Origin of the sequence: Nocardia sp. BMG111209, from assembly GCF_000381925.1 — a bacterium.
Classification (GTDB): Bacteria; Actinomycetota; Actinomycetes; order Mycobacteriales; family Mycobacteriaceae; genus Nocardia.
Genome location: NZ_KB907307.1, coordinates 2,239,071 through 2,295,670, shown reverse-complemented (window position 1 = coordinate 2,295,670; position 56,600 = coordinate 2,239,071). Strand labels below are relative to the sequence as shown.

Annotated in this window: 57 protein-coding genes and 1 pseudogene (2 of these 58 cut by a window edge); 39 read left to right on the top strand and 19 right to left on the bottom strand. The window is 69.9% G+C overall.

Annotated features, from left to right (window positions below):
- The 3 genes and pseudogenes from G361_RS50855 to G361_RS0110575 form a co-directional block, all read right to left on the bottom strand.
- Positions 1 to 241 (bottom strand): annotated as a pseudogene (locus G361_RS50855) (shikimate kinase) (its annotated part extends 272 nt beyond the left edge of the window); the annotation flags it as partial.
- Positions 242 to 247: 6 nt separating this feature from the next.
- Positions 248 to 1,459 carry a chorismate synthase gene (gene aroC / locus G361_RS0110580; protein WP_036494099.1) on the bottom strand — a complete coding sequence of 404 codons (1,212 nt, stop codon included), beginning with the start codon at positions 1,457 to 1,459 and terminating at the stop codon, positions 248 to 250.
- 146 nt (positions 1,460 to 1,605) lie between these two features.
- Positions 1,606 to 2,043, bottom strand: a complete 438-nt coding sequence (locus G361_RS0110575; RefSeq protein WP_019927053.1) for an A24 family peptidase — start codon at positions 2,041 to 2,043, stop codon at positions 1,606 to 1,608.
- A 125-nt stretch (positions 2,044 to 2,168) separates the two neighbouring features.
- On the opposite strand from G361_RS0110575, the gene G361_RS0110570 reads away from it, so the two are divergent.
- From G361_RS0110570 to G361_RS0110555, 4 genes are read left to right on the top strand one after another with little or no spacing between them, the layout of a single operon-like run.
- Positions 2,169 to 3,290: a Xaa-Pro peptidase family protein gene (locus tag G361_RS0110570; RefSeq protein ID WP_026342898.1), complete on the top strand. Its 1,122-nt coding sequence runs from the start codon at positions 2,169 to 2,171 to the stop codon at positions 3,288 to 3,290.
- 33 nt (positions 3,291 to 3,323) lie between these two features.
- Entirely contained in the window at positions 3,324 to 3,887 is a 564-nt protein-coding gene (gene efp / locus G361_RS0110565; protein WP_019927051.1) for an elongation factor P, read from the top strand.
- A 4-nt stretch (positions 3,888 to 3,891) separates the two neighbouring features.
- Positions 3,892 to 4,407 (top strand): transcription antitermination factor NusB, encoded by a 516-nt coding sequence (gene nusB / locus G361_RS0110560; RefSeq protein WP_026342897.1) that lies wholly within the window; start codon positions 3,892 to 3,894, stop codon positions 4,405 to 4,407.
- Positions 4,408 to 4,665 carry a YciI family protein gene (locus tag G361_RS0110555; protein ID WP_019927049.1) on the top strand — a complete coding sequence of 86 codons (258 nt, stop codon included), beginning with the start codon at positions 4,408 to 4,410 and terminating at the stop codon, positions 4,663 to 4,665. It begins immediately after the preceding gene.
- Between the two features lie 32 nt (positions 4,666 to 4,697).
- Here the strand turns inward: G361_RS0110555 and G361_RS0110550 are convergent, their stop codons facing one another.
- On the bottom strand, positions 4,698 to 5,681 hold the full coding sequence (locus tag G361_RS0110550; RefSeq protein ID WP_019927048.1) for a zinc-binding dehydrogenase: 984 nt from the start codon (positions 5,679 to 5,681) through the stop codon (positions 4,698 to 4,700).
- 85 nt (positions 5,682 to 5,766) lie between these two features.
- Between G361_RS0110550 and G361_RS0110545 the strand changes: the two genes are divergently transcribed.
- Positions 5,767 to 6,339: a TetR/AcrR family transcriptional regulator gene (locus G361_RS0110545; RefSeq protein WP_019927047.1), complete on the top strand. Its 573-nt coding sequence runs from the start codon at positions 5,767 to 5,769 to the stop codon at positions 6,337 to 6,339.
- Between the two features lie 63 nt (positions 6,340 to 6,402).
- Positions 6,403 to 7,065, top strand: a complete 663-nt coding sequence (locus tag G361_RS0110540; protein ID WP_019927046.1) for a PaaI family thioesterase — start codon at positions 6,403 to 6,405, stop codon at positions 7,063 to 7,065.
- A 7-nt stretch (positions 7,066 to 7,072) separates the two neighbouring features.
- Here the strand turns inward: G361_RS0110540 and G361_RS0110535 are convergent, their stop codons facing one another.
- A complete protein-coding gene (locus G361_RS0110535; RefSeq protein WP_019927045.1) occupies positions 7,073 to 8,311 on the bottom strand; it encodes an SLC13 family permease in 1,239 nt (412 codons plus the stop codon).
- A 57-nt stretch (positions 8,312 to 8,368) separates the two neighbouring features.
- The gene (locus G361_RS0110530) at positions 8,369 to 9,514 is read right to left on the bottom strand and encodes a serpin family protein (protein WP_019927044.1); all 1,146 of its coding nucleotides are present in this window, start codon (positions 9,512 to 9,514) and stop codon (positions 8,369 to 8,371) included.
- 254 nt (positions 9,515 to 9,768) lie between these two features.
- Between G361_RS0110530 and G361_RS0110525 the strand changes: the two genes are divergently transcribed.
- The gene (locus G361_RS0110525; protein ID WP_019927043.1) at positions 9,769 to 10,317 is read left to right on the top strand and encodes a DUF4334 domain-containing protein; all 549 of its coding nucleotides are present in this window, start codon (positions 9,769 to 9,771) and stop codon (positions 10,315 to 10,317) included.
- Between the two features lie 76 nt (positions 10,318 to 10,393).
- Complete coding sequence (locus tag G361_RS0110520; protein WP_026342895.1) at positions 10,394 to 11,629, top strand: FAD-dependent oxidoreductase; 1,236 nt, start codon at positions 10,394 to 10,396, stop codon at positions 11,627 to 11,629.
- 29 nt (positions 11,630 to 11,658) lie between these two features.
- Here G361_RS0110520 and G361_RS0110515 read toward each other — a convergent pair whose 3' ends face one another.
- On the bottom strand, positions 11,659 to 12,516 hold the full coding sequence (locus tag G361_RS0110515) for an NAD(P)H-binding protein (RefSeq protein WP_019927041.1): 858 nt from the start codon (positions 12,514 to 12,516) through the stop codon (positions 11,659 to 11,661).
- Positions 12,517 to 12,602: 86 nt separating this feature from the next.
- On the opposite strand from G361_RS0110515, the gene G361_RS43125 reads away from it, so the two are divergent.
- Positions 12,603 to 13,415: a helix-turn-helix domain-containing protein gene (locus G361_RS43125; protein WP_155981398.1), complete on the top strand. Its 813-nt coding sequence runs from the start codon at positions 12,603 to 12,605 to the stop codon at positions 13,413 to 13,415.
- A 4-nt stretch (positions 13,416 to 13,419) separates the two neighbouring features.
- Here the strand turns inward: G361_RS43125 and G361_RS0110505 are convergent, their stop codons facing one another.
- Positions 13,420 to 13,800 carry a hypothetical protein gene (locus G361_RS0110505; protein WP_019927039.1) on the bottom strand — a complete coding sequence of 127 codons (381 nt, stop codon included), beginning with the start codon at positions 13,798 to 13,800 and terminating at the stop codon, positions 13,420 to 13,422.
- A gap of 72 nt (positions 13,801 to 13,872) precedes the next feature.
- Entirely contained in the window at positions 13,873 to 14,586 is a 714-nt protein-coding gene (locus G361_RS0110500) for an HD domain-containing protein (protein ID WP_019927038.1), read from the bottom strand.
- 161 nt (positions 14,587 to 14,747) lie between these two features.
- On the opposite strand from G361_RS0110500, the gene G361_RS43120 reads away from it, so the two are divergent.
- Together G361_RS43120 and G361_RS0110490 are read left to right on the top strand one after the other, a co-directional pair.
- Positions 14,748 to 16,271 carry a MutS-related protein gene (locus G361_RS43120; protein ID WP_019927037.1) on the top strand — a complete coding sequence of 508 codons (1,524 nt, stop codon included), beginning with the start codon at positions 14,748 to 14,750 and terminating at the stop codon, positions 16,269 to 16,271.
- Positions 16,268 to 17,749 (top strand): MutS-related protein, encoded by a 1,482-nt coding sequence (locus tag G361_RS0110490; RefSeq protein ID WP_019927036.1) that lies wholly within the window; start codon positions 16,268 to 16,270, stop codon positions 17,747 to 17,749. The genes G361_RS43120 and G361_RS0110490 overlap by 4 nt, the downstream gene beginning before the upstream one ends.
- Here G361_RS0110490 and G361_RS0110485 read toward each other — a convergent pair.
- From G361_RS0110485 to G361_RS0110470, 4 genes are all read right to left on the bottom strand, one after another.
- Positions 17,715 to 18,356, bottom strand: a complete 642-nt coding sequence (locus G361_RS0110485) for an alpha-ketoglutarate-dependent dioxygenase AlkB (RefSeq protein WP_019927035.1) — start codon at positions 18,354 to 18,356, stop codon at positions 17,715 to 17,717. The two genes, G361_RS0110490 and G361_RS0110485, sit on opposite strands and share 35 nt — an antisense overlap.
- Before the next feature lie 140 nt (positions 18,357 to 18,496).
- The gene (locus G361_RS0110480; RefSeq protein WP_019927034.1) at positions 18,497 to 19,912 is read right to left on the bottom strand and encodes an MFS transporter; all 1,416 of its coding nucleotides are present in this window, start codon (positions 19,910 to 19,912) and stop codon (positions 18,497 to 18,499) included.
- Positions 19,909 to 20,355: a MarR family winged helix-turn-helix transcriptional regulator gene (locus tag G361_RS0110475; protein ID WP_019927033.1), complete on the bottom strand. Its 447-nt coding sequence runs from the start codon at positions 20,353 to 20,355 to the stop codon at positions 19,909 to 19,911. The genes G361_RS0110480 and G361_RS0110475 overlap by 4 nt, the downstream gene beginning before the upstream one ends.
- Positions 20,356 to 20,460: 105 nt before the next feature.
- Entirely contained in the window at positions 20,461 to 21,351 is an 891-nt protein-coding gene (locus tag G361_RS0110470) for an alpha/beta fold hydrolase (protein ID WP_019927032.1), read from the bottom strand.
- A 181-nt stretch (positions 21,352 to 21,532) separates the two neighbouring features.
- Between G361_RS0110470 and pyrR the strand changes: the two genes are divergently transcribed.
- From pyrR to G361_RS50265, 17 genes are all read left to right on the top strand, one after another.
- Positions 21,533 to 22,138 (top strand): bifunctional pyr operon transcriptional regulator/uracil phosphoribosyltransferase PyrR, encoded by a 606-nt coding sequence (gene pyrR, locus G361_RS0110465; RefSeq protein WP_019927031.1) that lies wholly within the window; start codon positions 21,533 to 21,535, stop codon positions 22,136 to 22,138.
- A complete protein-coding gene (locus G361_RS0110460; RefSeq protein WP_019927030.1) occupies positions 22,135 to 23,100 on the top strand; it encodes an aspartate carbamoyltransferase catalytic subunit in 966 nt (321 codons plus the stop codon). The genes pyrR and G361_RS0110460 overlap by 4 nt, the downstream gene beginning before the upstream one ends.
- Before the next feature lie 71 nt (positions 23,101 to 23,171).
- Entirely contained in the window at positions 23,172 to 24,494 is a 1,323-nt protein-coding gene (locus G361_RS0110455) for a dihydroorotase (RefSeq protein WP_019927029.1), read from the top strand.
- A complete protein-coding gene (locus G361_RS0110450; protein ID WP_019927028.1) occupies positions 24,494 to 25,000 on the top strand; it encodes a hypothetical protein in 507 nt (168 codons plus the stop codon). Before G361_RS0110455 ends, G361_RS0110450 begins: the two co-directional genes overlap by 1 nt.
- Positions 24,997 to 26,112 (top strand): glutamine-hydrolyzing carbamoyl-phosphate synthase small subunit, encoded by a 1,116-nt coding sequence (carA, locus tag G361_RS0110445; protein WP_019927027.1) that lies wholly within the window; start codon positions 24,997 to 24,999, stop codon positions 26,110 to 26,112. The genes G361_RS0110450 and carA overlap by 4 nt, the downstream gene beginning before the upstream one ends.
- A 70-nt stretch (positions 26,113 to 26,182) precedes the next feature.
- Positions 26,183 to 29,584 (top strand): carbamoyl-phosphate synthase large subunit, encoded by a 3,402-nt coding sequence (gene carB / locus G361_RS43115; protein ID WP_036494098.1) that lies wholly within the window; start codon positions 26,183 to 26,185, stop codon positions 29,582 to 29,584.
- A 182-nt stretch (positions 29,585 to 29,766) separates the two neighbouring features.
- The gene (locus G361_RS0110435) at positions 29,767 to 30,015 is read left to right on the top strand and encodes a hypothetical protein (protein WP_155981397.1); all 249 of its coding nucleotides are present in this window, start codon (positions 29,767 to 29,769) and stop codon (positions 30,013 to 30,015) included.
- A complete protein-coding gene (gene pyrF / locus G361_RS0110430) occupies positions 30,012 to 30,836 on the top strand; it encodes an orotidine-5'-phosphate decarboxylase (protein WP_019927024.1) in 825 nt (274 codons plus the stop codon). Before G361_RS0110435 ends, pyrF begins: the two co-directional genes overlap by 4 nt.
- A 622-nt stretch (positions 30,837 to 31,458) precedes the next feature.
- The gene (gene mihF / locus G361_RS0110425; protein ID WP_019927023.1) at positions 31,459 to 31,779 is read left to right on the top strand and encodes an integration host factor, actinobacterial type; all 321 of its coding nucleotides are present in this window, start codon (positions 31,459 to 31,461) and stop codon (positions 31,777 to 31,779) included.
- A gap of 7 nt (positions 31,780 to 31,786) precedes the next feature.
- Positions 31,787 to 32,380 (top strand): guanylate kinase, encoded by a 594-nt coding sequence (gmk, locus tag G361_RS0110420; RefSeq protein WP_026342891.1) that lies wholly within the window; start codon positions 31,787 to 31,789, stop codon positions 32,378 to 32,380.
- Positions 32,381 to 32,397: 17 nt separating this feature from the next.
- The gene (rpoZ, locus tag G361_RS0110415; protein WP_019927021.1) at positions 32,398 to 32,673 is read left to right on the top strand and encodes a DNA-directed RNA polymerase subunit omega; all 276 of its coding nucleotides are present in this window, start codon (positions 32,398 to 32,400) and stop codon (positions 32,671 to 32,673) included.
- A 59-nt stretch (positions 32,674 to 32,732) separates the two neighbouring features.
- Entirely contained in the window at positions 32,733 to 33,950 is a 1,218-nt protein-coding gene (gene coaBC, locus G361_RS0110410) for a bifunctional phosphopantothenoylcysteine decarboxylase/phosphopantothenate--cysteine ligase CoaBC (protein ID WP_019927020.1), read from the top strand.
- A 223-nt stretch (positions 33,951 to 34,173) separates the two neighbouring features.
- Positions 34,174 to 35,388, top strand: a complete 1,215-nt coding sequence (gene metK, locus G361_RS0110405) for a methionine adenosyltransferase (RefSeq protein WP_026342889.1) — start codon at positions 34,174 to 34,176, stop codon at positions 35,386 to 35,388.
- 91 nt (positions 35,389 to 35,479) lie between these two features.
- Positions 35,480 to 38,515: a primosomal protein N' gene (locus G361_RS50850; protein ID WP_231387013.1), complete on the top strand. Its 3,036-nt coding sequence runs from the start codon at positions 35,480 to 35,482 to the stop codon at positions 38,513 to 38,515.
- Between the two features lie 102 nt (positions 38,516 to 38,617).
- Positions 38,618 to 39,124, top strand: a complete 507-nt coding sequence (locus G361_RS0110395) for an Rpn family recombination-promoting nuclease/putative transposase (RefSeq protein ID WP_019927017.1) — start codon at positions 38,618 to 38,620, stop codon at positions 39,122 to 39,124.
- An 85-nt stretch (positions 39,125 to 39,209) separates the two neighbouring features.
- Entirely contained in the window at positions 39,210 to 39,398 is a 189-nt protein-coding gene (locus G361_RS0110390) for a hypothetical protein (RefSeq protein WP_155981396.1), read from the top strand.
- Positions 39,399 to 39,602: 204 nt separating this feature from the next.
- The gene (locus G361_RS50265) at positions 39,603 to 39,743 is read left to right on the top strand and encodes a hypothetical protein (protein WP_019927015.1); all 141 of its coding nucleotides are present in this window, start codon (positions 39,603 to 39,605) and stop codon (positions 39,741 to 39,743) included.
- 12 nt (positions 39,744 to 39,755) lie between these two features.
- Here G361_RS50265 and G361_RS43105 read toward each other — a convergent pair whose 3' ends face one another.
- Positions 39,756 to 40,223, bottom strand: a complete 468-nt coding sequence (locus G361_RS43105) for a GNAT family N-acetyltransferase (RefSeq protein WP_196814455.1) — start codon at positions 40,221 to 40,223, stop codon at positions 39,756 to 39,758.
- A 172-nt stretch (positions 40,224 to 40,395) separates the two neighbouring features.
- On the opposite strand from G361_RS43105, the gene G361_RS0110375 reads away from it, so the two are divergent.
- From G361_RS0110375 to G361_RS0110350, 5 genes are all read left to right on the top strand, one after another.
- Positions 40,396 to 41,049 (top strand): helix-turn-helix transcriptional regulator, encoded by a 654-nt coding sequence (locus G361_RS0110375; RefSeq protein WP_019927014.1) that lies wholly within the window; start codon positions 40,396 to 40,398, stop codon positions 41,047 to 41,049.
- A 54-nt stretch (positions 41,050 to 41,103) separates the two neighbouring features.
- A complete protein-coding gene (locus G361_RS0110370) occupies positions 41,104 to 42,171 on the top strand; it encodes a triacylglycerol lipase (protein WP_052172646.1) in 1,068 nt (355 codons plus the stop codon).
- Between the two features lie 32 nt (positions 42,172 to 42,203).
- Positions 42,204 to 42,794 (top strand): peptide deformylase, encoded by a 591-nt coding sequence (def, locus tag G361_RS0110365; protein ID WP_052172767.1) that lies wholly within the window; start codon positions 42,204 to 42,206, stop codon positions 42,792 to 42,794.
- Positions 42,794 to 43,717, top strand: a complete 924-nt coding sequence (gene fmt / locus G361_RS0110360; RefSeq protein WP_019927011.1) for a methionyl-tRNA formyltransferase — start codon at positions 42,794 to 42,796, stop codon at positions 43,715 to 43,717. The genes def and fmt overlap by 1 nt, the downstream gene beginning before the upstream one ends.
- Before the next feature lie 560 nt (positions 43,718 to 44,277).
- Entirely contained in the window at positions 44,278 to 45,729 is a 1,452-nt protein-coding gene (locus G361_RS0110350) for an RsmB/NOP family class I SAM-dependent RNA methyltransferase (protein ID WP_052172766.1), read from the top strand.
- 331 nt (positions 45,730 to 46,060) lie between these two features.
- On the opposite strand, the gene G361_RS50845 is transcribed toward G361_RS0110350, so the two are convergent.
- Positions 46,061 to 47,356, bottom strand: coding sequence for a YeiH family protein (locus G361_RS50845; protein ID WP_081635348.1), 1,296 nt, complete (start codon positions 47,354 to 47,356; stop codon positions 46,061 to 46,063).
- 101 nt (positions 47,357 to 47,457) lie between these two features.
- On the opposite strand from G361_RS50845, the gene G361_RS0110340 reads away from it, so the two are divergent.
- Together G361_RS0110340 and G361_RS0110335 are read left to right on the top strand one after the other, a co-directional pair.
- On the top strand, positions 47,458 to 48,369 hold the full coding sequence (locus tag G361_RS0110340) for a LysR family transcriptional regulator (protein ID WP_019927007.1): 912 nt from the start codon (positions 47,458 to 47,460) through the stop codon (positions 48,367 to 48,369).
- 41 nt (positions 48,370 to 48,410) lie between these two features.
- Positions 48,411 to 48,890 (top strand): YbaK/EbsC family protein, encoded by a 480-nt coding sequence (locus tag G361_RS0110335; protein WP_019927006.1) that lies wholly within the window; start codon positions 48,411 to 48,413, stop codon positions 48,888 to 48,890.
- A 7-nt stretch (positions 48,891 to 48,897) separates the two neighbouring features.
- Here G361_RS0110335 and G361_RS0110330 read toward each other — a convergent pair whose 3' ends face one another.
- From G361_RS0110330 to G361_RS0110320, 3 genes are read right to left on the bottom strand one after another with little or no spacing between them, the layout of a single operon-like run.
- Complete coding sequence (locus G361_RS0110330) at positions 48,898 to 51,003, bottom strand: NAD(+) synthase (protein WP_052172645.1); 2,106 nt, start codon at positions 51,001 to 51,003, stop codon at positions 48,898 to 48,900.
- 26 nt (positions 51,004 to 51,029) lie between these two features.
- Positions 51,030 to 51,938, bottom strand: coding sequence for an RNA polymerase sigma factor SigF (locus G361_RS0110325; protein ID WP_019927004.1), 909 nt, complete (start codon positions 51,936 to 51,938; stop codon positions 51,030 to 51,032).
- Positions 51,938 to 52,360 (bottom strand): anti-sigma factor, encoded by a 423-nt coding sequence (locus G361_RS0110320; protein ID WP_019927003.1) that lies wholly within the window; start codon positions 52,358 to 52,360, stop codon positions 51,938 to 51,940. Before G361_RS0110320 ends, G361_RS0110325 begins: the two co-directional genes overlap by 1 nt.
- A 115-nt stretch (positions 52,361 to 52,475) precedes the next feature.
- Between G361_RS0110320 and rpe the strand changes: the two genes are divergently transcribed.
- Positions 52,476 to 53,144, top strand: a complete 669-nt coding sequence (rpe, locus tag G361_RS0110315; protein ID WP_019927002.1) for a ribulose-phosphate 3-epimerase — start codon at positions 52,476 to 52,478, stop codon at positions 53,142 to 53,144.
- A gap of 24 nt (positions 53,145 to 53,168) precedes the next feature.
- Here the strand turns inward: rpe and G361_RS0110310 are convergent, their stop codons facing one another.
- Complete coding sequence (locus G361_RS0110310) at positions 53,169 to 53,639, bottom strand: hypothetical protein (RefSeq protein WP_026342886.1); 471 nt, start codon at positions 53,637 to 53,639, stop codon at positions 53,169 to 53,171.
- A 492-nt stretch (positions 53,640 to 54,131) separates the two neighbouring features.
- Between G361_RS0110310 and G361_RS0110305 the strand changes: the two genes are divergently transcribed.
- The 3 genes from G361_RS0110305 to ribH all read left to right on the top strand — a co-directional run.
- Positions 54,132 to 54,752, top strand: coding sequence for a riboflavin synthase (locus G361_RS0110305; RefSeq protein ID WP_019927000.1), 621 nt, complete (start codon positions 54,132 to 54,134; stop codon positions 54,750 to 54,752).
- 124 nt (positions 54,753 to 54,876) lie between these two features.
- A complete protein-coding gene (locus G361_RS0110300) occupies positions 54,877 to 56,127 on the top strand; it encodes a bifunctional 3,4-dihydroxy-2-butanone-4-phosphate synthase/GTP cyclohydrolase II (protein WP_019926999.1) in 1,251 nt (416 codons plus the stop codon).
- Between the two features lie 52 nt (positions 56,128 to 56,179).
- Positions 56,180 to 56,600 carry the 5' portion of a 6,7-dimethyl-8-ribityllumazine synthase gene (gene ribH, locus G361_RS0110295; RefSeq protein WP_019926998.1) on the top strand. The gene runs 59 nt beyond the window's last position, so only the first 421 of its 480 coding nucleotides appear in the window; its start codon is at positions 56,180 to 56,182; its stop codon lies off the right edge, out of view.

The following is a 56,600-nucleotide window of genomic DNA, read 5'->3' as shown; positions in this document are numbered from 1 at the left end:
CGACGCCGCGTTCGGCGAGGATCGCACGCCGGACCACCCGTTCCTCGATGCGCCGGAATTCGGGCTCACCGTCGACGGCGAAGATGTCCGGGATGGTCCGTCCGGTCTCGGCCTCGATCCCGGCATCGGTATCGAACAGGTCGACCCCGAGTTCCTTGGCCAGCTTGCGGCCGATCGTCGACTTGCCCGCTCCGGGCGGCCCGACCAGAACCACGCACGGACGGCGCGGGTCGGTCTGCACGATCAACTACGCCTCCTGCACGACCGGGCCCGCGAAATGCGGGCGGGCAGCGATCCGCTTCAGGTAGCCGTCGATGTTGCCGATGGTCTCCGGCAGCGAATCCCCGCCGAATTTCTCCAGCACCGCTTGCGCGACGACCAGCGCGACCATCGCCTCGGCGACGACACCGGCGGCCGGTACCGCGCACACGTCGGAGCGCTGATGGATCGCGACGGCCTCGTCGCCGGTGGCCATGTCGACCGTCGCGAGCGCGCGCGGCACGGTCGAGATGGGCTTCATGGCGGCCCGCACCCGCAGCGCCTCGCCGTTGGTCATACCGCCCTCCAGGCCGCCGGCCCGGTTGGTGGACCGCAGTACGCCGTCGGGTCCGGGCCGCATCTCGTCGTGGGCCTGGCTGCCGCGGCGGCGGGCGGTCTCGAAACCGTCGCCCACCTCGACACCCTTGATCGCCTGGATGCCCATCAGCGCCGCGGCCAGCCGCGAGTCGAGACGGTTCTCACCACTGGTGAACGAGCCCAGTCCGATCGGCAGGCCGGAGACGACCACCTCGACCACGCCGCCGAGGGTGTCGCCGTCCTTCTTGGCGGCCTCGATCTCGGCGATCATCGCCGCCTCGGCCTCCTTGTCGAAGGCCCGCACCGGCGACTCGTCGATCGCGGCCAGATCGTCGGCGGCGGGCACCAGCCCGGCGGTGGCCGCGGCGGTGCCGATCGACACCACGTGCGAGATCACCTCGACACCGAGCGCCTGCCGCAGGAACTGCCGCGCGACCGTGCCGACGGCGACCCGGGCCGCGGTCTCGCGCGCGCTGGCCCGCTCGAGCACCGGGCGAGCGTCGTCGAAGCCGTACTTGAGCATGCCGGCGAAGTCGGCGTGACCGGGCCGCGGCCGGGTCAGCGGGGCATTGCGCGCCTGCTCGGCCAGCTCCGCGGGATCGACCGGATCGGCGGACATCACCTGAGTCCACTTCGGCCACTCGCTGTTACCGATCTGGATGGCGACCGGACCGCCCATCGTGCGGCCGTGGCGGACGCCGCCCAGAATGGTGACCTGGTCGGCCTCGAACTTCATCCGCGCGCCACGGCCGTAGCCGAGACGGCGACGCGCCAGTTGCGCGGCGACATCGGCGGAGGTCACCTCGACCCCGGCGGCCATTCCTTCGAGGATGGCGACGAGGGCGGGACCATGGGATTCTCCAGCAGTAATCCAGCGCAACACGGGTCCATCTTTCCATGTCAACACGGGTGACCCGACACATGGCCCGGCATGATGCGCGCCGCGGCCCGCGCTCCGGCCGCGCACAACGCCATGACCACCGTGGATGCGCACAACGCCGGGACCCAGCCCTCCGCCCGGCGCGCGTCTCACGACGCCCATCCGAGGGCGGCCAGGGTGCACGCACACATGGCCGGACCGTGCGGAATCGCCCGCGCGCCGCCCGGTCTCGCGACGCCGGCCGCCGCGGTGAGGACCGGCGCGGCCAGCGCCGACCAGACCCAGACCGCGGCGCCGCCCAGCGCGGCGGCGGCGCCGAGCCCGACGGCCAGCTTCACGTCGCCGGCACCGAACGCGGCCGGAACCGCCAGGTGCACAACGAGATACGGACCGGCCAGCAGCAGCGCGCCGAGCAGTGCGGGCAGCAGGCGACCGGTGACGCCCGCGTAGCCCAGGACCGCGACCGCGCCCGCGGCGGTCAGCGGGTTGGGCAGGCGCCGGGTACGCAGGTCGGTGACGGTGAGCAGGGCGCACCACGCGATCAGCAGCACGGGAGCGAGGACGGCGGTCACGGATTCGGCGGACATGGATCCAGCCTGACCGCCCGGACCACGGAACAGGGGGTGCGATCGGAAAATGTGGACAACTTCGCCGATGTGAACAGCCGATCGCTATCAATTGTTCGTGACATGACGGCGGTAGCGTGGAGTTCATGTGTGCCGACCAGGGCGCCTGGCGCCCCAATTATGCCGTTCGCCGGGCCGCGTTGCGTGATCTGCTGGTGGAAGCGGGGGTGGATGCCCTGCTGGTGACCGATCTGATCAACATCCGGTATCTGACCGGATTCACCGGATCCAACGCGGCGCTGCTGGTCCACTCCTGGGACGGCATCGAGGAACGCACGATGATCTGCACCGACGGCCGCTACGCCACCCAGGTCGGTGAACAGGTTCCCGATCTGCGCGCCGAGATCGCCCGCGCCTGCGCCCGCCGCCTCGTCGAGCTGGCGGGGGAGTGGCAGGTCGGCCGGATCGGCTTCGAGAGTCACGTCGTGACCGTGGACCAGCATCGCGCGCTGCTGGAACAGGCCGGCGGCCTGCAACTCGTGCCGATGCCGGGCCTGGTGGAGCAGCTGCGGATGGTCAAGGATCCGTACGAGGTGTCGCAGTTGCGCGCGGCCTGCGCCGCCGCCGACGCCGGGCTCGCGGCCCTGCTCGGGCGCGGCGGGCTGCGCCCGGGACGCACCGAGCGGCAGGTGGCCCGTGAACTGGAATGGCTGATGTTCGAGCACGGCTCGGAGGCCGTGTCGTTCGAGACGATCGTCGCGACCGGCGCCAACTCCGCCGTCCCGCATCATCGGCCCACCGACGCCGTGCTGGCCACCGGCGATTTCGTGAAGTTCGACTTCGGCGCGGTGGTGGGCGGCTACCACTCGGACATGACCCGCACCTTCGTGCTCGGCGCGGCCGACGACTGGCAGCGGGACGTGTACACGCTGGTGTACGAGGCGCAGCGGGCGGGCCGGGAATCGCTGCGCCCGGGTGTCTCGTGTGCGGAGGTGGACGCGGCCGCGCGCTCGGTGATCGAGGGCGCGGGCCACGGCGATCTGTTCGTGCACGGCCTCGGTCACGGGGTCGGTTTGCAGATCCACGAAGCGCCGGGGATCGCCCGAGCCGGCACGGGTACACTCCTCGGAGGCGTGGCGGTCACCGTCGAGCCAGGTGTGTATTTCCCCGGCCGTGGCGGTGTCCGGATCGAGGATACGCTCGTGGTTCGCGAGGGGGGACCCGAGCTGCTCACGCTCACCAGCAAAGAATTGACCGTCGTCGATTGACGCCGGTTGCTACGAACAGGAGACCTGAGGACAGTGGCGGACACCAGTGACTTCAAGAACGGCATCGTGCTGCGCATCGATAATCAGCTTCAGCAGATTATCGAGTTCCAGCACGTCAAGCCGGGTAAGGGTCCTGCGTTCGTGCGGACGAAGCTGAAGAACGTCCTCTCCGGCAAGGTGGTCGACAAGACCTTCAACGCGGGTGTGAAGGTGGAGATCGCCACCGTCGACCGCCGCGACATGACCTACCTGTACCACGACGGGTCGGACTACATCTTCATGGACGGCGACACGTTCGACCAGATCAGCATCGCGGAGCCGATCATCGGCAAGGCCGCCGGCTTCCTGCTGGAGAACATGCAGGTCCAGGTCGCGACCAACGAGGGCGCGGTGCTGTACGTGGAGCTCCCGGTCACCGTGGAGCTGCTGGTCGCGCACACCGAGCCGGGCCTGCAGGGCGATCGTTCCAGCGCGGGCACCAAGCCGGCCACCCTGGAGACGGGTGCCGAGGTGCAGGTGCCGCTGTTCATCAACGAAGGCGACAAGTTGAAGATCGACTCGCGCGACGGCAGCTACCTCGGCCGCGTCAACGCCTGATCCGGTGGCCGACCATCCCGGGGGCGACAGGAAGTCCCCGCACAAGAAGCTAGGCGCCCGGCACAAGGCCCGGCGTCGCGCGGTGGACCTGTTGTTCGAGGCCGAGGCCCGGGATGTCGATCCCGCCGATCTGATCGACGATCGGGTGCAACTGTCGGCCAAGGACGACAGCGTCGCGCCCGTGAATCCGTACACCCGCACCCTGGTCGAGGGCGTCGCCGACGACCTCGACCGGGTGGACGGCGCCATCGAGTCGTATCTGCAGGACTGGACGCTGCCGCGGCTGCCCGCCGTCGACCGCGCCATCCTGCGGGTGGCGGTGTGGGAACTGTTCCACGCCGCCGACGTACCGCCGGTGGTCGCCGTCGACGAGGCGGTGGAATTGGCCAAGGAGTTGTCCACGGACGATTCCCCCGGCTTCGTCAACGGCGTGCTCGGCCGGGTCGTGGAGGTGGCGCCGCAGGTGCGCGCCGCCGCGGCCGCCACTCGCGCGGTTCCGCGCCCGGACGGTGAGGTGTAGATGTACAAATATCTGGTGCTCGCACTGCGCACGCCCGACTGGACCGATGAGGTCGCCGAGCCGCACCGGGACTGGCTCGACGAGGTGCGCGCCTCCGGAAATCTGGACTGCACCGGCCGTTTCACCGACGGCACCGGTGGCGCCTACGTGATCCTCGCCGACAATCTCGACGCCGCACGCGAATTGGTCGCCACCGACCCGATCCACACCTCGGGCGCCTCCGAACTCGTGGTCTTCGAATGGGAGATCACCGGCTGAGCTGCCGGCGGCGATCCGCGCGGCGGAAAACCTTATCCGGCAGCGTTTTCCGGACGCAGGATGATGGTGCCGGCCGTGGCCCGCTGCTCGATCAGCCGATGCGCCGCCGCGGCCTGCGCCAGCGGGAGTACGTCCGCCAGCATGGGCCGCAGTGCGCCGGTCGCGGCGAGTTCGAGGGTACGCGCGCGGGCCGCCGCGACCCGGCCCAGCCAGGCGGGCCCGGCGCAGCCGGTGTAGGTGAGCCCGGCGGCCATCAGATCCGCGGCCGACACCTCGGCCGGGCTCCCGGACAGGTGCCCGTAGCCGAGCATGCGGCCGCCGGCGGGTGTGAGCACGGCGAGCAGCCGGTTGGCGGTCGACCCGCCGATGGCATCGAAGACGACATCGATCGTGTTCTCGCCCAGCGCTTCCCGCAGCCGCTGCGGCCAGTCGGGATCGGTGTGGTCGAGGACCTCGTCCGCGCCGAGTTCGCGCGCGCGGTCACCCTTGCGCGCACCGCCGGCCGTGGCGATGACGCGCGCGGCGCCGAACCGCTTCGCCAGCTGGGTGAGACTGCCGCCGACCCCGGCCGCGGCCGCCTGCACCAGCACGGTCTCGGTGCCGCTCAACCTCGCCGTCTCCAGCAGCGGCAGCGCGACCGAACCACCCATCAGTACCGCGGCCGCGGTATCGGTGTCGAGCCCGTCCGGGATGACGGTCGCGAATTCCGCGGGGACACACACCTTTTCGGCATAGCCTCCGAGTCCCGCGGTGGCCGCGACGACCCGCGCGCCGCGCAGCGCGGGATCGGCGCCCGGCCCGATTTCGGTGACGACGCCCGCGGCCTGGAATCCGAACACCACGGGCGTCGGCACCGGAAAGGGGAAAGCCCCGGAGCGCAACAGGGTTTCGGGATACAACACCGGGATCGCCACGGTATCGATCAGGATTTCGCCGGGGCCGGGACGAGGATCGTCGACCTCCCGGGCGACGAGCACCTCGGGTGCGCCGGTTTCGAGCATGACGACTGCCTGCATGACATCTCCATAAATGGACTAGCGGTCAACTTGTGCGGCCCTACGATATGGACCGACGGTCAACATTGTCAAGGAGTGTGGTGACATGGTCGGAGAGCGGCCGAAGGAACGCGCGGATGCCGCGCGCAACCGCCGCGCGATCCTGGACGCGACCGCGGCGCTGCTGGCCGAACACGGCGCGGCCGCGGTGACGATGGATCGGGTCGCCGCGGTGGCGGGTGTCGGGAAGGGCACCATCTTCCACCGTTTCGGCAGCCGTGCCGGATTGTTGCTGGAACTGCTCGGCGACCATGTCCACGCGCTGCGCGACGCGGTCGTGCAGGGACCGCCGCCGCTGGGTCCCGGCGCACCGGCAGGCGACCGGCTGGTGGCCTTCTTCGCGGCGTTCACCGACGTCGTGACCGACAACGCCGAACTCATGCTGGCCTATCAGGCGATGCCGCCGCACGAGGATGCCGAGGAGTTGCACGTCTTCTGGAACGAGCATGTCACCGCTCTGCTGCGGGAGGTGCGCCCGGATCTGGACGCGCAGATGGTCGGGATGCTCCTGATGGCGCCGCTGGGCGGCGAACTGCTGCCACAGCTGGCCCGTTCCGGCGCGAAGGACCGAGCGCGGGCGGCCATGGTGCAACTCGTGGAGTCGGTGGTACGCGGGTAACAGTGCTCACAGTCGGCCCGGCGGATGCGGGAATCCGGAATGCTGGGCGATAACGTCGTTCTTATGACTGAGAATCGGACCGAGGCATTGCCCAGCGCGGAACACCACGAGGGTGGTTTCCGGCCGATGCCGGGACCGGATCACAGCGAACCGATCGAGGACCTGCGCGGCGGTCCCTGGTTCGGCGAGTACATCGCGCAGGTGCGCGGGCTGATGGACCGGGTCCGGTTGTCCTGCCCCTCGGACGAGCAGGCCCTGGAGGCGATCGCCCGCCTGAAGGAACTCAACGATCTGCTGGACGCCACGGTGGTCGACGAGTGGTCGCTGCCCGGCTGGGTGCGCCGCGACCTCCCGGCGAACGGCAACATCACGCTGCCGCCGTTCTTCATCGATCACGCCGACAACGACAACGTGCAGGCCCGCCTGACCTTCGACACGTTCCACCTCGGTGGCAACGCCGCCGCGCACGGCGGCCACATCGCCCTCGCCTTCGACACCCTGCTCGGCACGATCGCCTCGCTGCACGGTGAATCACCTACGCGCACAGCGTCTCTCACCGTCGACTACCGCTCGATCACGCCGCTGAACCGGGAACTGTCCGCCCGCGCCTGGACCGAACGCCGCGAGGGCCGCAAGATCTTCGTGCGCGGCACCATCCACGACGGCGACCGCCTCTGCGCCGAGGCGCACGGCCTGTTCCTCACCCTCGAGCCCGGCCAGCAGTAACCGCCGGTCAGCGGATCCAGATCAGGGCGGCGGTCGCCGCGGCGGTGGCGAGTACCGCGAGCATCGCGCCGCTGAGCAGGAACCGGCTCATCGGGACCCGCACCCCGTGGCTGCGGCAGAACTCGAGACACAGCAGGGTCGCCAGCGACGCCCACGGGGTCAGCACCGAACCGACATTCGTGCCGATCAGCAGTGCCAGCAACTGCGTGTGATTCGCCGCCGGGATCACCGCCTCGCCCGCGGTGTAGGCGGGGAGGTTGTTGGCGATGTTGGACAGGCCGGCGCCGGCGGCCGCCGCCCGGTAGGCGCCCGCGGTACCCGGGTCGGTGCCGATCAGATCGTGCATCAGGTGTGACAGGCCGAACCGCCCGAGGGTCGGCACCACCAGGAACAGGCCGATCACGAATACCAGCAGCCGCCACGGGATCAGCGACCAGCGCAGCGCCGAACGGTCCAGACATGCGAACGCCACGACCGCGATGATCGCCGCGACACCGGCCGCGAGGCCGATGCGGTCGCCGACGATCGGGATCGCCGCGATGAACAGTACGCAGGCGGCGGCCGTCAGATACAGCAGCGCGCGCTCCCGGCGGCCCGAGGGGCGCACGGGTTCCGGCGGCAGATACCGGTCCACGCCGCGCCGGCCCCGCCGCCAGTACCACCCCCACAGGCACAACATGGTGACCGCGATCGACGCCAGCTGCGGCAGCCACATCGTGGTCGCGAACCCGCGGCCGTCGAGCCCGACCCGGCCGGCGGCGAGCAGATTGGTCAGATTCGATACGGGCAGTAGCAAACTCGCGGTATTCGCCAGCCACAGCGTCGTCATCGCCAGCGGCAGCGGCGGGATGCGGGCCGGCACCGCCAGCGCCAGCATCACCGGGGTGAGCAGGACCGCGGTGGTGTCGAGATTCAGGACCGTGGTGGTCGTGGCCGCGAACAGCACGCACAACAGGAACAGCGCCACGTAGTTGCCGCGTCCGATGATCGCGAGCCGATGCGCGATCACATCGAAAACCCTTGCCTGCCTGGCCAATTCGGCCAGCACGATCACACTGCCGAGGAACAGCAGCAGCGGCCCGATCCGCCGCATGTTCGCCACCGCGTCCGCCCGCGGCAGCAGTCCCGTCACGACGCACAGCACACCCGCGACGAGCAGCCCCAGCCGGATCCCGTCCAGCAACCCGATGCGCCGGCGCGGCCGCGGTTCGGCAGGGGATCGGACGGAGTCGAGCTGCTCGGGCACACCGTCATCTTCGCAAGCCCGGCCGGTACGAGTCGTTCGCGGGGTGTTCGCCGGAACTCACATCCGGGTGGGCGGCTGTTCGACCCAGCCCGCGACCACGACCAGACCGGTCGGCCGGTGCACCGCGAGGAAGGCGAACGGCCGGTCGAAGGTGACGGCGATCTCGACGGTGCGGCGCGGCGGGAACAGCGCCGCGGCGACCGCGAACGCGACCGCGGTGACCGCGGCGGCCTCGAATCCCTCACGGGTGAACCGGGCCAGCGCATCCTGTCGCGCCGAATCGACCGCCAGCGGGGTGGCCGACACCGCCGGGAAGTGGCCGCGGGTCGAATCGGTGGCGGCCCGGAGGCCGAACAGGTCCGGATCGGCGAGCAGATCGTGCGAGGAGCGGATCTCGAAGGGCGGCAACTGGATTCGCAGCGAATCCGACATCGCGCGGGTGGCCTCGACGGTCAGCCCCGGCCCGAGCGTGCCGACCGGCAGCTCGCCGCGCACCTCGACCGTGCCGTCGAGCGCGCCGAAACCGGTGGCCAGGACCTCGCCGGGGGAGCCGTCGCCGAGCAGCAGATGCACATCGAGATCGCCGTGGCCGCGCACCACCACGCGCGTGACCGGATCGGACCCGCCGAGCAGCGCCGCGTCGCCGAGTTGCTTCGAATAGCGGGACAGGCCGGGCCCGCGATGCCCCCGCCACGGGCCCGAAACCGGTTCCAGCACATCGTCGTGGAACGGATCGGCCCAGGCGGTGCGGGCGACCACGGCGGTCGCGAGCAGCATCGCGGTCTCGGCGGTGAGGTCCAGCGGGAAACGGGGGATGAGACCCGCGGTGTGCCGCGCGGCCCAGGCGTCCAGGGCCGGCTGATCGGTGAGCGGCTCGACCGTGCCCGCCGGCAGCGTGCCCGACCAGTCCGGATTCAGCTCGATGTCGCGCCGCACCCACAACCCGAGCGCTCCGGCCACCGATTCGGCCGCGGACAGCGATTCGAGCAGACGCAGCGCCCCCGCGTGCGCCTCGGCCCCGGACAGGCCGACCGCGGCGGTGAGCTCGGCGCGGGCCGGTTCGTCGGCGGCGCCGGCCAGCACGCCGAGCAGTGGCCACACGCCGCAGCCCGACAGGACGAAATCGCCGCGACCGGCGGCGGCACACCACCGGGCGGTCAGATCGTTGGCGGCCGACACATGTGACAGCAGGCTGGTCTGCACCCGACCAGCCTAACCGCGCGTACCGACACCGACGAGCACGCGCGGCGGCGGTCCGGGCCCCCGCCGCCGGGTGTACGGGAGGCGGCGGGGGCAGCCGCGCGGGCGGTACCGGACCGTTGCCGATCCTCGTACCTCGAGCGCACTCGAGGTCAAGCGGCGCCGCATCGGCAGCGGTCGAGCCGCACCGCGCACTGCGATAAGGTGAGAGCAATTCGAGCAATTACTCTCACCGTCGAGCTGCCGAGGAGGATGCGGTGCCCGGTACCGTGCGATTGCGGGAACTGCAGGAGGGCGACTGCACGCCCGATCAGGCCTGGGAGCTGTTCGACAGCCTGCCGTCGGTACCCGTCGACCGTATCGTCGGTGACCGGTGGCGCGGCAGCGAACTGGACACGTGCCATCCCTGGGCCGGGGTGCTCGTCGAATCCGGTTGGTACGGAAAGCAATTCGACGACGCCGACCACGTGCAGCCCCTGCTGTTCGCGGGCCCGGACAAGGTGGTGTTCCCGGTCGATCCGCGCCGCGCCCCGCTCGGACTCGCGGGCCGCGTCCCATCGGCGGCCCTGCGCCTGACCCGGGCGGCGCTGCCGCTGCTGCGGCCGGTCCTGCGCGCCCGTGCGTCCCGGGCCCGTCTGCGCGATCTCGAATTCCGCGGAAAGGTCAGTGCCGCAATGGTGTACGACCATCTCCCGATCATCGACATGTTCCGCTGGGTCGACGACGACACGCTGCTCGGCGTGATGGACCTGCGCGGCCTGCGGGAACCGTACTTCTTCATCCTGCGCCGCGATCACGATCGGTGATCGACGCACGCTGTTTTCCGGCGGTCCGGCGCTAGCATCGAGGCGACAACCGCCGGATCCGCAGGGAGGCCGTCGAATGGAACGCACGACATGTCTCGTGGCGGGCGGCGGCCCGGCGGGCGTGGTGCTCGGACTGCTGCTGGCCCGCGCCGGCGTCGAGGTCACCGTCCTGGAGAAACACGCCGATTTCCTCCGGGACTTCCGCGGCGACACCGTCCATCCGACCACCCTCGACCTGCTCGACGAGCTGGGCCTGGGTGCGGAATTCGCGAAATTGCCCGCACGGCGCATGACCGATATCCAGCTGCCGATCCGCGGCCGCATGGTCCGCATCGCCACCCTCGGCCACCTGCCCGGCCGGCACAAATACATCGCGATGGTCCCGCAGTGGGATCTGCTGAACCTGCTGACCCGCGCCGCGGCCGAGGAGCCGACGTTCCGGCTGCGGATGAACACCGAGGCCACCGGCCTGATCCGCGCGGGTGAGCGGATCACCGGCGTGCGGTACCACACGAAGGACGGCGCCACCGGCGAGATCCACGCCGATCTGACCGTGGCCTGCGACGGCCGCACCTCGGTGCTGCGCGCCGCCGCCGGACTCGACCCGAAACAGTGGACCACCCCGATGGACGTGTGGTGGTTCCGCTTCCCCCGCAACGACACCGACCCCGCGGGCGCGGTGTGGATGGTCACCGCGAACCGCTTCGCCCTGCTGCTGGACCGCGGCGACTACTGGCAGTGCGCCACCGTCATCCGCAAGGGCGCCGACGCGGTCCTGCGGACGGCCCCGATCGCCGACGTCATGCGCACCATGATCGCGATCGTGCCCTGGCTGGCCGATCGGGCCGACGCCGTCCGCAGCTGGGACGACGTCAAACTGCTCGACGTGAAGCTCGACCGGCTGCACCGCTGGTACGCCGACGGCCTGTTGTGCCTCGGTGATGCCGCGCACGCCATGTCGCCGATCGGCGGCGTCGGCATCAACCTGGCCGTCCAGGATGCCGTGGCCGCGGCTCGCATCCTTGCTCCGAAACTGTTGTCGCACACCGTCTCCGAGGCCGACCTCGCCCGCGTACAGCGCCGGCGGATCGTGCCGACGATGGTGACCCAGGACATGCAGCGCCTGGTCCACCGCTTCGGTATCGAGCCGAGCCTGTCCGGCGCGCTGGACGTCTCCACCTTCGATCGGATCCCGTTGCCGCTGCGCATCTTCCGCAGCCTCCCGGTGATCCGCACCCTGCCCGCGTACCTGGTCGCGCGCGGCATCCGCCCCGAGCACGCACCGGATTTCGCCCGCCGCCCGGCCGAATGATCCACTGCGACAGAGCTGTTCGCCGAGTCTCAGGCCCCCGGCGCGGTGAAGGCGTCGAGATGGTCGGCGACCCATTCCGCGTAGCTGCGGGGTGAGCGGCCCAGAACCTCGCGCACATCGTCGGTGAGCGTCGCGTTGCGGCCCGAGCGGATGAACGCGCCGCCCTGCTGCGCACCGTCGATGTAGTCGTCCGGCATCCCGGCCGCGGACATCCGGGCCCGGATCTCGGCCTCGGACAGATCGACCACCTCCACCGGACGGCCCAGCGCCGCGCCGAGGATCGCCGCTTGATCGTATTCGGACAGTGCCGCGGGGCCGGTGAGGGTGTAGGTCCGCCCGGCGTGTGCATCCGAGACCAGCGCGCGCACCGCCACCGCCGCGACGTCCTGCGGATCGATCACGCCCTGGGCACCTCGCCCGGTGCGGCTCGGGACCGGTTTGCCGTGGCGGATGTCGTCGGCCCAGGCCAGCGAGTTGGTGGCGAATGCGCTGGGGCGCAACACGGTCCAGGCCAGCCCGCTGTCCTGCAGGGCCAGTTCACCGGTCCGATGCCAGGTGCCGATCCAGCCCAGTTCGGGATCGCCGGTGCCGATCGCCGAGAGTTTGACCGCCCGGCGTACCCCGGCCGCCTGCGCGGCCGCCACCAGCGCGGTATCCGCGTCGGTGTGCGGGCCGAACACCCCGACCAGGAACGCCGCCTCCGCCCCGGCCATCGCGGCCGACAGCGCGTCCGGATCGGCGTAATCGCCGCCGACCACCTCGACACCGTCCGGCACCGTCGCCGCCGCCGGATTCCGGGTCAGCGCTCGCACTCGTTCGCCGCTTTCCGCCAACTGCCGGACCAGTTCACTACCGATGGTGCCCGTCGCACCCGTCACCAGAATCATGTGACCACAGTGCAGTGCGATCGACCTGCGGCGATAGGAAAAACCGGCACGCCGGTCCGGGTGCGACGGTGGCTACAGTGGATGCGGTGACCACTCGTCTGCTCGGCCCGACCCGCACGGCCGAAGTCCACGAACGGCCGGTCGGTATTCCGACGGCGCTGCGCCCCTGGTTCGCGGCGGCCGGGCGTATCCCGGGCCGGGCGACGCTGCCCGATTCGTTCACCCATGCCCCGAGCGTGGCGACGACGGTGGTGCTGCGCCGGCAGGCCGCGGATCACCGCGATCTCATGGTGATCGGCCCGCGCACGCGCGCGAGTTACTACGCCGCGAAGGCCCCCGCGTCCTGCCTGCGGCTGCGGATCGCACCCGGCGCGGTGCGCTCGTTGCTCGGCGTGGCCGCCGATGAGCTGACCGACCACGTCGCGCCGCTGGCCGAATTCACCGGCCCGCTGGCCGGATTCACCGAACAGCTGCTGCACACCGAACCCGCCGCGGTGCTGTCGCTGCTGGAACAGCAACTGCCACAGCACATGCCGGACGATCCGGCCGCGCGTGCGCATCGTGCCGTACTCGCGGCGGCCACCGCCGCACTGGCCGCCGATCGCGCCGGTGTCTCGGAGGTGGCGGCCCGGCTGTCGGTGAGCGAGCGCCAGCTGCGCAAACTGTTCACGACGGGAATCGGCTTGTCGCCCAAGCATTTCGCCCGTATCGCCCGGGTCCGCCGGTTACTGAGCGATCCGGACGCCGGACCGCTGGCGCATCTCGCCGCCGACGAGGGCTATTACGACCAGTCGCACATGACCGCGGACTTCCGCGCGCTCATGGGGGTGCCGCCGTCCTGGTTCTTCGAGGGCCGCCTCCCCGCGCCGGTGCCCTGCGAGGATCGGGTGCGCGGCTGACGGTTCAGCGCCGCCCGGCGGTGCGGGCGATGTCCCGGAGCATGCGCCGGACGATCATCCGGTGCGCGCCGGAGCGGATGACCAGCATCCGGTACCCGAGGCCGTACAGGCCCGGGAATGCCGCCGCGGAGCGCGCGGTGAGGATCGTGCCGGCCGGATCGGCCGCGAGGTGGAAGCTCAGCCGGTAGCGGGAGAACCGATGCCTGCCCGCGAGGGTGAGGTGGTCGTCCGGCGCGGACTCGGTCACCGCGAAACCGGGGACGGTGGCGCCGAGTTCGGGCAGGGTGCCACCGGCCGAACGGGGTTCGGTGCCGATCACCGTTGCGAAATACGGGTTCACGCCGGGCCCGGTGCGGGCGATCCAGTCCGACAGCGCGGCCCACACGACCGGGACGGGAACCGGTACCGTGATCCGGTGTTCATCGATGAACGGTAGTTCGGTGGCGGTCAGGTCGGCCTACTTCGTGTCGAGGATGGCGCGGAAACGTTCCTCGGCCAGCTCCAGCTGGTCGCGAATGTGCTGTTTGACATGTTCGGTCAGCGGAGTGTCGGGGCGGTTCACCAGATCGCGGTAGATGGGGGTCATCGGCCGGTACTTGGTGGCCAGATGACGCATCGCGGGCTCGGTGGCGTAGAGGATGCCGACCCCGTTGTCGGTGAAGTCGGACAGCTTCACGACCCGCGCCCACGGATCGCGATCGAGGCTGGTGGCGATGTGCTCACGGTACTGGACGTGCTTGTCGCCGGCGGGGTCGGGCTCGGGGACGGTGACCGAGGCGATCAGTCCCGCGACCCGTGGCCCGAACCGCTCGCCGACCTCGGCCAGCGCCGCGCCGGTGCCGGAACCGCCACGGGCGCCGGCCAATTCGGGCGTATGGTCCTCCACCGAATCGTGCAGCAGCCCGGCCACCGCCACATCGGTATCGTGCACCTCGTAGTGGCTGACGATGCGAATCGCCACGCGGAGCAGATGATTCACGTACGGCTCGCGACCGTAACGGTCGTCGCGGTGCAGGTCGGCGGCCAGCTCGAGCGCGGCCTCGACCCGGTCCGGCCGCGGCAACTTCTCCTTCTCGATGTCGAGCCGTTGCCGCAGGCCTTCTTCGCCGTGCACGTCACTGATGGCGTGCAACGGCATCACGGCCAGAATTCCCGCCCCCGGAGTGTTCATGGCGCCAATGTACCAGTCCGATATGACATTTCCGTGGGCCGTCGGCGGCGCCGCCGGATACGCGTTTCCGCTGTTCCGGTGCCTGCGGAAAGGCCGGCGCACCCGCACGCGCGGCGGCGGCGGATCGACAGGACCCGGCGTCGCACGGCATCCTGAGGGCGATGGAGTATCGCAGTGTGCTGTGGCAGCCCCGGCCCGCGCCGATCGGGGAGACGGTAGTCTCCGATCGGGTGCGGGCCGATCTGCACCTGGACCGGATCATCGCGGCGGTGGCCGGCGACCTCGACCCGTATCGGCTCACCGAATGGCTGCGCCGGCCGTTGTGCGATCTCGACGCGGTCCGGTATCGCCAGGAGGTGTTCACCGATCTGGCCGCGCCGCAGGCCTGTCGGGTGTTCGACGAGTTCGCCGTGGCGCTGTGGCGGATGCGCGATCTGACCGCGCTGTCGACCGGGCATCGCCATCCGCGGCAGCGGGCCCGCCGGTTGCTCGACGCCGCGGCGGAGTACGTATCGGCGGTGACCCGGCTGCACGACGAGCTGACCGGACTGCCGCTCACCTCCCGCGCGCTCACCGGCTGGCGCGCCTACGTCGCGGAATTGACCGCGGGCGCCGCGTTCACCCGGCTCGCCACGGACGTACGGGCCGCCGAAAGCGCGTTGCGCGAGGTGCGTTTCGCAGTCCGGATCCTGGACCGCACCGTCGAGGTCGGAACATACGGCGGTGAGCCGGATTACGCGGACACCATCGCGAACCTGTTCCGCCGCTTCGGATCCGGCGAGCCCGCGCCGAGATCCGCGCCGGATCGCTCGGAGCCGGATCCGTTCGAGATGCAGATGCTGGACCGGGTGGCGGAGCTGTTCCCCGCGCCGTTCCGGCTGCTCGACCGGTTCGCGCGCGAGCACGCGGAGTTCGCCGATCCGGGTGTCGCCGTCTTCGATCGCGAAATCCATTTCTATCTGCGGTATCTCGCCGTGGCCGAGCGCGTGACCGGCGACGGCCGCGCGCTGACCCTGCCCGAGGTGACCGCGGAATTCGACCGCCCCACCGCCACCGCGGCTTTCGACATGACACTCGCCCTGAAACACGTGGCCGAGCGGAAACCGCTGGTGTGCAACGACGTCCGGCTCGACGACACCGAGCGCATCCTGGTGGTCACCGGACCGAACTCCGGTGGCAAGACCACTTTCGCTCGCACCGTGGGCCAATTGGTCTACCTGGCGGCCCTGGGTTGCCCGGTACCGGCGGCGCACGCGCGACTGCCGCTACCGGACCGGATCTGCACCCATTTCGAACGTGCCGACGCCGCCGACGACCGGACCGGCCGGTTGCTGCGCGAACTCACCGCGGTCCGCGACACACTCGCCGTCGCCACCTCCCGCAGCGTGATCCTGCTGAACGAGAGTTTCGCGTCGACCACCACCGCCGACGGCCTGCGCATCGGCGGCGAGGTGCTCGACCGGATCGCCGCGCTGGGGGCGATCACGGTCTTCGTCACCTTCTTCGAGGGGCTGGCCACCGGTCCGGCCCGGGTCGGCCTGGTCGCGGCGGTGGCGTCCGGCGATCCGGCGCGCCGCACCTACCGGCTGCACCGGCGCCCCGCCGACAGCCGGGCGCACGCGGCGACGCTCGCGGACCGATACGGCCTCACCTACGAGGCGGTCACCGCGCGGATCGCCGGATGAGACCGCACCTCCGATACCCGCCCGGCGCCCCCGTCGCGTCCGCGACCCTCGGCGAGACCGTGGCCGCCGACCTGGGCTTGGACGCCGTCTGCGCCGCGATGGCCGGTGGCGACGCGGTGCTGCTGGCCGCCGCCCGGTCCGGCCTGACCGCGCTCGCCGCCGACGCCGCGACCGTCCGGTACCGCCAGGAGGTGTTCGCCGACTGCTGCGCACACCCGGACCGGATCCGCGCGATGTACGAGATCGCCTGCGCGGCAACGGAAGTGCGGCGCTGGACGATCGGCCGCGGCAGCCGTCCGGGCGGCAAACTGCTGCTGGCGCTCCAGCCGATCACCGAGCTGATGACCCTGCTGCACCGCCTGCGCGCCGAATGCGACCGTGGCGCAGCGGTTTTCCGCTCGGCCGGACTGACCGAACTGTGCGCGCAGGTGCGCGCCACCCTCCCGGACGAGTACTTCGACGAGGTCGGCACGCACCTCGCCGCCCTGGATTTCGAGCACGGCACGCACCTCAGCGTCGCCCTCGGACCGGGTAACAAGCCGGTGGATCCGATTCTGCACGCCCCGCCCCGATCCCGCCCGCGCGGGCTGCGCCGCCGGAGCGGGGCCTTCGAGGCGATCGATGATTTCGAGGCCGGGGCCACCGCGCTGACCCGTTTCCGGAGCCGGGCGCTGGCGGAGGTCGCCGACGTGGTCAGCCGCGCCGCGGACGGTATCGGCGACTTCTTCCTCCGATTGCGCACCGAACTGGCCTTCTACCTCGGCGCGCACACCCTGCGGCAGCGTCTGGAACAGGCCGGGGTGCCGGTGTGCGTACCGGCCGTGCTCCCGGCGCGGTCACCCGGTCTGCACTGCGTCGGCCTGCGCGATATCGGCCTGTGCCTGGCGGGGGAGCTGGTGGCCGGGGTCGACGTGGCGGCCGCCGATCGCACGCTGCTCGTCGTGACCGGGGCCAACAACGGCGGCAAGACCACCTTCCTGCGCAGCGCCGGTATCGCTCAGATCATGTTGCAGGCGGGCCTGTTCGTGGCCGCCGACGAATTCGCCGCACCCGTCCGCTCCGGCGTGTTCACCCATTTCGCGCCGGAGGAGGACCGGACGCTGACCCGCGGCCGGTTGGCCGAGGAACTGGCGGCGATGAGCGGCGTCGTCGACCGGATCGGCGCCGGTGGATTGCTGCTGTGCAACGAGTCGTTCGCCTCCACCGGCGAACACGACGCCGCGCGGCTGGCCGGGCCGTTGTTCGCGGCCCTGGTGGATTCCGGGGTGACGGTCGTCGTCGTCACACATCTCCACGAATTCGCCGCCGCCCGTAGCGCCGAGGCCCGGCCGGCGGATCTGTTCCTGCGCGCCGGACGCGCCGACGACGGCACCCGCACCTATCGGATGACGCCGGGCGCACCCCGCCCGGAGGCGCACGGCGCCGACCTGTTCCGGCAGGTGTTCAGCGCACCCCGCGAGGCCGGAACTGGATACTGATCCGCGGCCCGACCGACCGCCGGGTCTTCGGCACCGCATGCTCCCACGTCCGCTGGCACGACCCACCCATCACCAGCAGATCACCGTGGCCGAGCTGGTACCGGACCGCCGCGCCCCCACCGCGCGGCCGCAACGCCAGCCCCCGCGGCGCGCCGACGGATACGATCGCGACCATCGTGTCGTACCGGGCGCCGCGCCCGGTCGTGTCACCGTGCCACGCGACGCTGTCGTTGCCGTCGCGATACCAGCACAACCCGACCGTGCGGAACGGCTCGCCGAGTTCCGCGGCGTAATACGTGCTCAGCGCCACCCGCGCCGCGTCGAGCGCCGGATCCGGTAACGGCTCGTCCTCGTCGTAGAACCGTTGCAGCCGTGGCACATCCACCACCCGGTCGTACATCGGCCGCCGGTCGGCCCGCCACGGCACCCGCGCGACCAGCCGTTCGAACAGCGCATCCGACCCGGTGAGCCAGGCCGGCAACACATCGACCCACGCCCCCGAACCCAGGTGTGTGCGCCGCACCCCGGTCAGCGCCCGGGGCGCGGCCTCCCCGCTCGCGTCCTCGTCGGGACAGTCGAACAGCGATCCCTGGAGTGTGGTCGGCATGCGACCCAATGTACCCATGATCGAACGTATGTTCCAGTAGCAACTACGCAGTTTCCGGTGCGGGATCCACGGTCCGGGTCGCCGGGGCCGTGTCCGGTACGGGTTCGGGCGGCGATCGGCGCGTGCGGCGCCGGGACCGGTCAGGGCTGTCCGGCCGCCGCGGGCCGACCGGGGCGCGCCAGCGAGCGGTCCGCGAGGGTCATGATCAGGAACAGCACCGCCGCGATCAGCATGAACAGCGAAAGATGGTGCAGCGCATCGGTACCCGCGGGCCGGGTCAGCAGCGCGCCGCCGGCCGCCGCCGAGCCGATGGCCCCGAGATACATGAAGGTGCGCAGCAGCCCCGCCGACGAGGCCATCCGTTCCGGCTCGGCCTGGTGGTAGACGGCGTTCTGGATCGCGAGATTGTTGAGCCCCTGCGGAATTCCCATGATGCACACCGCCGCGACCAGCACCCAGATGGTGGTCGACGCGTGCACGGCCAGCAGCAGGCTCGCGGCCGCGATCTGCGCGATCGCACCGACCACCAGTTTGCCGCGAATTCCGTTGCGGCGCCCGGTGAGTGCCGCGACGCCGATCCCGGCCAGCGACATCGGCAACAGCACCAGACCGGCGGTGGCCGCCGACAGCCCGCGGCCGTCCTCGAGCCACTGGGTGAACCCGTACAGGAAGCAATAGGCGATCAGCGCGGACAACGTGGCGCGCACATAGGTGGCGACCAGCGGCAGATTCCCGCCGAGCAGGCGGACGTCCACGAACGGCTCGGCCGTGCGCCGTTCCCGCACCACCAGCGCGGCCGCGGCGACCACCGCGAGCACCGGCAGATACCAGTGCGCCACAGCGGGTTTCATCAGGAACAGCAGCAGCGCGACGAGCATGACGGCGAACAGGCCGATACCCGGGACGTCCAGTCCGGCGAGGCTGCCCCGCCGGGCGATCGGAGTCCGGGGCAGTCGCCGGATACCCAGGACCAGACAGGCCAGGGCCAGCGGAATGTTCACGGCGAAGGTGGCGCGCCAGCCACCCAGATGGATCAGCAGTCCGCCCGCGGTGGGGCCGAGTACGACGACGGTCTGACTGGCGATCGACAGCGCGGTCAGCACACGCGCCGGGCTGTCGTGGCCGGTTCGCCGGGACTCGCTGCGGATCAGGTACATCGAGGCGGGATAGCCCGCGCACGTGCCGAAACCGAGGACGACCCGGGCCAGCACGAGCACCCACAACGCCGGCGCCAGCAGGCCCAGCACCCCGGCGATCCCGGTCAGCGCGGCGCCCGCGAGATACAACCGGCGCGGTCCGTACAGGTCGATCAGCCGTCCGACCACCGGCTGACCGATCGCGGTGGCCAGGTACAGCGCCGACACCAGCCACGCGGTCTGCGCCGGCGGCGCGCCGAACGCGACCCCGATCGGCACCAGCGATACGGCGAGGATCGACGAGTTCACCGGATTGAGCACCGACGACACGATCATCGGGACGATCAGCCGCCGGTCGAACCCGTCGGCCTGCGCCGGTCGCCGGAATCTGCGGCCGAATCGCTCCAGCGTGGCCGTCATTGCGCGGTCAGCCTCTCCAGCAGTGCCAGCGCGTCCAGTACGGTGGCCCGTTCGGCCTCGGTGAAATGTTCCTGCAGGGCGGCGGACAGCCATTCCTGTCCCGCCTGCCCGCGGTCGTCCAGCAGATCGCGGCCGGCCCTTGTCAGCGACACCACCTGGCGGCGGCGGTCGGCGGGATCGGTGCGACGTTCGACGAATCCACGCTCGTCGAGCACGCCGAGAGTGGCGGCGACCGCCTGCGGACGCACCCGTTCGGCGGCGGCGAGGTCACTGGCGGTGCTGTCGCCGCGCTTGTGCAACCGGCTCAGCACCGACATCTGCGAGGGGGTGAGCTCGCGGCTGTCGGAGGCCTCCAGGAAGCGCCGCCGCAGCCGGCTGATCAGCACCCGCAGCTCACGGGCCGCCCGGACGGCCGACTCGGAGACGGTCTGCGTGGAATCCATGACCCCACGATAGATAGACAACCTGAATTGTTCAATCCAGGTTGTTCAATCCGGATTGGGTAATTGCCGGCCGCACGCACCCGCCGCGGCCACGGGGAGGGTGCGTCAGGCGGCGGGCGGGATGTGCGCGCGCACGAAATCGACGACGGCGTCGGTGAATTGGTCGTTCACGTCGCTGGCGGCGGTGTGCGCGGCCCCGGCGATCTCGACATACTCCAGGTGCGGAACCAGGGCCCGGAACGCGGCGACGCTCTCCTCGCCGACCACATCGGACAGCCGGCCGCGGACCAGCAGCACCGGAACGGTGAGTTCGCGGGCCGCCGCCTCGAGTTCGTCGGCGTTGAGGTCGAGATCCTCGGGATTCTCGGGCCGCTGCATCATCGCCGGATCCCAGTGCCAGTACCAGCGGCCGTCGCGCTCGCGCAGATTGCGGCGCAGACCCTCGGGACTGCGCGGCCGGGGGCGGTGCGGCAGATACTCCGCGACCGCGTCGGCGGCCTCCTCGAGGGTGGCGAAACCCGCCGGATTGCCGGTCAGGAAGTTCAGCACCCGGTCGATACCCTTGCGCTCGGGGCGCGGCACCACGTCGACCAGCACCAGTCCGGCGATCCGTTCGCCACCGGGCAGGGTGGTGGCCAGGAGGCTGGTCAGCCCGCCCATGCTGGCGCCGACGAGGATCGCCGGGCGGCCCAGTTCGGCCAGGATGCCGAGCAGGTCGGCGGCCTGGGCCTCGCGGCTGTAGTTCCCGTCCGGGGCCCAGTCGCTGTCGCCGTGGCCGCGGGCGTCCAGCAGTATCGCGCGCAACCCGACCTTGGCCAGGGCGGCGCCGGTGTCCTTCCAGGAATGCCGGGTCTGGCCCCCGCCGTGCAGGAACACCGCCAGCGGGCCGTCCTCGGGCCCCCAGCTCTCTCCGGCGAGTCGGATCCCGTCGGCGCCCCGGAAGGTCAGGGGGGTCGGATCCGTGAACCCATTCGCATCGCTCACGATATCGAGCATGGCACAGGTAGGGGTGGAATTTACAGTGTATGACAACATCGCGGTGGCGTAGCCGGGGATTCGCCGGCGGGTCGCGAAAAGCGGGGACCGGCGGGAGCGCCGAATCGCCGCGCTGCTAGGCTCTCCAGCCGAACAGACATCCTTTAACGGACCGTCCCGTGAGGCGGGGAAGGAGGTCGGCATGGCCGTGCCCGAATACTCGCAGCGGCACGACCCGGAGTGGATCCGGGCCGGGCGCGAGTTGCTGTCGGCGCAGGACGTGAGCCGCACCGTGGCCCGGATGGCCCACCAGATCATCGAGAAGACCGCCCTCGACGCGGCCGATTCCGGGGCGCCGCGCGTGGTGCTCATCGGAATCCCCACGCGCGGAACCTCGTTGGCCGCCCGGCTGACCGACCGGATCGAGGAGTTCTCCGGGGTGCGCCCGGCGCTCGGCTCGCTGGACATCACCCTCTATCGCGACGATCTGCGCAACCGGCCGCACCGCCCGCTCGAGCGGACCCAGGTGCCGGAGGGTGGCATCGAGAACGCCCTGGTGGTGCTGGTCGACGATGTGCTCTTCTCCGGCCGCAGCGTCCGTTCGGCGCTCGACGGCCTGCGCGACCTCGGCCGTCCCCGCGCGGTGCAGCTGGCCGTGCTGATCGACCGCGGCCACCGCGAACTGCCGATCCGTGCCGATTACGTCGGCAAGAACGTGCCGACCTCCCGCAGTGAGGACATCTCCGTACTGCTCACCGAACACGACGGCCGCGACGGCGTCTACCTGCATCAGGGGGACGAACAGTGAGGCATCTGCTGTCGGTGACCGACCTCGATCGCGATGCCGCGACCCGGTTGCTCGACGACGCCGAGCGATTCGAGCAGGCGCTGCTCGGCCGCGAGGTGCGCAAGCTGCCGACGCTGCGCGGTCGCACCGTGATGACGGTCTTCTTCGAGAACTCCACCCGCACCCGGGTGTCCTTCGAGGTCGCCGGAAAGTGGATGAGTGCGGACGTGATCAACGTCAGCGCCTCCAGTTCCTCGGTGTCCAAGGGGGAATCGCTGCGCGACACCGCGCTGACCCTGCACGCGGCCGGCGCCGACGCGCTGGTGGTGCGGCACCCGGCCTCCGGCGCCGCACATCAGATCGCCCGGTGGTTCGCCGAGATGCCCAGCGGCTCCGGCGGTTTCGCGGGCAACGGCCCGGCGGTGGTGAACGCCGGCGACGGTATGCACGAACATCCGACCCAGGCGCTGCTGGACGCGCTGACGCTGCGGCAGCGGCTGGGATCGCTCGAGGGCAAGCGGATCGTGATCGTCGGCGACATCCTGCACAGCCGGGTGGCGCGCTCGAATGCCTTCCTGCTGAACATCCTCGGCGCCGATGTGGTGCTGGTCGCGCCGCGCACCCTGCTGCCGGTCGGCGTGACCCACTGGCCGGTGCGGATCTCGGATTCGCTGGACGCCGAACTGCCCGGTGCGGACGCGGTGATGATGCTGCGCGTGCAGGCCGAGCGGATGAACGGCGGTTTCTTCCCGTCGGCCCGCGAGTACTCGATCCGCTACGGGCTGAACGAACGTCGTCTCGCGCTGCTGTCCGAGGACGCGGTGGTGCTGCACCCCGGCCCCATGCTGCGCGGTATGGAGATCGCCTCGGCGGTCGCCGATTCACCGAAAGCCGCTGTGCTGCAACAGGTCAACAACGGCGTACACATGCGCATGGCGGTGCTGTTCCGTCTGCTCGCCGGTGCGGAGGAGGTCGTCGCATGAGCGGGTCGAGGCCGGAGGCGGCAGCGGAGCGTAACCACGGAGGCCTCCCGATCGTGCGGGAGAAGCGCAGCATGACCATCTTGATCAGGAATGTCCGGCCCTACGGCGAGGGCGAACCCGTCGACGTCCTGCTCGGTGAGGGCGAGATCCGTGCGCTCGGACCGGATCTCGTGACCGACGGCGAGGTGGAGACGATCGACGGCGCCGGCCAGGTGCTGCTGCCCGGCTTCGTGGATCTGCACACCCATCTGCGCGAGCCCGGCCGCGAGGATACCGAGACCATCGAATCCGGTTCCGCCGCAGCGGCTCTCGGCGGCTACACCGCGGTGTTCGCGATGGCCAACACCAGCCCGGTGGCCGACAACCCGGTGGTCACCGACCACGTCCGGCGCCGCGGCCGCGAGATCGGCCTGGTCGACGTGTACCCGGTCGGCGCGGTCACCGTGGGCCTGGCCGGCAAGCAGCTGGCCGAGATGGGCACCATGGCCGCCGGCGAGGCCGAGGTCCGGATGTTCTCCGACGACGGCCAGTGCGTGCACGATCCGCTGATCATGCGCCGCGCCCTGGAATACGCGAACTCGCTGGGCGTCCTGATCGCCCAGCACGCCGAGGAGCCCCGGCTGACCGCGGGCGCCGTGGCACACGAGGGCCCGAACGCGTCGCGGCTCGGCCTGGCCGGTTGGCCGCGCGCGGCCGAGGAGTCGATCGTCGCCCGCGACGCGCTGCTGGCCCGCGACGCCGGCGCCCGCGTGCACATCTGCCACGCCTCCACCGCGGGCACCGTCGAGATCCTGAAATGGGCGAAGGCGCAAGGGATTTCGATCACCGCCGAGGTCACCCCGCATCATCTGCTGCTGGACGACTCGCGGCTCGCGACCTACGACGCGGTGAACAAGGTGAATCCGCCGCTGCGCGAGGCCACCGACGTGGCCGCGCTGCGGCAGGCGCTGGCCGACGGGGTCGTCGACTGCGTCGCCACCGACCACGCACCGCACGCCGAGCAGGACAAGTGCTGCGAATTCGCGGCGGCCCGGCCCGGCATGCTGGGCCTGGAGACCGCGCTGTCGGTGGTGGTGGACACCATGGTCCGCCCGGGTCTGCTGGACTGGCGCGGGGTGGCCCGCGTGATGAGCGAGAATCCGGCCCGGATCGTGGGCCTGGACGATCAGGGCCGGCCGCTCGCCGTGGGCGAACCGGCCAACCTGGTGCTGGTCGACCCCGAGGCCGAGTGGACGGTGCGGTCCGCCGACCTGGCCAGCATCTCGAACAACACGCCCTACGAGGCGATGACCCTGCCGGGGCGGGTGACAGCCACCTTCCTGCGCGGCCGGCTCACCGCCCGGAACGGGTCGATCCGCGCCGGTGCCGGCGCCGGGACGGGAGGAGAGTCGTAATGGAACGGACCCTGCTGGTTCTCCTGCTGCTGGCGCTGTTCGCGCTGATCCTGTGGGGAATGTACCGGTCGTGGCGCAAGCGCGGCGCGCGCCAGGCGGACGCCGTCGGCGAACTGCCGCAGGTGCCCGCCGAACTCGGCGCGCAGGTGCTGGAGCCGACCACCGGCCTCTACACCGGGACGACGCTCGCACCGAGTTGGCAGAACCGGATCGTGGTGGGAGACCTCGGTTTCCGCGCGACCGCGGAGCTGACCCGCTTCGAGCGCGGCGTACTGCTGGAGCGCGACGGCGCCGCGCCGATCTGGATTCCGCGCGAGTCCATCACGGCGGTGCGGACCGAGCGCGGCCACGCGGGCAAGGTCATGACGGAAGATGGTGTGCTGGTCATTCGCTGGAAGCTGCCGACGGGGACCGAGGTGGATACCGGGTTCCGCGGCGACGACAAGACGGTGTACCCGGCCTGGACGGGCGCCCACACCAGCACGACGAACGGAGACAACCAATGAGCGCGATCGCGCTGATGGTGCTGGAGGACGGCCGGGTGTTCCGCGGGTCGGCCTACGGCGCCACGGGTGAGACGCTGGGCGAGGCGGTGTTCTGCACCGCGATGACCGGATATCAGGAGACGCTGACCGATCCGAGTTACCACCGGCAGATCGTGGTGGCCACCGCCCCGCAGATCGGCAATACCGGCTGGAACGACGAGGACGACGAGTCGAAGCGGATCTGGGTGGCCGGATACGCGGTGCGCGACCCCGCGCGCCGCGCCTCCAACTGGCGCGCCACCACCACGCTGCCCGCCGAACTGGAGCGGCAGCAGGTGGTCGGCATCGCCGGCATCGACACCCGCGCCCTGGTGCGGCATCTGCGCACCCGCGGTTCGATGAAGGCGGGCATCTTCAGCGGCGCGGCGGCCGCGGCGCCGGTCGAGGAGTTGGTCGCCCGCGTGGCCGGCCAGTCCGCGATGCTCGGCGCCGATCTCGCCGCCGAGGTGAGCACCTCCGGCGGTTACACGATCGAGCCGGTCGGGGAACACCGGTTCACCGTCGTCGCGGTCGATCTCGGTATCAAGACCAATACGCCGCGGATGTTCGCCCAGCGCGGCATCCGGGTGCACGTGGTGCCGTCGGGCGTCACTCTCGACGGGGTGCGGGAGCTGAACCCGGACGGCGTGTTCCTGTCCAACGGCCCCGGCGATCCGGCCACCCAGGACGATGCCGTCGCGCTCACGAAAGCCGTTCTCGGCGAAGGTATTCCGCTGTTCGGCATCTGCTTCGGCAATCAGATCCTGGGCCGTGCGCTCGGATTGTCCACGTACAAGATGAAATTCGGGCACCGCGGGATCAACGTGCCGGTCGTAGACCACGCCACCGGCCAGGTCTCGATCACCGCGCAGAACCACGGATTCGCGCTGGAAGGTGAAGCGGGACAACGCTTCGACACCCCGTTCGGCGCCGCCGAGGTCAGCCACACCTGCGCCAACGACGGCACCGTCGAGGGCGTGCGACTGGTGGACGGCCGGGCCTTCTCCGTCCAGTACCACCCGGAGGCCGCCGCCGGCCCGCACGACGCGGCCTACCTGTTCGACCGTTTCGCCGATCTCATGGAGGACCGATGAGTGACACTGCGCAGCCCACTTGTCGGGCCGACCGGGTGCGGGTGTCCCGCATGACACAGGAAGGTGTCTGATGCCTCGTCGCCAAGACCTCCGGCACATCCTGGTGATCGGTTCCGGCCCGATCGTCATCGGCCAGGCCTGCGAATTCGACTACTCCGGCACCCAGGCGTGCCGCGTGCTGCGGTCCGAGGGCCTGCGGGTGACGCTGGTCAACTCGAATCCGGCCACGATCATGACCGATCCGGAATTCGCCGACGCCACCTATGTCGAGCCGATCACCGCGGAATACGTCGAGAAGATCATCGAGAAGGAACGCCCCGACGCCATCCTGGCGACCCTGGGCGGCCAGACCGCGCTGAACACCGCGGTCGCGCTGCACGAGCGCGGCACGCTGGCGAAGTTCGGCGTCGAGATGATCGGCGCCGACTTCGACGCCATCCAGCGCGGTGAGGACCGGCAGAAGTTCAAGGACATCGTCGCCAAGGTCGGCGGCGAGAGCGCGCGCTCGCGGGTCTGCCACACCATGGACGAGGTCCGCGACACGGTCGCCGAACTCGGCTTCCCCGTGGTCGTGCGGCCGTCGTTCACCATGGGCGGCCTGGGCTCGGGCATGGCCTACGACGATGTCGACCTGGACCGCATCGCCGGCGGCGGCCTCACGGCCTCGCCGACAGCGAACGTGCTCATCGAGGAATCCATCCTGGGCTGGAAGGAATTCGAGCTCGAGCTCATGCGCGACCGCCGCGACAACGTGGTGATCGTGTGCTCGATCGAGAACGTCGACCCGATGGGCGTGCACACCGGCGACTCGATGACCGTCGCCCCCGCGATGACCCTCACCGACCGCGAGTACCAGAAGATGCGCGATCTCGGCATCGCGATCCTGCGCGAGGTCGGCGTCGACACCGGCGGCTGCAACATCCAGTTCGCCGTCGACCCGAGCAACGGCCGCCTGATCGTCATCGAGATGAATCCGCGGGTGTCGCGCTCGTCCGCATTGGCTTCCAAGGCAACGGGTTTCCCGATCGCGAAGATCGCCGCGAAGCTGGCCATCGGCTACACGCTGGACGAGATCGTCAACGACATCACCAAGGAGACCCCGGCCTGTTTCGAGCCGACCCTCGACTACGTCGTGGTGAAGGCGCCGCGGTTCGCGTTCGAGAAGTTCCCCGGCGCCGACCCGACGCTGACCACCACGATGAAGTCGGTCGGCGAGGCGATGAGCCTGGGCCGCAACTTCACCGAGGCGCTCGGCAAGGTGCTGCGGTCGCTCGAGACCAAGGCCGCCGGCTTCTGGACCCGCCCCGACGGCCGCTGGACCGACGTACAGGACATCCTCCTCGACCTGACAACCCCCACCGAGGGCCGCATCTACCAGGTGGAACGCGCGCTGCGACTGGGCGCGACGGTCGAGCAGGTGGCGGAGGCGTCCGGTATCGACCCGTGGTTCGTCGCCGAGGTCGAGAGCCTGGTGGACCTGCGCCGCGAGGTGCTCGACGCGCCGGTCCTGGACGAGCCGCTGCTGCGCCGCGCCAAGCACCACGGCCTGTCCGATCGCCAGATCGCCGCGCTGCGACCGGAATTGGCCGGCGAGAACGGCGTGCGCGCGCTGCGGCACCGGCTCGGGATCCGCCCGGTGTACAAGACCGTCGACACCTGCGCCGCCGAATTCGAGGCCCGCACCCCGTACCACTACTCGGCGTACGAGCTGGATCCGGCCGCGGAGTCCGAGGTGACGCCGCAGCCCGAGCGCGCGAAGGTGATCATCCTGGGCTCCGGCCCGAACCGCATCGGCCAGGGCATCGAATTCGACTACTCCTGTGTGCACGCCGCGCAGACGCTGTCGGACGCGGGTTACGAGACGGTGATGGTCAACTGCAACCCGGAGACCGTCTCCACCGACTACGACACCGCCGATCGCCTGTACTTCGAGCCGCTGACCTTCGAGGACGTGCTCGAGGTGTTCCACGCCGAGCAGGAGTCCGGCACGGTCGAGGGCGTGATCGTGCAGCTCGGCGGCCAGACCCCGCTGGCCCTGGCGCAGCGGCTGACCGACGCCGGCGTGCCGGTGGTCGGTACCTCGGCCGCCGCGATCGACCTGGCCGAGGACCGCGGCGAATTCGGCCAGGTGCTGACCGCGGCCGGGCTGCCCGCGCCGAAGTACGGCACCGCCACCACCTTCGCGCAGGCGAAGAAGATCGCCACCGAGATCGGGTATCCGGTGCTGGTCCGGCCCTCGTACGTGCTCGGCGGCCGCGGTATGGAGATCGTCTACGACGAATCCTCGCTGGAGGGGTACATCTCCCGGGCCACCGACGTGTCGCCGGAACATCCGGTGCTGGTCGACCGGTTCCTGGAGGACGCCATCGAGATCGACGTCGACGCGCTGTGCGACGGCGAGGAGGTCTACCTCGCCGGGGTCATGGAACATATCGAGGAGGCCGGTATCCACTCCGGCGACTCGGCCTGCGCGCTGCCGCCGATCACGTTGGGGCGCAGCGATATCGAGTCCGTCCGCCGCTCCACCACCGCCCTCGCCAAGGGGATCGGCGTGCGCGGCCTGCTGAACGTGCAGTACGCGCTGAAGGACGATGTGCTGTACGTGCTGGAGGCCAATCCGCGTGCCAGCCGCACGGTTCCGTTCGTGTCCAAGGCGACCGCGGTGCCGCTGGCGAAGGCCGCGGCCCGGATCATGTTGGGCGCCACCGTCGCCCAACTGCGCAAGGAGGGGATGCTCCCCGCCGAGGGAGACGGTGGTCACGCTCCGATGGACGCGCCGGTCGCGGTCAAGGAGGCGGTCCTGCCGTTCCACCGCTTCCGCCGCCCCGACGGTTCGGGCATCGACTCGCTGCTGTCGCCGGAGATGAAGTCCACCGGCGAGGTCATGGGTATCGACGCCGACTTCGGCACCGCCTTCGCCAAGAGCCAGACCGCGGCCTACGGGTCGCTGCCGACGCAGGGCACGGTGTTCGTCTCGATCGCCAACCGGGACAAGCGCGCGATGGTGTTCCCGGTGAAGCGCCTGCACGATCTGGGGTTCCGGATCCTGGCCACCGAGGGCACCGCCGAAATGCTCCGCCGCAACGGCATCCCGTGCCAGACTGTGCGGAAGCACTCCGATCCGGAAGTGACGGGCGAGCGCGACAACACGGCCTCGGATATTCACCGCGCCGACACGACATCGGACATTCTTGGTCCCTCGATCGTAGATCAGATCAAGGATGGTGAGATCGACATCGTGTTCAATACCCCCTACGGGAACTCCGGACCTCGGGTCGACGGCTACGAGATCCGGACCGCCGCGGTGGGTGCGAACATTCCGTGCATAACCACGGTGCAGGGTGCGGCTGCGGCCGTACAGGGTATCGAGGCCACAATAAACGGCGGCATAGGTGTGCGCTCCCTCCAGGAGTTGCATGCCGTGCTGCGCGCGGACGTGACCGAAGAGTCCCGAGGTGCAAGCCCGGCGTAACCACGCAGGGGCTTCGGACACGTTCGAACGGAAGACCGGCGTCGCCGACGTCGAGCGACACGACGTCGCAGACGTCCTACGCAACACGACGTCGCAGACGTCCTACGCAACACTGACGGGAGAGAATTACGGTGGGAGCCATCGGGTTTGGTGCAGGGGCTCGGCCCGTGGGGGCCGGACGGGTGAAGCCGCGTCGGCGGGCGATCGACACCGCGGGGGTGCCGATGCCCGGTGAGGTGACACCGCGCGGTGGCGGTGACATCCGCGGTCTGCGGAAGGCGGGTGGGTTCGGCACCTACGGCGCCGTCGGCTTCCGGGCCACGCCGCCGATCGACCGGTCGCCCGCGCCCATCGAACCGGAACCCGAGGCCGTCACGGCCACCGACGAGCTCGAACTGGCGGTGGCCGGTTCCACGGCGGACCAGCAGTGAAGCCGTTCGGTGTCCGGCTGCGCCACGCCATGGCCGAATTCGGCCCACTGTGCGTCGGCATCGACCCGCACCCGGCGCTGTTGCGCGCGTGGGGGTTCGGCGAGGACACCGACGGGTTGCGGCGGTTCGCCGATATCTGCGTGGCCGCCTTCGGCGGCCAGGTGGCGCTGGTGAAACCGCAGGTGGCGTTCTTCGAGACCTACGGGTCCGCGGGGTTCGCCGTCCTGGAGTCCACGATCGCCGCACTGCGCTCGCTGGACACGCTGGTGCTCGCCGACGCCAAGCGCGGTGACATCGGTTCCACCATGGCCGCGTACGCCGACGCCTGGCTCGGCGACGGGCCACTGGCCGGCGACGCGGTCACCGCGTCGCCGTATCTCGGATTCGGCTCGCTGGCGCCGGCACTCGATCTCGCCGCGGCCAATCACCGTGGCGTGTTCGTCCTGGCGGCCACCTCGAATCCCGAGGCGGCCGCCGTGCAGGACACCGCGACCGCCGACGGCCGCACCCTCGCGCAGACCATGGTCGACGCCGCGGCCGCGCGCAACGCCGGTCCCGAATTCGGCTCGGTCGGCGTGGTCGTGGGTGCGACCCTCGCGGCCGCGCCGGATCTGAGCCGGCTCAACGGGCCGATCCTGATGCCCGGAGTGGGCGCGCAGGGCGGGGGACCGGAGTCGATCCGGTCGCTGGTCCCGCCGCAGGTGCTGCCGGCCGTGGTGCCGAGCGTCTCCCGCGAGGTGCTCGGGGCGGGTCCGGCGGTGAGCGCACTGCGGCAGCGGGTGCGCGAACTCGCCTCCGGATTCGCATTCCTCCAGCCGTAGGGCCGCCCGATCGGGGCATTTCCCCTCCCGTCCGGGGTCGATGCGCGCACGCGCGCGAGTGTGCTCTCGGGCACGCTCGGCGTAACCTGATTGAATTCCGACTGGTCCGTTTTCGAAATCGGGCCGCTGAGCCACCGGCATCCCGGGTCGGCACGACGAATCACACCGATGTGTTTTTCCGCGTCAGTGGGTCTTTCCGCCGGTATTGCGAGCCCCCTCCGCGGCCGGGTCGCGCGGCCCTCCGGAAAGCCCCTTGCGGGGGTCGCGACACGCGACACGCAGACGCGAAAAAGAGCGACACGCCGAGGAATTCAAGAAAGTTCCAGGTCGCGCGATAACAGGTCGATCACGACCGGATCCGGACCGCCGCCGCTCCCGTCCCGGGCCCGCTCGCCCTACGGAAAAGCCCAGGTCACGGGGTTGCGAAGGGTTCCGGCGACGGGATCCGCGGACTGACCCCGGGCGCGTCGCCGCCACCCTCGCACCGGCTCCTGACACGCCCGGAATCCGTCGCTGACCTGGGGGGTGGGTTCGCAATCGGCAGGCGGCGTGGGTACGGTCGCTGAGACCGCCGGGTTACCGGTGGTAGATCATGCAATGAACGATGAGACGGAGGAACCCCGTGGCCCTTCCCCAGCTGACCGACGAGCAGCGCGCCGCTGCTTTGGAGAAGGCGGCTGCCGCTCGCCGCGCTCGGGCAGAGCTCAAGGAGCGCTTGAAGCGTGGCGGCACCGACCTGAAGACGGTCCTGAAGGACGCCGAGACCGACGAGGTTCTCGGGAAGATGAAGGTGTCGGCGTTGTTGGAGGCCCTGCCGAAGGTGGGCAAGGTCAAGGCGGCGGAGATCATGAGCGAGCTCGAGATCGCGCCGACCCGGCGCCTGCGTGGCCTCGGTGACCGGCAGCGTAAGGCGCTGCTGGCCAAATTCGACTTCACGGCCTGAGCCGAGAGTGGTCGGACACACGCAGAAGGGTCGACTGGTTGTACTGGTCGGCCCCTCGGCCGTCGGGAAGTCGACAGTTGTTCGCTGTGTGCGCGAACGGCTGCCGGAACTGGTGTTCAGTGTGTCGGCCACTACCCGGGCCCCGCGGCCCGGTGAGGTCGACGGCCGCGATTACCGGTTCGTGACCAGGGCCGAGTTCGACACGATGATCGAACAGGGGGATCTGCTCGAGTGGGCCGACATCCACGGCGGCCTGCAACGGTCGGGTACCCCGGCCGACCCGGTCCGGACCGCGATCGCGGCCGGCAAACATGTCTTGATCGAGGTGGACCTGGCGGGGGCCCGTTCGATCCGTATCACCATGCCGGAGGCACTGCTGGTGTTTCTGGCCCCGCCCAGCTGGGACGTTCTGGTCGAGCGGCTGACCGGCCGCGGCACCGAATCCCCCGAGGTGATCGAACGCCGGTTGCAGACGGCGAGAACCGAGCTCGCGGCCTGTGACGAGTTCGACACAGTGATCGTGAACGACGACCTGACCAGTGCCTGTGAGCAGTTGGTATCGTTGTTCGTTAGCACAAATTCGAGCCACCACCGGAACTAACCCCAGGAGTCTCCCGAGTGAGCGACACCAAGGCCGTGCCCGCGTACGACACCCCGGTCGGCCTGACCAACCCGCCGATCGATGAACTGCTCGAGCGCACGTCGTCGAAGTACGCACTGGTCATCTACGCGGCCAAGCGCGCGCGTCAGATCAACGACTACTACAACCAGCTCGGCGACGGCATCCTCGAGTACGTCGGGCCGCTGGTCGAGCCGGGCCTCCAGGAGAAGCCGCTGTCGGTGGCCATGCGTGAGATCCACGCCGACCTGCTCGAGCACTCCGAAGGCGAGTGACTCCGCGCGCGGCGGCGTGGTGACGCCGCCGCCACCTGCGATCGAAAAGGCTTGATCAGATGCGGATCGTAGTCGGTGTTGGCGGCGGGATCGCCGCATACAAGTCCTGCTCGCTGGTCCGGAAATTCACCGAGACCGGGCACGATGTCCGGGTGATTCCGACCGAGTCGGCACTGCAGTTCGTCGGCCGGGCCACCTTCGAGGCGCTGTCGGGCAATCCGGTGCACACGGATGTGTTCACCGATGTCCCCGAGGTTCCGCACGTGCGTCTGGGCCAGGAAGCCGATCTCGTGGTCATCGCCCCCGCGACGGCCGACCTGATGGCGCGGGCGGCCATGGGCCGCGCGGACGACCTGCTCACCGCGACCCTGCTCACCGCTCGATGTCCCGTGGTGTTCGCCCCCGCGATGCACACCGAGATGTGGGAGCATCCGGCGACCGTCGCCAACGTGCGGACCCTGCGTGCGCGCGGCGCCACCGTGATCGAACCCGCCTCGGGCCGCCTGACCGGCGCCGATACCGGTGCGGGCCGGCTGCCCGAACCCGAGGAGATCTTCGGCCTGGCGTCGCTGCTGCTCGAACGCGCGGACGCCGTTCCGCGCGATCTGGAGGGCCGGCGCGTCGTGGTGTCCGCCGGCGGTACCCGGGAACCGATGGATCCCGTGCGCTTCCTGGGCAATCGCAGCTCCGGTAAACAGGGGTTCGCGGTCGCCCGGCTCGCCGCCCAGCGCGGTGCGCAGGTGACGCTGATCGCGGGCAACACCGTCGGCCTGGAGCCGCCGGCCGCCGTCGAGCTGGTGCACGTCACCACCGCCGAGCAGCTCGGCGTCGCGGTCGACAAGCACGCCGTCGGCGCGGACGCGGTGATCATGGCCGCGGCGGTGGCCGATTTCCGGCCGGTGCACGTGGCCGCGGCGAAGATCAAGAAGGGCGCGAACGAGCCGCAGTCGATCGAGCTGACCAAGAACCGCGACATCCTCGCGGGTCTGGTCCAGGCCCGCAACGACGGCCGGCTGCCGGGTACCGCCATCGTCGGCTTCGCCGCCGAGACCGGCGACGAACACGGCGACGTCCTCACCCACGCTCGGGCCAAACTGAAGCGCAAGGGCTGTGATCTGCTGGTGGTCAACGCGGTCGGCGAGGGCCGGGCCTTCGAGGTCGACCACAACGACGGCTGGCTGCTCGGCGCCGACGGCACCGAACAGGCCCTCGACCACGGTTCGAAGGCCTTGCTGGCCAGCCGGGTGCTGGATGCGCTGGGACCGCTGCTGCGCTGAGCGGCGGCCGCTCCCGGAAATACCCATCGACACGCCGGAGGCTCCGGCAGCGGTTCGACGTGCGCGTGCCGTCCACCCCATGGATGATGGTGTGGAATAGTGGTGCGTACAGCGTACCCACTGTCGGTGGTTTGGAATATTCTGATCTGAAGGGTTGTGCGGTGGCGGTGTGCCGCTACCGTTGCGACCCGAGCGAAGTATCCGTTGAGGAGAGGGAATAACTGTGCCCAAGTCCGGTAGCCGGCTTTTCACGAGTGAGTCCGTGACCGAAGGTCATCCGGACAAGATCTGTGATGCCATCAGCGATTCCATCCTCGACGCACTGCTCCGCGAGGATCACCGCAGCCGCGTCGCAGTGGAGACCATGGTCACCACCGGTCAGGTGCACGTCGCCGGTGAGGTGACCACCGAGGCCTACGCCGACATCCCGACCATCGTCCGCGAGAAGGTCCTCGAGATCGGTTACGACTCGTCGGCCAAGGGTTTCGACGGCGCGTCCTGCGGCGTCAACATCGCGATCGGCGCGCAGTCGCCCGATATCGCGCAGGGTGTCGACAAGTCCCACGAGTCCCGCGTCGGCGGCTCCGACGACGAGATCGAGCAGCAGGGCGCGGGTGACCAGGGCCTGATGTTCGGCTACGCCACCAAGGAGACCCCGGAGCTCATGCCGCTGCCGATCGCGCTCGCGCATCGGCTGGCCCGCCGGCTGACCGAGGTCCGCAAGTCCGGCGTGCTGCCGTACCTGCGGCCCGACGGCAAGACCCAGGTCACCATCGAATACGACGGCGCGATCCCGGTCCGGCTGGACACGGTCGTCGTGTCCACCCAGCACGCCGCCGACATCGACCTGGACAACCTGCTCGCCCCCGACATCCGCGAGAAGGTCCTGGAATCGGTGCTGGCCGAGCTGGCCCTGCCGAGTCCGCTGGACACCGCCAACGTCCGGCTGCTGGTCAACCCCACCGGCAAGTTCGTCCTCGGCGGCCCGATGGGCGACGCCGGCCTCACCGGCCGCAAGATCATCGTCGACACCTACGGCGGCATGGCCCGTCACGGTGGCGGCGCGTTCTCGGGCAAGGATCCGTCGAAGGTGGACCGCTCGGCCGCGTACGCCATGCGCTGGGTCGCCAAGAACGTGGTCGCCGCCGACCTGGCCGACCGCACCGAGGTGCAGGTCGCGTACGCCATCGGCAAGGCCGCCCCGGTCGGCCTGTTCGTGGAGACCTTCGGCACCGAGAAGGTCGCCCCCGAGCAGATCTCCGCCGCGATCAGCGAGGTCTTCGACCTGCGCCCCGGCGCGATCATCCGCGACCTGGACCTGCTGCGTCCGATCTACGCACCGACCGCCGCGTACGGCCACTTCGGCCGCACCGACATCGACCTGCCGTGGGAGCGTACCGACCGCGCCGAGAAGCTGCGCGCCGCCGCCGGACTCTGATGTGACGGAGGCAGTGCCCGGTGGTGGCAGTCGCGGATCGGTCGCGGCCGCGCACTCCACCACCGGGCCTGCCACCAGCCCGTCGCACCCGATCGCCCGGGTCCTGCCACTGCTCGAACCGGCCCATCTGGACCGCGATTTCGACTATCTCGTTCCCCTCGATATGGACGCGCTCGCCCAGCCCGGCGTGCGCGTCCGTATCCGTTTCTCGGGTCGCCTGGTCGACGGCTACATCCTCGAACGACTCGACCGCACCGATCACACGGGCCGCCTGATGCCGCTGGACCGGGTGGTCTCCGGCGAGCGTGTCCTCACTCCCGAGATTCTTCGCCTGGTCACCGCCGTCGCGGCCCGCTACGCCGGCACCCGCGCCGACGTCCTCCGCTTGGCCATCCCGCCCCGGCATGCCAGAACCGAGGCCGAGGATCCGAACAAACCACCGAAAAAGCGTGGGAAACAAGCGCTTTCGCCGACGGATACGGTTGCGGCGGGCGACGCCGCCGCCGGGATGTCCGGTGATGCTCCGGCCCCGGAGTCGGTTGGTCCGGCGCCGGATGCCGATCCGGCGGGAGGTACGGGCCGTGGCGCCGAGCCCGACCCGGCCCCGGGGGATCCGGCAACGACCGGTGTCGTCGCGCCTGCGGAATCAGCGGCGCCGCAAGATGTTTCGGCCGGTGCAAGTCATGTGATGCGCGTCGCACCCGATTCGGGGGTGGCGTCCGGCAGCAGTCGGCCCCAGAATCCTGCCGATGCCGATGCCGATGCCGATGCCGATGCCGATGCCGATGCCGATGCCGATGCCGATGCCGATGCCGATGCCGATGCCGATGCCGATGCCGATGCCGATGCCGATGCCGATGCCGATGCCGATGCCGCGAACCCGGTTGCTGCTGCGAATTCGGTTGCCGCTGCCGCGAACTCAGCCGCCGCCGCGAACCCGGTTGCCGCTGCGTGCCTGGTTGCCGCTGCAAACCCGGCTGCCGCTGCCGCGAACTCGGCTGCTGCCGCGAACCCAGCCGCCGACGCGAACTCGGCCGCCACCACGAGCCAGGCCGCCACCGTGAACCAGGGCGATTCGATCGTTCGCGATCGGACCTCAGGCCTTGTGGACCGCGATATTTCGGACGAGCGCGAGAGAGCCGCTCGCCGTGACGAGGCCGACGCTTCGACGGACCGAGTCGGGGCGGATGCAATCGAAGTAGAAGGCGAGTCGGTCGAATCGCCCGGGACGGTTCGTGAGACGTCTCAGCAGCGGGAGCCTGGTGACGGCAATCGGCCGATGCACGAAGTTGCGGCCGAGCAACTCGATGCAGTGGCGACGAACGTTGCCGCCGTTGATCTTTCGCAATTCAGCGGATGGGAACGATATCGGCACGGGATGTCGTTCGTCGGAGCGCTGGCGCAGGGGAAGGGTCCGCGTGCGGCGTGGCAGGCGCTGCCCGGCGAGGATTGGGCGGGGCGGCTCGCGGAGCTGGCGGCGGTGACGGTCTCGGCGGGGCGCACCGCGATCATGATGGTTCCGGATCAGCGGGATCTGGATCGGGTGCTGGCGGCGTGCACGAATCTCGTGGGAGACCAGGCGGTCGGCCTGGCGGCCGGGCTCGGGCCCGCGGCGCGATATCGCCGGTGGCTGGCGATCCTGCGTGGGACCGCGCGGATCGTCGTCGGCACCCGCAGCGCGGTGTTCGCTCCCGCGCGCGACCTGGGCCTGATCATGATCTGGGACGACGGCGACGACACCTACGCCGAACCGCGCGCACCCTATTCGCATGCGCGCGAGGTGGCGATGCTGCGGGTGCACGAGTCCGGCGCGGCCTTCGTCGCGGGCGGATTCGCGCGCACGGCGGAGATCCACGCCGTGGTCCGGACCGGCTGGGCCCACGACCTGGTCGCCGACCGATCGGTGGTGCGGGAGAACGCGCCGCGGATCAGCGCTCCCGGCGACACCGATGTGGCATTGGAACGGGACCCGGTGGCTCGGGCGGCCCGGATTCCCGGCGTCGCGTTCACCGCCGCCCGCCGCGCGTTGTCCGCGGGAATGCCTGTGCTCGTGCAGGTTCCGCGCCGCGGCTACGTTCCGGCGCTGGCGTGCTCGAAATGCCGGACACCGGCCCGCTGCCGGCACTGCAACGGCCCGCTGGCGCTGCCGGACGGCAACGACACGTCCGGCGGACGAGGTGATCGGCGCACCGCCGGGCCCCGTGCGCAGCGACGTGGTGCCGCAGCGGCGGCCGCACTACACGAATCCGCGCGCCACGACTCCCCGCCGCCGGACGAGCCGGACATCCGCGCGGCGCATCCGGGTTCGGCGCGCGACCTCGGAATCACCTTGTCCCGCAAAGAGTCCGGTGCGGTCGCGCACAGCCCCAGCTGCCGATGGTGCGGCCTCGTGGAGGCCGCGTTCCGCTGCACGACCTGCGGGTCGCGGGTCCTGCGCGGGGTGGTGATCGGCGCCGCCCGCACCGCCGAGGAACTGGGCCGGGCCTTCCCGGGAATACCGATCCGCGGCTCCGGCGGCACCGAGGTCTTGGACACCGTTCCCGAGGGCCCGCAGGTGGTGGTATCGACCATCGGCGCCGAACCCTCGGCCCCCGGCGGGTACGGCGTCGCCCTGCTGCTGGACGGCTGGGCCCTGCTGGGCCGGGCCGACCTGCGCGCCGCCGAGGACACGCTGCGCCGTTGGATGTCCGCCGCCACCCTGGTCCGCCCGACCGGCCAGGTGATCGTCATGGCCGACCCGGCACTGCCGACCGTGCAGGCGCTGGTGCGCTGGGATCCGGCGGGCCACGCCGATCTGGAACTGAACGCCCGCACCGAGGTTCGCTTCCCCCCGGCCGTCCGCTTGGCCGTCGTCGACGGCACCACCGATTCCGTGGCCGAATTGCTCAGCGAGACAAAGCTTCCCGATGGAGTGGAGCTACTCGGCCCGGTCCCGCTGCCCCCCGGCGCCCGAAAACCGTTCTCCTCCGGCGATTCTCCCGCCGAGGTCGAACGCATGATCCTCCGCGTCGATCGCTCGGCCGGCGCGGCCCTGTCCAGAGCCCTCACTGCCGCCCAAGCGGTCCGCAGCACCCACCGCGACGACGCCCCCCTCCGCGTCCAGATCGACCCGGTCGACATCGGCTGACGGCGTGTCGCTACGCCGTAAAAGCTTGCCGCACACAGCTTTCACGGCGAGCTTTCGGAAAAATTCTGGCACCGCCGTGACGATGTCGGTACTTTGCCGGGTATGGGGGAGAAACCGAGCAACCCGCACGACGCCTACTTCCGTGCGGAACTGTCCGATCCCGAAACGGCGGCCGGTGAAATCCGTGCGGTCCTGCCCGCCGAGATGAAGGACCGATTCGATTGGACGGTGATGGAACGCCAGTCGGTCAGCTTCGTGCCCGCCGAGTTGCGTTCCCGCTACAGCGACATCCTGTTCCGCACCCGCTGGGCCACCCGCGACGCCTTCGTGTACTTCTTGATCGAACACCAGAGCAGCCAGGATCCGTCGATATTCGAACGGATCGGGCCGAGCGCCAAGGAGGCCATGGTGACCATCGCTGACGACTTGCGAGCAGAAGGACGTGTCGAGGGACAGGCGGAGCAGTTGGTCGATCAGCTGTCGATCAAGTTCGGCCCGCTCTCCGAACGTGTGCTTCGGAGGGTGCGTGGGGCGGACGCAGCCACGCTTCGCGATCTGTCGCGGCGGTTTATTTTCGCGACCTCGATCGATGACGTAGTCGCCGAATAGGCCACGGATGAACTCGACAGACCGATTCCGAGACCTGGGATGGGCTCAACAGGAGTGGTGGATCGAGGGATACGTAGAAGGGCAGATGGACCAGCTGCTCGACATGCTGTCGTATAAGTACGGGCTGCTCCCGGACTACATCGTCCAGATGGTTCGTTCGGCAGATGTGGACACTCTGCCGATAGTGTCCCGGCGGCTTCTTGCGACTTCGCCGATCGAGGCGATTCTTCCGGAGAAGCCGCCTACTCCGCAGTCGTTGCCAGAAGATAACTAGCCTGCTGGGTAGGTTTGGGTGGCGACAGGATTTGGTTGCCGGGAATTCTCGCGCCACGCCGTCGGCATGCTTGTACTAGCGGTGGGCGGTGTCCAGGCTGGCGGTATGCCCGCTATTTGCCCTACCTGCGCCTGGCCATCGCCCATGCTGATCTCGTCGCGCGGCACCACTCGATATTTGCGGTGTGTTTGCGGTAGGTGGTTGGTGGAGCAGCAGGGGCGGGTCGGGCTGATGGCCGGTGGGGCCGGTTCGCGGCGGCGGACGACGCCGGTGGAACCTGCCGAGGAATCGCTCGCGCACAAGATTGCCGAGCTGGGAAAGCTTGTCGCCGAAGGGGATTCGTAGCTCGGCGGCGGGTTACGGCCGGAGCTGTCGTTCGAAGGTCGTCATCGGCCGGCCGGGGCCGTGGTAATCCGGGACCGAGTCGCGGACGGTGAACCCGAGAGTGGTGTGGAATGCCACCGAGCCCTGATTGCCGGGTGAGGTGATCGCGCGTACGACGCGGCGACCGTCCGCCACTGCGGCGGCGAAGAACCGGTGGTACAGAGTGCGGGCGGTACCGGCGCCGCGCCGGTCCGGGTGTACGCCGACGAAGTGGATGTAGGCGGCCTCGGTGTCGGTCGGGGAATGGAAGCCGACGAGGAAACCGGCCAGGTCGGGGCCGGATTCCGCGATCAGGCTGGTCGCCGCGAAATGGTCCAGGAACAGGCGGGGGGAGTACCGCGACGATCGGGCGGCCCCACCACTCGTCGGCCACCGCGACGATGGCGTCGTAGTCGGCGGGGACGGCGGGGCGGATCGTCGGCGCTGTCGGCATCGCCTCATTCTGCAAGCCGGATCGCCCGGTCGGGCAGGGTTCGCGGGCTGGGTCGAGTGCCGATCGGCCGGTTCGTGTCATGGATCACTTCGCTTCATCCCTTGCAGTAGATACATTGACGATATATCGTTGACAACGTAATCGTAAGAACGAAGCCTCAGGAGGCACTCCATGGAAGACATGGGAAACAACAGCATTCGTGGTCGTGGACGTGGTCCGCGACCGGGCGGGCGGGAGCACTTCCGCCGGCATCCGCGGGATCACCGCGGTTTCGGTCCGGGATTCGGCGGTGGCCCGTTCGGGTCCGAATTCGGACCCGGGTTCGGTCCGGGCGGTGGCGGGCACTTCGGCCGCGGTCGCGGGCGTGGTGGCCGGGGTCGGCGCGGTGATGTCCGCGCGGCCATCCTGCTGCTGTTGCAGGAGCGGCCGATGCACGGATACGAGCTCATCCAGCAGATCCGCGAGCGTAGCGACGATGTCTGGCGGCCGAGCCCCGGCTCGATCTACCCGGCACTGTCCCAGCTCGAGGACGAGGGTCTGGTGCTCATCGACAAGGTGGCCGGGCGCAAGACCGCCAAGCTCACCGAGGAGGGTGTCACCTACCTCGGGGACAACCGCGAGGAGCTCGGCGATCCGTGGCAGGACGTCCGGGCGGGCGTCGGAGATCAGGCGCTGGACCTGCGTGGACAGGTACACCAGTTGATGGGTGCGGTGGCGCAGGCGGCGCGGGCGGGCTCGCCGGAGCAGGCGGCCAAGGCGGCCGAGGTGCTCACCGAGGCGCGCCGCGCGATCTACCGGATCCTGGCCGACGATGTCACCGACCAGCAGCCGTGACGAAAGGCCGTGTCCCAGCGCGTTTTTCCACCAGGGATACGCGATGATCGGGAGATGGCACAAATTCGGGGGCGGCGCAGTTGGCGCCGGTCACAACGAGGAGTCGCGGTCGCGATCGCGCTGAGTTGCGCTGTATGGCTTTCCGGCGCGGTCGCGGTCGCGGATCCGGACGGATCCGCCGACTACCGCCCGCCCGTGGTCCCGACCGAACCCGGCCCCGCGCAGTCCGAACATCTCGGCGCGGCCCGGCACCTGGCAGACCACCCGAATGCGACACCGCTGGGCACCAACGACTTTCACTGCAAGCCGAGCGCTGCGCACCCGGATCCCGTGGTGCTGGCGCACGGTAGCGGTTCGACCGCCTACGCCGACTGGGCGGGCATCGGCCCGGAACTGGTGCAGGCCGGATTCTGTGTTTTCGCACTGAATTACGGCGGTGAGCCGGGCGGCGCCAACTTCGGCAACGACGACATCCACCTCTCGGGACGGCAACTCGCCGCATTCGTCGGCGATGTGCTCGCCGCCACCGGCGCGAAGAAGGTCGATCTGGTCGGCTTCTCACAGGGCGCCGTCGTGACCCGGTACTACGTCAACAAACTCGGCGGGGCGGCCCGGGTGGGCCAATGGGTCGGAGTGGCCTCGCCCACCTACGGCGGCATTCTGTACGGCCTGGTCCCCTTGGCGAATGTCGTACCGCCGCTGTGGTGGATCGCCGCGCACGTCACCTCGACCGCGGTGCGGCAGCAGGCCGCCGGATCCACGTTCATGCAGGAGCTGAACGACGGCGGCGACACCGTGCCGGGAGTGCGATACACCACTATCGGCAGTCGCGTCGACGAGATGATCCAGCCATTCGAGAACATGGCCCTGCGCGGTCCCGGCGCCGAGAACATCGTGCTGCAGCAGCGGTGCCCGGTCGATCTGACCGGGCACTTCCACATGGTCTACGACCCGTACGTGCAGCAATTGCTGCTCGGCGTGCTCGATCCGGAGCACGCGCCGCAGCCGAAGTGCACGCCCGTACCGCTGGGTACCGAGATCCCCGAGGTCGTCATCGCCGCGCACGCGCCGGAGACCGGATCGGGACCGGGCGGGATGGGGTCGGCCGGACCCGTAAAATGAAACAACTTGTTCGCTCGTCCGGGGAGATCGCCGTGACCATCCAGCCCGTTCGCCTGTTCGGCGATCCCGTTCTGCGTGCTCGTGCCGACGAGGTCACCGCATTCGACCGGGAACTGCGCCAGCTGGTGAGCGACCTCACCGACACCATGCACGGCAGCGGTGGCGTCGGGATGGCGGCGCCGCAGATCGGGGTCGGGCTGCGGGTGTTCGTGTACGACACCCGCCGCGACGGCCGGTCGGCCGCCGCCGGCTCCGCGGGAGCGCTGGTCAACCCCACCTTCGAGGTGGTCGGCGAGGAACAGCAGACCGGTCCCGAGGGCTGCCTGTCGATACCGGGCCTGCGTTACGACGTCACTCGCGCCATGCGGGTCGTCGCGCGCGGACTCGACGCCGAGGGCGAGCCCGTCGAATTCGACGCGTCCGACCTGCTCGCGCGCTGCGTACAACACGAGACCGACCACCTGGACGGTGTGCTGTACCTGCAGCGGCTGGACCAGACCTCGCGCAAGGAGGCGATGCGCGCGGTCCGGGAGTCGGCCTGGTTCAACGCCGGTAAGACGGTGATGTCGGCCGCGGAGGTCGCCGCCACCCGTGAGGCCGCGGTCTCGGGGCGTGGCCGCTGATGCGCCTGGTCTTCGCCGGCACCCCGGAACCCGCCGTCCCGTCGTTGCGGCGGTTGCTCGACTCCGCTCGCCACGAGGTGGTCGCGGTCGTCACTCGTCCCGACGCGATCGCCGGTCGCGGCCGCAAGGTCACCCGCTCCCCGGTCGGCCTGCTCGCCGACGAGCACGGTATCCCGGTGTTCACCCCGCAGAAGCCGTCCGACCCGGAGTTCGTCGCGGAACTCACCGCACTCGCGCCGGACTGCTGCCCCGTGGTGGCCTACGGCGCGCTGTTGCCGCAGCGCCTGCTCGACATCCCGGCCCACGGCTGGGTGAATCTGCACTTCTCGCTGCTGCCCGTCTGGCGCGGTGCGGCCCCGGTCCAGGCGGCCGTGCTCGCCGGTGACGAATTCACCGGCGCCTCGACCTTCCAGATCGAGAAGGGTCTCGACACCGGCCCGGTATTCGGCGTGGTCACCGAGAAGATCGCCGTCACCGACACCGCGGGTGTGCTGCTGGACCGCTTGGCCGGCACCGGCGCGCAACTGCTCGAGTCGACCATGGACGGCATCGAAGACGGTGTCCTGCAACCGATTCCGCAGAGTCCCGACGGTGTCTCCTATGCCCCCAAACTCGATGCGGAAACCGGCCACATCCGCTGGGATCAGCCCGCGCTGGCGATCGGCCGCCGCGTCCGGGCCGTCACCCCCGCTCCCGGCGCCTGGACCGAGGTCGAGGGTATCCGCCTCAAACTCGGCCCCGTCGAACTAGTGGAGGAAACACTGCCCGCGCGCACCATCGAGGTCCGCAAATCCGGCGTCTTCGTCGGCACCGCCACCACTGCGGTCCGCCTCGATCAGGTTCAGCCCCAGGGCAAACGGATGATGCCCGCCCTCGACTGGGCTCGCGGCGCCCGCCTCGAGCCTGGCGCGGTGGTCGCGTGACGCGCCCCGATCGGGGACGAGGCGACGACTCCGGCCGCACGGCCGGTGCGAATACCAACCAACGCAACACTTCTCGCTCCGGCGGGGTACCCGCCGACCGCGACCGCCGCCAGGAATCGCGTCGCGACGCCACCGGCAAGCCACCCCGCCGCCCCGCCGGCCCCGAATCGAGCGGGGCCGATCGCGGCACCCGGGCATCGTCCGGAAACGACAGGCGCGCCGGTGAATCCACCCGCGGCCGCGAGTCCGATCGTGCGCGGGCACAGGGGGAGACCGGACGAAACGGTAAGTGGCGCAGCGGTACCGACGCGCCCGGCACCGGACCGGATGCGGCTCGCCGCGATCCGGGGACGGCACGCGGAACCGGTGCTCCTTCCGCCCGTGGCCGACGGTCCGACGACTCCGGTGGCCGGGTGAGGTCCGGTGATTCCGGTGGCGCGGCGAGGTCGGGCGATTCCGGTGGCTCGGAGAGGTCCGGACGTACGTCGTCCGGCGGAGGAGACTCCGCACGTAGCGGTAAGTCGCGCAACGACTTCGGCGTGGGTGGCGGCGACCGCGCGGTGGCTCGGACCGGTGGACGGTCGTCGGCGAGCTCGGGTCGCGGGAATGTCGGCCCCGGGGAATCCGGGGGCCGCCGGGAGTCCGGAGTCGGGAAACGTCCGCGCGGTGGGCGATCGGCATCGGTGGATGCCCCTCGTGAGGTGGCCCGGGATGTGCTGCGTGCGGTGCGGGAACGGGACGCCTATGCGAATCTCGTACTGCCGGGGCTGCTCCGGGAACAGCGGCTGACCGGACGGGATGCGGCGTTCGCGACCGAATTGGCCTACGGCGCAAGCCGATCGCTGGGTCTGTTGGATGCGGTGATCGCCGACTGCGCCGGCCGTCCCGTCGAGGAGATCGACGGCCCGCTGCTGGATGTACTGCGGCTCGGGGTCTATCAACTCCTGCGCACGCGCGTCGGAGCGCACGCCGCGGTCGACACCTCCGTGGATCTGGCGCGATCCGAATCCGGCAGCGGTAAGGCCGGATTCGTGAACGCGGTGCTGCGGCGAGCGGCCGAGCGGACCACCGCCGAATGGATCGACCGGCTCGCACCGCCAGACCCGTTGGGCCACATGGCCTTCGAATACGCACACCCCATCTGGATCGCCCAGGCGTTCGCGGACGCACTCGGCGCGCAGGCCGGGGAACTGCGCGACCTGCTGGCCGCCGACGACGAGCGCCCCGCCGTCCACCTGGTGGCCCGGCCCGGCGAGATCACCGCCGAGGAATTGGCCCTGGTCACCGGTGGTGAGGAAGGCCGCTGGTCGCCGTACGCGGTGTACCTGGACGGTGGCGATCCGGGCAAATTGGAGCCGGTGCGTGACGGCATGGCCGCCGTGCAGGACGAGGGCAGCCAACTGGTCGCCCTCGCACTGACCCGCGCCCCGCTGCACGGACCCGACACCGGCCGCTGGCTGGACCTATGCGCCGGCCCCGGCGGCAAGACCGCGCTCCTGGGTGCCCTCGCCGATATCGACGGTTTCCACGTCGACGCCGTGGAACCGGCCGAACACCGCGCCGAACTGGTCCGCAAGGCAACTCGCGACATGCCGGTGACCATCCACGTCACCGACGGCCGCGACAGCGGGCTCACCCCCGGATACGACCGCATCCTGGTCGACGCCCCGTGCACCGGCCTGGGTGCCCTGCGCCGCCGCCCCGAATCCCGTTGGCGCCGAACCCCGGCCGACGTCCGCGACCTCACCGTGCTCCAGCGCGAACTGCTCACCGCCGCATGGAATCTGCTCCGTCCCGGCGGCGTGGTCGTCTACTCGACCTGCTCCCCGCATCTGCCGGAAACCGTTGCTGTGGTGAGCGATACGGTCCGCCGCACGGACGCCGAACAACTCGACGCCCGAACCCTGCTCCCCAGCGTCCCGGACCTCGGCGACGGCCCCGCCGCCCAACTCTGGCCCCACCGCCACGGCACCGACGCCATGTTCGTCGCCGCCCTCCGCAAACCCGAGTGAGCGGACACATCGGCGGAAGCCGACCGCTGTGACGCACCGATGCCGTCGCTGACCGGACTCTGCCAGAGGAAACGCCGCGTGTGATCTCTGCCCACAGCACGATCGGCGCGTCGCGGGCAGAACCGAGAAGATCGGTCAGTAGCGGTGACCGAGATTGCTCGGTCGGTTGAAGACCCGGCGTGGCTGTGCTCGGCGCATTAGGCCAATACAGCGGCAACGCCGGACGGCCTGCTGTTCGGCGCGGTACTGCCGATTGATCGAGGAGTTGTTGCGGCAGAGACCAATTCGCTGCCACCTGCCAGCGTCGGACCGCATCGAAGCGATGGTCGACTCAACTACCGGTGAGGATCGCGCCACCCAGGGCGAGGCCCGTCACCCAGGTTGTCGAGAGTGCCGCCAAGACGAAGGGGCGGGGGCCGACACGCCGCAGGGCCGAGATTCGGACGCCGGTACCGAGGGCGAACATGGCACCGGTCAGCAGGGCGGTTTGGACCAGTTTGGTGGCGCCGAGGACGACTGTGGGGAGCAGGTCGGTGGTGCGTAGCGCAGCGCAGAGGAGGAAGGCGACGACGAACAGGGGGATCAGCGGAGCGCGGCGGCGAGTGTGGTCGGCGGTCGGGGTGTGGCCCTGAGTGTGGTCGGTCGTCGGAGTGGGGCTGTGGGTGTGGTCGTCTGTCGGGGTGCGGCCGGGAAGGTGGTCGTCTGTGAGGGTGCGGCCGGGAAGGTGGTCGGCTGTGAGGGTGTGGCCGTGAATGTGCGCGGCCGTAGGGATGCGCCGGTGGGTGTGGCCAGCTGTGGAGGTGCGGCTGTCAGTACCGTCGGCGATGGGGGTGCGGTGGGTCGGGAGGGTGTCGGTTCGGGTGTGTGGGTGGGGCGGGTTGGTGCGCCGCTCTTGGCGGCCGATCACGATGAGTACCGGTGCCAGTAGGATCACGCGGGCGAGTTTGACGATGACCGCGATGGTCAGTGCTCCTCCGCCCAGGGCGGTTCCGGTTGCCACTACTTGTGCGACCTCGTGGACCGCGCCGCCTGCCCACACGCCGCTGGTGTGTGGGGTGAGGTCGAGGGCGTGGGCCGCCAGTGGGATCGCAGCGATCAGGACGGTGCCGAACACGACCACCAGGGCGACGGTGGTGACCAGGTCCTCTTCGTCGGCATCGATCGCCTCGCCGACGGCGGCGGCCGCCGCCGCGCCGCAGATGGAGAAGCCGCAGGCGATCAGCAGGCGCTGGGTCCGGCTCAAGCCGAGTGCGCGGCCCAGCAACAGGGTGCCGCCGATGCCGCCGGCGACGATCGTCACCACCACCGCCAGTACCGCCGGACCCAGTCCGAGGACGTCGCGGAAGGTGACCTGCAGGCCGAGCAGTGCGACTCCGGCGCGCAGCAGGCGTTTCGCCGAGAACTGCAATCCGGCCTGCCAATATTGCGGCACCGCAACGATATTCGTGAAGATCGCACCGATCGTGATGGCCACCAGCAGGGGGCTGACGGCCGGCAGCAGCCGGTTCACCAGCAGGCTGAGGGCCGTCACCACGGTGACCACCGCCAATCCGGGTGTCACCGCCCCGGTGTGCCGGGAGGGGGTCGGTCGCGGTCCGCTGGGACGGGGATCTGCGGTGACGGTCATGCATCGACCCTGTCGGTGCGGCGGCATCCGCGGTAGCGCGGGAATCGCTATCGGGACATATCTTCGTGATATGGGAAAGCGGGGTTCCATATGCTGAGGGCATGACCTCCGAGCGTCCCGACCTGACCGTTCTCGCGCTGCTGGTCGCCATCGACGATCACGGGAGCCTCGGCGCCGCGGCGCGGGCGGTGGGGATGGCGCAGCCGAATGCGAGCCGGGCGGTGCGGATGTGGGAGCGCAAGCTCGGGATGCCGCTGGTCGAGCGCAGTCCGCGTGGGTCGCGGATGACCGCCGCGGGTGGAGTGGTCGTGCACTGGGCGCGGCAGGTGCTGGCGGATGTGGATCGGCTGCTGGACGCGGCGGCGGCGCTGCGCACCGATCAGGAGGCCGAACTCACCGTGTTCGCGAGTATGACCGTCGCGGAATGTCTGTTGCCGGGATGGCTGGGGGAGTTCCGGCGCAGTCGTCCGCAGGTGCGTATCCATCTCCAGATGCGCAATTCGCGCGAGGTGTTCGAGCGGCTCGCGGCGGGGGAATGCGATCTGGGGTTCGTCGAAAGTCCTACTGTGCCAAGGACTCTGCACCGCGCCACGGTGGCCGGGGATCGGCTCGTGGTGATCGTGGATCCGGCGCACCGGTGGGCCCGGCGGCGGCGTCCGCTGACCGTCACGGAATTGGCGGCGACGCCGCTGGTGGTGCGTGAGCCGGGGTCGGGAACCCGCAGCACGCTCGATATCGCGCTCGCCGAATATCCGCGCGCGGAACCGTTGCTGGAGTTGGGAAGTGCCGCCGCGATCCGGACCAGCGTGCTGGCCGGGGTCGGTCCGGCGGTGGTCAGCAGCCTGGCCGTGGCGGATCAGCTGGCGCGCGGGGAACTGCGGGCTGTCCCGGTCGACGGGCTGGATCTGTCGCGGACGTTGCGGGCGGTCTGGCGTCCGCCGCGGCGATTGGCCGGTCCGGCGGGTGAACTGGTCGCGGGGATCGTCCGTGCCCGCCATCGCGAACCGGGCTGACCGTGCGCGAGCGGGGCGCGGCCGATCGCTACCATGTCCGAATGGACGAGATCGCCAGTCATCCCAACGTTCTCGCGGTCGCCGAGGCGCTGCGCACCGCCGGAATCGAGCCGCGGGTACGGGTGCTGCCGGAGACCGCGCCGACCGCCGCCGCGGCGGCCGAGCAGATCGGCTGTCCGGTCGCGGCGATCGCGAACAGCCTGATCTTCGAGGTGGACGGCGCTCCGCTGCTCGTGCTCACCAGCGGGGCGCATCGGGTCGACACCGGGAAGCTCGCCGAACGGATCGGGGTGGCCGAAATCGCCCGTGCCAAGCCCGCTTTCGTGCGCACGCACACCGGTCAGGTGATCGGCGGCGTCGCGCCGGTCGGTCATCCGGCGCCGATCCGCACGCTGGTCGACGAGACGCTGGCCGATCACCCCGAGATCTGGGCGGCGGCCGGGCATCCGCACACGGTCTTCGCGACCACGTTCACCGAACTGGTCGAGATGACCGGCGGGCAACAGGTTTCCGTGAACTGAGTGCGGCTCAGCGGTCCGGGACGTTGCGTTCGAGTTCGGCCAGCCAGGCCGTCGCGACCGCATCGCTGGGGGCGCGCCAATCGCCGCGCGGCGACAGCGATCCGCCCGAGCCGACCTTCGGCGCGTTCGGCAGCGTGGACCGCTTGAACTGACTGGTCTGCACGAACCGGCGCAGGAACTGGGCCAGCCAGTGCTTGATGGTCGGCAGGTCGTATTCGTGCCGGTCCGCGACCGGGATCAGATCCGGCCAGCGGCCGCGGGTGCGATCCGACCAGGCGTGCTGCGCGAGATAGGCGATGCGGCTGGGCAGGTAGCCGAAGCGGAGCAGGAAGTACAGGTGGAAATCCTGCAGCTCGTACGGGCCGACGGTGGCCTCGGAACTCTGGCCGGGTGCGTCGTCGTCGCCGTCGGCGGCGGGGATCAGCTCCGGCGAGATCTCGGTGGTGAGGATCGAGGACAGCACCGCGCCGGCCTGCGGGCCCAGTTCGTCGGTGTCGATCGTCCAGGCGATCAGATATTTGATCAGCGTCTTCGGGACCGAGGCGTTGACGCTGTAGTGCGCCATATGGTCGCCGACCCCGAAAGTGCACCAGCCGAGGGCGAGTTCGCTGAGATCGCCGGTGCCGATCACGATGGCCTCGTGCTGATTGGCCAGCCGGAACAGGTGTGAGGTGCGCTCGCCCGCCTGCACGTTCTCGTAGGCGATGTCGTACTGCGGAACCCCGTCGGCCGCAGGGTGTTCCAGATCGCGCAGCATCTGGGTGGCCGAGGGCCGGATGTCGATCTCGTGCGCCGATACGCCCAGCGCTCGCATCAGCCGATGCGCGTCCTCGAGGGTGCGCTTGCTGGTCGCGAAGCCGGGCATGGTGTAGGCCAGCACATTCGCCCGCGGCAGGCCCAGCCGGTCCATGGTCTTGACCGCGACGATCAGCGCCAGCGTGGAGTCCAGGCCGCCGGAGACGCCGATCACCACCCGCTTCGAGCCGGTCGCGGCGAGCCGGGTGCTCAGGCCCTCCACCTGGATGTGGTGCACCTCGGCGCAGCGTTCGTTGCGCACCGCGGGATTCGCGGGAACGTAAGGGAAGCGCGGGATTTCACGGCGCAGCGGCACGGCCTCGGCCGGTACCGGCAGTTCGACCGGGACGCGCCGCAGCCGGGTGAGGCGGTCGCGGTGGTCGTGCACGTTGTCGGCGAAGCTGGTCATCCGCAGCCGGTCGGCGGTCAGGCGGCGCAGGTCCAGATCGGCGGTGACCAGTTGCGGATGATCGGTGAAACGCTCACCCTCGGCGAGGATGTCGCCGTTCTCGCAGACCAGCGCCTGACCGTCCCAGGCCATGTCGGTGGTCGATTCCCCGTGTCCCGCAGCCGAATACAGATAGGCGGCCATGAATCGCGCGGAGTGCGAAGCGCACAATTGCCTGCGGTAGTCGGCCTTGCCGACCACGATGTTGCTCGCCGACAGGTTCACCAGCACCGTCGCGCCGGCCAGCGCGGCGAAAGCGCTGGGCGTCACGGGAACCCAGCCGTCCTCGCAGATCTCCAGATGGAAGACGAAGCCGTCGAGATTGCTCGCCTCGAACAGCAGATCGCTGCCGAACGGCACGCGCTGCCCGGCGATGGTGATGTGATCGTCGAGTGCCTCACGGGCAGCGGCGAACTGCCGCTTCTCGTAGAATTCGCGGTAGTTCGGCAGATAGCTCTTGGGAGTGGCGCCGAGCACCCGGCCCCGATCGATCGCTATGCCGCAGTTGAACAGTCGGCCCTGCGACCGCACCGGCGCGCCGACCAGCAGCACCGAATCGATCTCGGCGCTCTCGGCGATCACCCGTTCCAGCGCCGCTTGCACGGCATCGTCGAGGGCGTCCTGATGGAACAGGTCGTCGGCGGTGTAGCTGGACAGTCCGAGTTCCGGGAACACGGTGAGCACGGCGCCGTCTGCGGCGGCCTGCCGGGCCAGCTGCAGGGTGTGCTCGGCGTTGAAGGCCGGATCGGCGACTCGGATCGTCGGGACGGCGAGTGCCACGCGCGCGAACCCGTGCCGATACAGCGAATCGAACGGCAACTGCTTCACACCGGGTCCCTTCACTCGCAGACAGTGCGTCCAGTCTGTCATGACGGCCGGGGGCAGCCCGCGGTCGGTTACTCCCGAGCGGACTGCTCGCGTAATCGGGCCAGCGTCTTGGCGAGAATGCGCGAGACGTGCATCTGCGAGATCCCCATCTGCGCGGCGATCTGGGTCTGGGTCATGGACTCGAAGAACCGCATGGTGAGGATGCGGCGTTCCCGCTCCGGCAGACCGGCCAGCAACGGCCGGATCGCCACGTACTCCTCGACCCGATCGAACTGGGACTCCTCCTCGCCGAGGGTGTCCAGCAGCGACGCCTCGGTGTCGCGGCCGGTGGAGACCGCGTCGATCGAGCTGGGCTGGTAGGCATTTCCGGCGATCACCGCCTGCGTCACCTCGTCCGCGTCGATACCGAGTTCGGCGGCGATCTCCTTGGCGGTGGGGGAGCGGCCCAGGGTCTGCGACAGGGCGTCGACGGCCGCGCCGATGCGCAGATGCGTCTCCTTGATCCGGCGCGGCACCCGCATCGCCCAGGTGTTGTCGCGGAAGTACCGCCGCACCTCGCCCATGATGGTCGGCACCGCGAACGACAGGAAATTCGATCCGCGCGACAGGTCGAACCGGTCGACCGCGTGCACCAGCCCGACCCGGGCGACCTGGGTGAGATCGTCGAACGGCTCCCCGCGGCCGGAGAACTTCCGGGCGATGTGGTCCGCCAGCGGAATACACCGATGGATCAGCTCGTGGCGCACCTTGGCACGGCGCTGCGGATCGTCCGCGGCCGCCGCCAATTCCTCGAACAGCGCTGTGACATCGTCGTATTCGGTAACCGCCGCGGCGACCTCTTCGATCTCGCTCTCGTCGGTGGCCTCGTCCGCCGGCTCGTCGGTCTCGGGGCGCGCGTTCTCGTTCTGCGTGTCGAACTCGGTCTTTTCGCTGGGGGAGTTGCCGGGTGCGGGTTCGTACACGGTGTCCCCGCCCACTACGCCTTCCCCCGGACCCGCCGGAACTCCACGGTCGTCGGATAACCGGAGACCGCCGGATCGTAGGGGTCCTGGGTGGCCGTGACCTCGTCGGTCAAGGTCCGCAACACATGCCAGCCGAAACTGCGCTGATCGGGTAGGCCCGCCGCACCGGCGACACCGGCGACGCGCACCAGCAGATCCTTGTCGCCGACGGTGAATCGGCACTGCAGGCTCGTATCGGGCGCGGCGACGGCGATGAGAGTCGAGCACGCCTCGTCGACGGCCAGCCGGATGTCGGCCACCTCGTCGAGGGTGAAATCGCTGAGCAGGACGAGTGTTTCGGCGAGCCCGCGCACGATGGGCAACTGTGACACGGTGGCTGCGACGCCGATCTCCACCGGGGTACCGCGCAACCCCTGTTCCGCCGAAATGTTGATCACCCTGAGAAGGCTACCCAATAAAGTCGGCGACAATCGAGTTGTGGCGGATTTGCGGCCTGCCAGTACACTTCGCGCTGTGTCCCTGCCCCAGTCCCACTTCCATCGTCCGTCACCGATGATCGCACCGTCCATTCTGTCCGCCGATTTCGCCCGCCTCGCCGACGAGGTGCGAGCGGTCGAGGGAGCGGACTGGGTTCACGTCGATGTGATGGACAACCACTTCGTCCCGAATCTCACCCTCGGTCTGCCCGTCGTGGAGAGTCTGCTGAAGGTCACCGACATCCCGATGGACTGCCATCTGATGATCGACGATCCGGCGCGCTGGGCGCCGCCGTACGCGGAGGCCGGCGCGCACAATGTGACCTTCCATGCGGAGGCGTCCGACAATCCGATCGCGGTGGCGCGCGACATCCGGGCGGCCGGTGCGAAGGCGGGGCTGTCCGTCAAGCCGGGTACGCCGATCGAGCCGTACCTGGAGATCCTGCGGGAGTTCGACACACTCCTGGTGATGAGTGTCGAGCCCGGTTTCGGCGGGCAGTCGTTCATGCCCGAGGTGCTGGAGAAGGCGCGGGCGGTGCGCCGACTGGTCGATGCCGGCGAGTTGCGTTTGCTGATCGAGATCGACGGCGGCATCAACATGGACACCATCGAGCAGGCCGCGGAGGCGGGAATCGACTGTTTCGTCGCCGGTTCCGCGGTGTACGGCACACCCGATCGGGCGGCGACGGTGGAGAAGCTGCGCCGGATGGCGACGGCGGCGGGTGCTACGCAGGCCGCACGCTAGCAGCCGGATCGGGCCGGTCGGCCGTCAGCGGATCACCTGCTTGCGGCCGGCGGCGGCCCGGGTGGCCTCGATGACCGCGGCCAGCGGCGGGACCCGATCGGCGTTTCCGGGGGCCTGCACCCAGATGCGGTAACCGGTGCGCTCGTCGTCGGCGGACGGCAGTACCACCTGGCTGCCGGCGCAGGCGACGGTGGCGTAGAGCCGGAATAGTTCGGCGGATACGGATTTGGTGAGCACGTCGGGCCGGCAGGCGCTGACGATGAAGGTCCAGCGGCGGGCGCGCGGATGATGGATCACCGGGCCGGTCAGATCGGCCTGGCCCAGCCGGTCCTGGACCCGTGCACCGAGGTCGGCCGGCATCGTGATGGCGCCGTACGGGCCGCCGACGTCGAGCAGGATGTGACGTGACCCCGCGTCGATCGATGCGGGCAGATGAAATTCGCGGCGGTACTGGACGCAACGAACTTCGAGTATCGAATCGAGCAGTGTGGTCAACGTCGTAACCCCCATCTGTCGTTGTGGTGTTCGGCGAATTCGATACGAAAAATCAACTCCATAACAATATTGCGTCCGCTTCGTGCCGGGCGCAAGCGTCGGGTGTGGGTGGGTCGTGGAGTGGGTACAACCAGATGTCGGACTGCCCACCTTCGGGTGAAAATCAGGTTGTCGGTAAATAGAAACCGAATGTTCGATTCTTTTGGGTCCGAATGATCCGTTAAATCCGGAAATACTCGGGGCAAACTGCGCGAATTACAGGAGTGTATTTCGGTGGCAGGGGGTGCGACTCGGTTCCGGACCTGTTTTTCCCGGTCGGTTCCGGGCCGCCGGTCGGGGTGGTGCCGTCCCACTCACCGAAGGCGATGTCCCGGGCCGCGACCGGGCGTCGTTACGCTGGGTCCGCCCGGCCCGATGGGAATAGCACCGATGACCCGGGTGGTTGGCGCAGGTGGGCGTAGCGGTCCGGACATCGGGTGACAGGAGAGCGGAATGTTCACAGGCATCGTGGAGGAACTCGGCGAGATCGTCGCGGTCGAGCGGCTGACCGACGCGTCCCGGCTCACCATCCGCGGCAAGCTGGTCACCTCCGATGCCGGGCACGGCGACTCCATCGCGGTCAACGGGGTGTGCCTGACCGTGGTCGACGTGGTCGGCGGCGACAGCTTCACCACCGATGTGATGGGGGAGACCCTCAACCGTTCGGGCATCGGCAAGCTCGACATCGGATCGCGGGTCAATCTGGAACGGGCCGCGGCCGTGAACAGCCGCCTCGGCGGCCACATCGTGCAGGGCCACGTGGACGGGACCGGCACGATCGTGTCGCGCGATCCGCAGGAGAACTGGGAGGTCGTCCGCATCGCGCTGCCCGACGCGCTGGCCCGTTACGTCGTGGAGAAGGGCTCGATCACCGTCGACGGCATCTCGCTGACCGTCTCGGGTCTCGGCGTGGACGAGGCCGGCGAGCCCGGGCACCGCGACTGGTTCGAGGTCTCGCTCATCCCCACCACCCGTGAACTGACCACCCTCGGCACCGCGCCGGTCGGGGCGACGGTGAACCTCGAGGCCGACATCATCGCGAAATACGTCGAGCGGCTCACGCAGCGCGGCTGAGCGCGAGTACGACGCCGGAAGGCCGCCCGGGTGTGACGTAAACCCGGTACGGGCGGCAGCCGGGCCCCGGCCGACACGCCGTAGTGTTGAAGGGCCACCGAATGGAAGATGGAGCACAGCAGACGTGACCAGGTTCGACAGCATCGAGCGTGCAGTCGCCGACATCGCGGCCGGGAAACCGGTTGTCGTGGTCGACGACGAGGGCCGGGAGAACGAGGGCGACCTCATCTTCGCCGCGGAGAAGGCCACTCCCGAACTGGTGGCGTTCATGATCCGCTACACCTCCGGCTACATCTGCGTGCCGCTGCTGGGCTCCGACTGCGACCGGCTCGGCCTGCCGCCCATGTACGGCATCAACCAGGACAAGCACGGCACCGCGTACACCGTCTCCGTCGACGCGCGCGAAGGCGTGAGCACGGGTATCTCCGGCGCCGACCGCGCCACCACCATGCGTCTGCTGGCCGATCCGAAGGCCGTGCCCCAGGACTTCACCCGCCCCGGCCACGTCGTCCCGTTGCGGGCCAAGGACGGCGGCGTGCTGCGCCGCCCCGGCCACACCGAGGCCGCCGTCGATCTGGCCCGGCTGGCCGGTCTGCAACCGGCCGGCGTCATCTGCGAGATCGTCAGCCAGAAGAACGAGGGCGATATGGCCCGCACCGAGGAGTTGCGGGTCTTCGCCGACGAGCACGAGCTGGCGCTGATCTCGATCGCCGACATGATCGCCTGGCGCCGCCGCAACGAGAAGCAGATCGAGCGCATCGCCGAGGCCCGCATCCCCACCGGCTACGGGGAATTCCGCGCGGTCGGTTACAAGAGCATCTACGACGAGGTCGAGCACGTCGCGCTGGTACTCGGCGACCTCGGCGTCGACGGCGGGGAGAACGTCCTGGTCCGGGTGCATTCGGAATGCCTCACCGGTGACGTGTTCGGCTCGCTGCGCTGCGACTGCGGGCCGCAGCTGCACGCGGCGATGGAGATGGTCGCCAAGGAGGGCCGCGGCGTCGTGCTGTACATGCGCGGGCACGAAGGCCGCGGTATCGGCCTGATGCACAAGTTGCAGGCGTACCAGCTGCAGGACAACGGTCACGACACCGTCGACGCCAACATCCAGCTCGGCCTGCCCGCGGACGCGCGCGACTACGGCACCGGCGCGCAGATCCTGGTGGATCTGGGCATCCGCTCGATGCGCCTGCTCACCAACAACCCGGCCAAGCGGGTCGGGCTGGACGGCTACGGCCTGAGCATCACCGAACGGGTGCCGATGCCGGTGCGTGCCACCCCCGAGAATCTGCGTTATCTGCGTACCAAGCGCGACCGCATGGGCCACGACCTGGTCGGTCTCGACGATCTGGACCTCGGCGAGACCGCGCAGTGAGCGTGGGCGCACCGAGCCCCCGGCAGCCGTCCTCAGAGAAAGGCGAACACCTGTGAGCGGTGCGGGAGTACCGGAATTCACCCTCGAGGAGGCCAAGGACCTGCGCCTGGGCATCGTCGCGTCGCGGTGGCACACCACGATCTGCGACACCCTGCTGGCCAACGCCGAGCGGGTGGCCCGGCAGGCCGGGGTCGAGCAGATCACCGTCGTCCGCTGCGCCGGCGCGATGGAACTGCCGGTGGTCGCGCAGGCGCTGGCCCGCGGTCACGACGCGGTGGTGGCCCTGGGCGTGGTGATCCGCGGTGAGACCCCGCACTTCGAGTACGTGTGCGACGCGGTGACCACGGGCCTGACCCGGGTGTCGCTCGACGAGAGCACCCCGGTGACCAACGGCGTGCTGACCGTGAACACCGAACATCAGGCCCGGGACCGGGCCGGACTGCCCGATTCCGCGGAGGACAAGGGCGAACAGG

What these genes read in the sequence shown, in the direction of transcription:
- G361_RS0110575 (WP_019927053.1), bottom strand. Translation starts at nt 2,043, where the DNA reads ATGTCCGCCGAATCCGTGACCGCCGTCCTCGCTCCCGTGCTGCTGATC.
- G361_RS0110570 (WP_026342898.1), top strand. Translation starts at nt 2,169, where the DNA reads ATGTGTGCCGACCAGGGCGCCTGGCGCCCCAATTATGCCGTTCGCCGG.
- G361_RS0110555 (WP_019927049.1), top strand. Translation starts at nt 4,408, where the DNA reads ATGTACAAATATCTGGTGCTCGCACTGCGCACGCCCGACTGGACCGAT.
- G361_RS0110550 (WP_019927048.1), bottom strand. Translation starts at nt 5,681, where the DNA reads ATGCAGGCAGTCGTCATGCTCGAAACCGGCGCACCCGAGGTGCTCGTC.
- G361_RS0110545 (WP_019927047.1), top strand. Translation starts at nt 5,767, where the DNA reads ATGGTCGGAGAGCGGCCGAAGGAACGCGCGGATGCCGCGCGCAACCGC.
- G361_RS0110540 (WP_019927046.1), top strand. Translation starts at nt 6,403, where the DNA reads ATGACTGAGAATCGGACCGAGGCATTGCCCAGCGCGGAACACCACGAG.
- G361_RS0110520 (WP_026342895.1), top strand. Translation starts at nt 10,394, where the DNA reads ATGGAACGCACGACATGTCTCGTGGCGGGCGGCGGCCCGGCGGGCGTG.
- G361_RS0110515 (WP_019927041.1), bottom strand. Translation starts at nt 12,516, where the DNA reads ATGATTCTGGTGACGGGTGCGACGGGCACCATCGGTAGTGAACTGGTC.
- G361_RS0110500 (WP_019927038.1), bottom strand. Translation starts at nt 14,586, where the DNA reads ATGAACACTCCGGGGGCGGGAATTCTGGCCGTGATGCCGTTGCACGCC.
- G361_RS43120 (WP_019927037.1), top strand. Translation starts at nt 14,748, where the DNA reads ATGGAGTATCGCAGTGTGCTGTGGCAGCCCCGGCCCGCGCCGATCGGG.
- G361_RS0110490 (WP_019927036.1), top strand. Translation starts at nt 16,268, where the DNA reads ATGAGACCGCACCTCCGATACCCGCCCGGCGCCCCCGTCGCGTCCGCG.
- G361_RS0110485 (WP_019927035.1), bottom strand. Translation starts at nt 18,356, where the DNA reads ATGCCGACCACACTCCAGGGATCGCTGTTCGACTGTCCCGACGAGGAC.
- G361_RS0110480 (WP_019927034.1), bottom strand. Translation starts at nt 19,912, where the DNA reads ATGACGGCCACGCTGGAGCGATTCGGCCGCAGATTCCGGCGACCGGCG.
- G361_RS0110475 (WP_019927033.1), bottom strand. Translation starts at nt 20,355, where the DNA reads ATGGATTCCACGCAGACCGTCTCCGAGTCGGCCGTCCGGGCGGCCCGT.
- G361_RS0110470 (WP_019927032.1), bottom strand. Translation starts at nt 21,351, where the DNA reads ATGCTCGATATCGTGAGCGATGCGAATGGGTTCACGGATCCGACCCCC.
- pyrR (WP_019927031.1), top strand. Translation starts at nt 21,533, where the DNA reads ATGGCCGTGCCCGAATACTCGCAGCGGCACGACCCGGAGTGGATCCGG.
- G361_RS0110455 (WP_019927029.1), top strand. Translation starts at nt 23,172, where the DNA reads ATGACCATCTTGATCAGGAATGTCCGGCCCTACGGCGAGGGCGAACCC.
- G361_RS0110450 (WP_019927028.1), top strand. Translation starts at nt 24,494, where the DNA reads ATGGAACGGACCCTGCTGGTTCTCCTGCTGCTGGCGCTGTTCGCGCTG.
- carA (WP_019927027.1), top strand. Translation starts at nt 24,997, where the DNA reads ATGAGCGCGATCGCGCTGATGGTGCTGGAGGACGGCCGGGTGTTCCGC.
- carB (WP_036494098.1), top strand. Translation starts at nt 26,183, where the DNA reads ATGCCTCGTCGCCAAGACCTCCGGCACATCCTGGTGATCGGTTCCGGC.
- coaBC (WP_019927020.1), top strand. Translation starts at nt 32,733, where the DNA reads ATGCGGATCGTAGTCGGTGTTGGCGGCGGGATCGCCGCATACAAGTCC.
- G361_RS0110395 (WP_019927017.1), top strand. Translation starts at nt 38,618, where the DNA reads ATGGGGGAGAAACCGAGCAACCCGCACGACGCCTACTTCCGTGCGGAA.
- G361_RS0110390 (WP_155981396.1), top strand. Translation starts at nt 39,210, where the DNA reads ATGGACCAGCTGCTCGACATGCTGTCGTATAAGTACGGGCTGCTCCCG.
- G361_RS43105 (WP_196814455.1), bottom strand. Translation starts at nt 40,223, where the DNA reads ATGAGGCGATGCCGACAGCGCCGACGATCCGCCCCGCCGTCCCCGCCG.
- G361_RS0110375 (WP_019927014.1), top strand. Translation starts at nt 40,396, where the DNA reads ATGGGAAACAACAGCATTCGTGGTCGTGGACGTGGTCCGCGACCGGGC.
- G361_RS0110370 (WP_052172646.1), top strand. Translation starts at nt 41,104, where the DNA reads ATGGCACAAATTCGGGGGCGGCGCAGTTGGCGCCGGTCACAACGAGGA.
- fmt (WP_019927011.1), top strand. Translation starts at nt 42,794, where the DNA reads ATGCGCCTGGTCTTCGCCGGCACCCCGGAACCCGCCGTCCCGTCGTTG.
- G361_RS50845 (WP_081635348.1), bottom strand. Translation starts at nt 47,356, where the DNA reads ATGACCGTCACCGCAGATCCCCGTCCCAGCGGACCGCGACCGACCCCC.
- G361_RS0110340 (WP_019927007.1), top strand. Translation starts at nt 47,458, where the DNA reads ATGACCTCCGAGCGTCCCGACCTGACCGTTCTCGCGCTGCTGGTCGCC.
- G361_RS0110335 (WP_019927006.1), top strand. Translation starts at nt 48,411, where the DNA reads ATGGACGAGATCGCCAGTCATCCCAACGTTCTCGCGGTCGCCGAGGCG.
- G361_RS0110330 (WP_052172645.1), bottom strand. Translation starts at nt 51,003, where the DNA reads ATGACAGACTGGACGCACTGTCTGCGAGTGAAGGGACCCGGTGTGAAG.
- rpe (WP_019927002.1), top strand. Translation starts at nt 52,476, where the DNA reads ATGATCGCACCGTCCATTCTGTCCGCCGATTTCGCCCGCCTCGCCGAC.
- G361_RS0110305 (WP_019927000.1), top strand. Translation starts at nt 54,132, where the DNA reads ATGTTCACAGGCATCGTGGAGGAACTCGGCGAGATCGTCGCGGTCGAG.